The 57,671-nt window shown below is 66.1% G+C and carries 50 protein-coding genes and 1 tRNA gene (1 of these 51 running past the window's edge); 28 read left to right on the plus strand and 23 right to left on the minus strand.

Annotated elements, in window-relative coordinates:
- Window positions 1-1,132: 1,132 nt before the first annotated feature.
- The 5 genes from KF745_00005 to KF745_00025 all read right to left on the minus strand — a co-directional run bounded on the left by KF745_00005 (window position 1,133) and on the right by KF745_00025 (window position 7,149).
- Window positions 1,133-1,852, minus strand: a complete 720-nt coding sequence (locus tag KF745_00005) for a hypothetical protein (GenBank protein MBX3356787.1) — start codon at window positions 1,850-1,852, stop codon at window positions 1,133-1,135.
- A gap of 168 nt (window positions 1,853-2,020) precedes the next feature.
- Window positions 2,021-2,716: a hypothetical protein gene (locus KF745_00010; protein MBX3356788.1), complete on the minus strand. Its 696-nt coding sequence runs from the start codon at window positions 2,714-2,716 to the stop codon at window positions 2,021-2,023.
- Window positions 2,717-2,739: 23 nt separating this feature from the next.
- A complete protein-coding gene (locus KF745_00015; GenBank protein ID MBX3356789.1) occupies window positions 2,740-3,978 on the minus strand; it encodes a hypothetical protein in 1,239 nt (412 codons plus the stop codon).
- A gap of 98 nt (window positions 3,979-4,076) precedes the next feature.
- Complete coding sequence (locus tag KF745_00020) at window positions 4,077-6,584, minus strand: serine/threonine protein kinase (protein MBX3356790.1); 2,508 nt, start codon at window positions 6,582-6,584, stop codon at window positions 4,077-4,079.
- Entirely contained in the window at window positions 6,577-7,149 is a 573-nt protein-coding gene (locus tag KF745_00025; protein ID MBX3356791.1) for a hypothetical protein, read from the minus strand. The genes KF745_00020 and KF745_00025 overlap by 8 nt, the downstream gene beginning before the upstream one ends.
- 137 nt (window positions 7,150-7,286) lie before the next feature.
- Here KF745_00025 and KF745_00030 point away from each other — a divergent pair, with 137 nt between their 5' ends.
- From KF745_00030 to KF745_00040, 3 genes are read left to right on the plus strand one after another with little or no spacing between them, the layout of a single operon-like run.
- A complete protein-coding gene (locus tag KF745_00030) occupies window positions 7,287-7,595 on the plus strand; it encodes a DUF4282 domain-containing protein (GenBank protein MBX3356792.1) in 309 nt (102 codons plus the stop codon).
- Window positions 7,596-7,652: 57 nt separating this feature from the next.
- Entirely contained in the window at window positions 7,653-8,027 is a 375-nt protein-coding gene (locus KF745_00035; GenBank protein ID MBX3356793.1) for a hypothetical protein, read from the plus strand.
- Entirely contained in the window at window positions 8,024-9,646 is a 1,623-nt protein-coding gene (locus KF745_00040) for a hypothetical protein (GenBank protein MBX3356794.1), read from the plus strand. The genes KF745_00035 and KF745_00040 overlap by 4 nt, the downstream gene beginning before the upstream one ends.
- A gap of 13 nt (window positions 9,647-9,659) precedes the next feature.
- On the opposite strand, the gene KF745_00045 is transcribed toward KF745_00040, so the two are convergent.
- Both KF745_00045 and KF745_00050 read right to left on the minus strand, forming a co-directional pair.
- Complete coding sequence (locus KF745_00045) at window positions 9,660-12,890, minus strand: discoidin domain-containing protein (protein MBX3356795.1); 3,231 nt, start codon at window positions 12,888-12,890, stop codon at window positions 9,660-9,662.
- A gap of 44 nt (window positions 12,891-12,934) precedes the next feature.
- Window positions 12,935-14,287, minus strand: a complete 1,353-nt coding sequence (locus KF745_00050; protein MBX3356796.1) for a beta-glucosidase — start codon at window positions 14,285-14,287, stop codon at window positions 12,935-12,937.
- Window positions 14,288-14,401: 114 nt separating this feature from the next.
- Between KF745_00050 and ugpC the strand changes: the two genes are divergently transcribed.
- Window positions 14,402-15,520, plus strand: a complete 1,119-nt coding sequence (gene ugpC / locus KF745_00055) for a sn-glycerol-3-phosphate ABC transporter ATP-binding protein UgpC (GenBank protein MBX3356797.1) — start codon at window positions 14,402-14,404, stop codon at window positions 15,518-15,520.
- Here ugpC and KF745_00060 read toward each other — a convergent pair.
- A complete protein-coding gene (locus KF745_00060) occupies window positions 15,504-16,559 on the minus strand; it encodes a LacI family DNA-binding transcriptional regulator (GenBank protein MBX3356798.1) in 1,056 nt (351 codons plus the stop codon). The two genes, ugpC and KF745_00060, sit on opposite strands and share 17 nt — an antisense overlap.
- A gap of 227 nt (window positions 16,560-16,786) precedes the next feature.
- On the opposite strand from KF745_00060, the gene KF745_00065 reads away from it, so the two are divergent.
- The 10 genes from KF745_00065 (at window position 16,787) to KF745_00110 (ending at window position 29,678) form a co-directional block, all read left to right on the plus strand.
- Complete coding sequence (locus tag KF745_00065; protein MBX3356799.1) at window positions 16,787-18,289, plus strand: DUF3131 domain-containing protein; 1,503 nt, start codon at window positions 16,787-16,789, stop codon at window positions 18,287-18,289.
- 137 nt (window positions 18,290-18,426) lie between these two features.
- Window positions 18,427-19,179: a hypothetical protein gene (locus tag KF745_00070; GenBank protein ID MBX3356800.1), complete on the plus strand. Its 753-nt coding sequence runs from the start codon at window positions 18,427-18,429 to the stop codon at window positions 19,177-19,179.
- A gap of 204 nt (window positions 19,180-19,383) precedes the next feature.
- On the plus strand, window positions 19,384-21,834 hold the full coding sequence (locus KF745_00075) for a hypothetical protein (GenBank protein ID MBX3356801.1): 2,451 nt from the start codon (window positions 19,384-19,386) through the stop codon (window positions 21,832-21,834).
- The gene (locus KF745_00080; GenBank protein MBX3356802.1) at window positions 21,831-22,571 is read left to right on the plus strand and encodes a type II secretion system protein; all 741 of its coding nucleotides are present in this window, start codon (window positions 21,831-21,833) and stop codon (window positions 22,569-22,571) included. The genes KF745_00075 and KF745_00080 overlap by 4 nt, the downstream gene beginning before the upstream one ends.
- A gap of 46 nt (window positions 22,572-22,617) precedes the next feature.
- A complete protein-coding gene (locus KF745_00085) occupies window positions 22,618-23,031 on the plus strand; it encodes a hypothetical protein (GenBank protein ID MBX3356803.1) in 414 nt (137 codons plus the stop codon).
- A gap of 44 nt (window positions 23,032-23,075) precedes the next feature.
- Window positions 23,076-24,476, plus strand: a complete 1,401-nt coding sequence (locus KF745_00090) for an ABC transporter substrate-binding protein (GenBank protein ID MBX3356804.1) — start codon at window positions 23,076-23,078, stop codon at window positions 24,474-24,476.
- Window positions 24,473-25,375 carry a sugar ABC transporter permease gene (locus KF745_00095; GenBank protein MBX3356805.1) on the plus strand — a complete coding sequence of 301 codons (903 nt, stop codon included), beginning with the start codon at window positions 24,473-24,475 and terminating at the stop codon, window positions 25,373-25,375. Before KF745_00090 ends, KF745_00095 begins: the two co-directional genes overlap by 4 nt.
- Complete coding sequence (locus KF745_00100; protein ID MBX3356806.1) at window positions 25,372-26,256, plus strand: carbohydrate ABC transporter permease; 885 nt, start codon at window positions 25,372-25,374, stop codon at window positions 26,254-26,256. Before KF745_00095 ends, KF745_00100 begins: the two co-directional genes overlap by 4 nt.
- A 198-nt stretch (window positions 26,257-26,454) precedes the next feature.
- Complete coding sequence (locus KF745_00105; protein MBX3356807.1) at window positions 26,455-27,264, plus strand: hypothetical protein; 810 nt, start codon at window positions 26,455-26,457, stop codon at window positions 27,262-27,264.
- Window positions 27,261-29,678 carry a hypothetical protein gene (locus KF745_00110; protein ID MBX3356808.1) on the plus strand — a complete coding sequence of 806 codons (2,418 nt, stop codon included), beginning with the start codon at window positions 27,261-27,263 and terminating at the stop codon, window positions 29,676-29,678. Before KF745_00105 ends, KF745_00110 begins: the two co-directional genes overlap by 4 nt.
- Window positions 29,679-29,772: 94 nt before the next feature.
- On the opposite strand, the gene KF745_00115 is transcribed toward KF745_00110, so the two are convergent.
- Window positions 29,773-30,000, minus strand: a complete 228-nt coding sequence (locus KF745_00115) for a hypothetical protein (protein ID MBX3356809.1) — start codon at window positions 29,998-30,000, stop codon at window positions 29,773-29,775.
- Window positions 30,001-30,191: 191 nt separating this feature from the next.
- Between KF745_00115 and KF745_00120 the strand changes: the two genes are divergently transcribed.
- Window positions 30,192-30,722 (plus strand): GNAT family N-acetyltransferase, encoded by a 531-nt coding sequence (locus tag KF745_00120; protein ID MBX3356810.1) that lies wholly within the window; start codon window positions 30,192-30,194, stop codon window positions 30,720-30,722.
- Window positions 30,723-30,745: 23 nt separating this feature from the next.
- On the opposite strand, the gene KF745_00125 is transcribed toward KF745_00120, so the two are convergent.
- The 4 genes from KF745_00125 to KF745_00140 form a co-directional block, all read right to left on the minus strand.
- Window positions 30,746-30,940, minus strand: coding sequence for a hypothetical protein (locus KF745_00125; GenBank protein ID MBX3356811.1), 195 nt, complete (start codon window positions 30,938-30,940; stop codon window positions 30,746-30,748).
- Window positions 30,941-31,115: 175 nt separating this feature from the next.
- Window positions 31,116-31,916: a DUF899 domain-containing protein gene (locus tag KF745_00130; GenBank protein ID MBX3356812.1), complete on the minus strand. Its 801-nt coding sequence runs from the start codon at window positions 31,914-31,916 to the stop codon at window positions 31,116-31,118.
- A gap of 57 nt (window positions 31,917-31,973) precedes the next feature.
- Complete coding sequence (locus tag KF745_00135) at window positions 31,974-32,459, minus strand: SRPBCC domain-containing protein (GenBank protein MBX3356813.1); 486 nt, start codon at window positions 32,457-32,459, stop codon at window positions 31,974-31,976.
- Between the two features lie 42 nt (window positions 32,460-32,501).
- Window positions 32,502-32,849 (minus strand): helix-turn-helix transcriptional regulator, encoded by a 348-nt coding sequence (locus KF745_00140; GenBank protein MBX3356814.1) that lies wholly within the window; start codon window positions 32,847-32,849, stop codon window positions 32,502-32,504.
- A gap of 68 nt (window positions 32,850-32,917) precedes the next feature.
- On the opposite strand from KF745_00140, the gene KF745_00145 reads away from it, so the two are divergent.
- Complete coding sequence (locus KF745_00145) at window positions 32,918-33,421, plus strand: hypothetical protein (GenBank protein MBX3356815.1); 504 nt, start codon at window positions 32,918-32,920, stop codon at window positions 33,419-33,421.
- Between the two features lie 34 nt (window positions 33,422-33,455).
- Here KF745_00145 and KF745_00150 read toward each other — a convergent pair whose 3' ends face one another.
- Together KF745_00150 and KF745_00155 are read right to left on the minus strand one after the other, a co-directional pair.
- A complete protein-coding gene (locus KF745_00150; GenBank protein MBX3356816.1) occupies window positions 33,456-34,604 on the minus strand; it encodes a hypothetical protein in 1,149 nt (382 codons plus the stop codon).
- Window positions 34,605-34,631: 27 nt separating this feature from the next.
- Entirely contained in the window at window positions 34,632-36,647 is a 2,016-nt protein-coding gene (locus KF745_00155; protein ID MBX3356817.1) for an elongation factor 4, read from the minus strand.
- Between the two features lie 135 nt (window positions 36,648-36,782).
- On the opposite strand from KF745_00155, the gene KF745_00160 reads away from it, so the two are divergent.
- The 3 genes from KF745_00160 to KF745_00170 all read left to right on the plus strand — a co-directional run bounded on the left by KF745_00160 (window position 36,783) and on the right by KF745_00170 (window position 39,537).
- Window positions 36,783-37,355, plus strand: a complete 573-nt coding sequence (locus tag KF745_00160; protein MBX3356818.1) for an HAD-IIIA family hydrolase — start codon at window positions 36,783-36,785, stop codon at window positions 37,353-37,355.
- Between the two features lie 24 nt (window positions 37,356-37,379).
- Window positions 37,380-38,489, plus strand: a complete 1,110-nt coding sequence (locus KF745_00165; GenBank protein ID MBX3356819.1) for a glycosyltransferase family 9 protein — start codon at window positions 37,380-37,382, stop codon at window positions 38,487-38,489.
- Between the two features lie 109 nt (window positions 38,490-38,598).
- The gene (locus tag KF745_00170; protein MBX3356820.1) at window positions 38,599-39,537 is read left to right on the plus strand and encodes a hypothetical protein; all 939 of its coding nucleotides are present in this window, start codon (window positions 38,599-38,601) and stop codon (window positions 39,535-39,537) included.
- Between the two features lie 25 nt (window positions 39,538-39,562).
- Here the strand turns inward: KF745_00170 and KF745_00175 are convergent, their stop codons facing one another.
- Window positions 39,563-39,934: a hypothetical protein gene (locus KF745_00175; GenBank protein ID MBX3356821.1), complete on the minus strand. Its 372-nt coding sequence runs from the start codon at window positions 39,932-39,934 to the stop codon at window positions 39,563-39,565.
- Window positions 39,935-40,205: 271 nt separating this feature from the next.
- Between KF745_00175 and KF745_00180 the strand changes: the two genes are divergently transcribed.
- Window positions 40,206-40,280: transfer RNA gene (locus KF745_00180), tRNA-Ala, on the plus strand.
- A 269-nt stretch (window positions 40,281-40,549) separates the two neighbouring features.
- On the opposite strand, the gene KF745_00185 is transcribed toward KF745_00180, so the two are convergent.
- Window positions 40,550-43,246 carry a hypothetical protein gene (locus KF745_00185; protein MBX3356822.1) on the minus strand — a complete coding sequence of 899 codons (2,697 nt, stop codon included), beginning with the start codon at window positions 43,244-43,246 and terminating at the stop codon, window positions 40,550-40,552.
- Between the two features lie 324 nt (window positions 43,247-43,570).
- On the opposite strand from KF745_00185, the gene KF745_00190 reads away from it, so the two are divergent.
- Window positions 43,571-44,086 (plus strand): DinB family protein, encoded by a 516-nt coding sequence (locus KF745_00190; GenBank protein MBX3356823.1) that lies wholly within the window; start codon window positions 43,571-43,573, stop codon window positions 44,084-44,086.
- Window positions 44,087-44,175: 89 nt separating this feature from the next.
- Window positions 44,176-44,535 (plus strand): nuclear transport factor 2 family protein, encoded by a 360-nt coding sequence (locus KF745_00195; GenBank protein ID MBX3356824.1) that lies wholly within the window; start codon window positions 44,176-44,178, stop codon window positions 44,533-44,535.
- Between the two features lie 118 nt (window positions 44,536-44,653).
- Here the strand turns inward: KF745_00195 and KF745_00200 are convergent, their stop codons facing one another.
- Both KF745_00200 and KF745_00205 read right to left on the minus strand, forming a co-directional pair.
- Entirely contained in the window at window positions 44,654-45,304 is a 651-nt protein-coding gene (locus KF745_00200) for a DUF1579 domain-containing protein (GenBank protein ID MBX3356825.1), read from the minus strand.
- A 41-nt stretch (window positions 45,305-45,345) separates the two neighbouring features.
- Window positions 45,346-45,729, minus strand: coding sequence for a hypothetical protein (locus KF745_00205; GenBank protein MBX3356826.1), 384 nt, complete (start codon window positions 45,727-45,729; stop codon window positions 45,346-45,348).
- 829 nt (window positions 45,730-46,558) lie between these two features.
- Between KF745_00205 and KF745_00210 the strand changes: the two genes are divergently transcribed.
- Window positions 46,559-48,271: a hypothetical protein gene (locus tag KF745_00210; GenBank protein MBX3356827.1), complete on the plus strand. Its 1,713-nt coding sequence runs from the start codon at window positions 46,559-46,561 to the stop codon at window positions 48,269-48,271.
- Between the two features lie 67 nt (window positions 48,272-48,338).
- A complete protein-coding gene (locus tag KF745_00215) occupies window positions 48,339-48,674 on the plus strand; it encodes a YbjQ family protein (protein ID MBX3356828.1) in 336 nt (111 codons plus the stop codon).
- A gap of 15 nt (window positions 48,675-48,689) precedes the next feature.
- Here KF745_00215 and KF745_00220 read toward each other — a convergent pair whose 3' ends face one another.
- From KF745_00220 to aroC, 3 genes are all read right to left on the minus strand, one after another.
- Complete coding sequence (locus tag KF745_00220) at window positions 48,690-50,120, minus strand: DEAD/DEAH box helicase (GenBank protein MBX3356829.1); 1,431 nt, start codon at window positions 50,118-50,120, stop codon at window positions 48,690-48,692.
- A 183-nt stretch (window positions 50,121-50,303) separates the two neighbouring features.
- Window positions 50,304-50,759 (minus strand): protease inhibitor I42 family protein, encoded by a 456-nt coding sequence (locus KF745_00225; protein MBX3356830.1) that lies wholly within the window; start codon window positions 50,757-50,759, stop codon window positions 50,304-50,306.
- 222 nt (window positions 50,760-50,981) lie between these two features.
- On the minus strand, window positions 50,982-52,166 hold the full coding sequence (aroC, locus tag KF745_00230) for a chorismate synthase (protein MBX3356831.1): 1,185 nt from the start codon (window positions 52,164-52,166) through the stop codon (window positions 50,982-50,984).
- A 427-nt stretch (window positions 52,167-52,593) separates the two neighbouring features.
- Here aroC and KF745_00235 point away from each other — a divergent pair, with 427 nt between their 5' ends.
- A complete protein-coding gene (locus KF745_00235; GenBank protein ID MBX3356832.1) occupies window positions 52,594-53,343 on the plus strand; it encodes an HAD hydrolase family protein in 750 nt (249 codons plus the stop codon).
- Here the strand turns inward: KF745_00235 and KF745_00240 are convergent.
- On the minus strand, window positions 53,330-54,448 hold the full coding sequence (locus tag KF745_00240) for a thiamine phosphate synthase (GenBank protein MBX3356833.1): 1,119 nt from the start codon (window positions 54,446-54,448) through the stop codon (window positions 53,330-53,332). The genes KF745_00235 and KF745_00240 overlap by 14 nt on opposite strands.
- Window positions 54,449-54,525: 77 nt before the next feature.
- On the opposite strand from KF745_00240, the gene zwf reads away from it, so the two are divergent.
- The 3 genes from zwf to KF745_00255 all read left to right on the plus strand — a co-directional run.
- The gene (gene zwf, locus KF745_00245) at window positions 54,526-56,094 is read left to right on the plus strand and encodes a glucose-6-phosphate dehydrogenase (GenBank protein MBX3356834.1); all 1,569 of its coding nucleotides are present in this window, start codon (window positions 54,526-54,528) and stop codon (window positions 56,092-56,094) included.
- A gap of 86 nt (window positions 56,095-56,180) precedes the next feature.
- Complete coding sequence (locus KF745_00250) at window positions 56,181-57,467, plus strand: hypothetical protein (protein ID MBX3356835.1); 1,287 nt, start codon at window positions 56,181-56,183, stop codon at window positions 57,465-57,467.
- Window positions 57,468-57,635: 168 nt separating this feature from the next.
- Window positions 57,636-57,671, plus strand: the start of a protein-coding gene (locus KF745_00255) for a hypothetical protein (GenBank protein MBX3356836.1). It continues 687 nt past the right edge of the window; the window shows 36 of its 723 coding nt (coding positions 1-36); it begins with the start codon at window positions 57,636-57,638; its stop codon lies off the right edge, out of view.

Raw genomic sequence — 57,671 nt, forward strand, 5'->3', positions numbered from 1 at the left:
GCGCACCCCCGGCCTGCTCCGCGACATCGCCTTCCGCGGCGACTCCCAGTCCTGGCGCGACTGGGCCCAGCGTGAGGTGGTGCTGAGGGGGTATTGACCATTGCGACGGCTGCGACAACGACAGGTTCTCTAGCGCCTGAGGGAGGCGGGCACCCGTGCGGCTCTACCCTTCCAGCAGAGCCGCCGGGACGTTATTCCACATCGGGCACCGTTCACTGCGCGAGTCTCATCATCTCCTTGGAGTATTCACAATACTCCAAGAATCACCAACCCTTGTTGCGGTTAGCGCTACGCCATCTACTTGCACTTCCAGAACACCGTCGTCGCCGGCACGAAGCGGCGCCGGGTCGCTTGCAGAGTCAGGGCAAAACCATACCAGCTGGGGATGATAGGGAAGTATGCTGCTCGCACGAAATGGGTCCTTCGACACATCAGCACTAGACACGGGAACAGCCATTACGACAAGCGGGTGCACACACACTGCGCGAAATGTATGAGATAATGGAAACTGCTCAAACCCAGATTCGTCCGCCTTCGCGGCCGAATACTCGTCAAACTCGCGGGCATCAGGCGGATCCCTCAAATCATAGTAAAGCTTGAACCCGTGGCCCTTCATATACGTTATCACGCGATGCCACATGTTGCGTTCGTCATAGTCTATGAAGCCGCATCGCCAGGATCGATCAGTTTCAATTGTTCCCTTTACAATGTCCCGCCACTCTCGACGCAGCTCCTCGGCTCGCCCGCAATCGCTACACCAAGGGCGAGCGTCGTCCGCAATCGTGTGATAGCTGCGAACCGAACTGCACCCGAAAACACCGAGCAGAGCTGCGATCATCATGAGGACGCACTCACATCGATGTTCAGGCATACATGTTCTCGCTTATGGCGTCCGAAGAGGACTCCCAAGTGCACTGTCCAAAGTCTGCCGCGTTACCAATGAAGCTGGTCAAAGACCGCCATGTGCAGTCGTGCCAAGACTCGGCGACTCGTGGCGGCAATCCTGCAGGCCTGTTCGCAACCGGCTGCCCGTTCTGCGCAGCCCGCCACTTGCCGGCGGAATAAACAATGGCGGTGACTAACGTCGCACCCGTGGCGACCAGAGCGCACGAACGTGCGAGTCGCATTAGGACTAGTGCTGTGGCTTGGCCGTGTCGCCGGCCTTCTGCGCGTAGGCCGCGTCGACCATCGCGATGTACTTCGCAGGGTCTCTCTTGAGTGACTTGAGGCAGCCCTTGCAGCAGAGGCGCACAAGGCGGTTCGCGATCACGACATCGACGGGATCGCCCATGCCGCCGAGTTCATCGGCGCCGACGACGCACGTGGTCAGCGGGTAGGAGGCGAGTTGCGCGGCGATCACCGCCTGGTCGACCTTGGCGATCGCTTCGGCGGGGTTCTCGCGGACCTTGACCGCGCACTCCTTGCAGCACACCCGGATGAGACGGTTGTTCACAACAACGTCAAGACCGATGTCCTTGCCGTCCTCCACCAGGGGCTCGTCCATGATGACGCAGGTGGTCGCCGCGTAGTGCGGCTTCTGGTCCGCGATGATCAGGGAATCGAGCTTGGCGGTCCAGGTCTTCGGATCGGCCTCGAACGTAGCGGCTTCTTCCGGCGAGTAGAACTTGATCTCGCGGGTCTCGATGACCTTTACAACCACGGCGGAGGAGTCCGCGAGCTTCTTCCCGGAAACGGGGCAGACCGCGAGTGGGTAAGGGTCGCCGACGGGCTTAGCCGCGGCTGGCGTCTTCTCGGTTGTCTTGCTGCCGGAGGGAGGGTCCGCGGCGACAAGGGTCGCCCCGACCAGACCCAATCCAAGGAACGCGCCGACAAGCACCTTCGCGCTGATCATGAGAGCCTCCTGGCGGGTGTTGGATACGCCGCTGGAAATGATAGCGGGCTGTGCCTGGCGACTGGGCGGACGCGAGACGCCCAAAAAAGCAGGGAGCGGAGGCACGACCAGGCGCCGCCGCTCCCACAGTGTCCGCCGCGAGCGGCGAACGATCTGGCTGAGTGAGTATCAACGACGGCGGCGGCGCAGGCCGAGTGCCATCGCCGCGAGCACGCCGGCCGAGGCCGGTGCGGGAACGGTGTTGATGGTGAGGTCGTCGATCATGAGGCGCGGGGCCGAGAGGGAGGCGCCGAAGGTGGCATAGATGTGGGCCGAGTCGAATTGCACGCCGGAGACCGAGAGCGTCGAGAACGCGATGTTGTCGCGCCCGCCCAGGTCGCTGATGGTGAACGAGTCGGTGCCGACGACGTTCCCGTTGAGGTAGGCATCGAGGTGGAACACGATGCCGCCCCACGGTCCGTTCTCATAGAAGACCATGTCGAAACTGATCGAGTCTGATACCTGCGGCAGGTCCATCCACGCGGTGGCGAAGGCGCCCAGCGACAGGTTCTCGCCGCCGATGTAGGAGGTTCCGAAGGTCAGGCAGTTGCTGGGGCTGCCCCATCCCGGGAAGTCGCCGTAGAGCAGCCCGGCGTTCTCGATGATGAAGTCGTTGCCGATGTCGGCGGGCACGAACGTGCTGCCGTCGGGGAATACGCCGCCGACGCCGTTCACGTCGCGGTATTGCACGCCGTTGTAGTCGAACGCCGAGCCGAGGAAGCCCTCGGGCAGGTCGTCGTAGTTGCTCACCTGGACGTCGGCAACGGCCACGCCGCAGACGGCGCTGATGGAGAGCAGGGCGGGGAGCAGGTTCTTCGCTTGCATGTCTTCCTCCTTCTTCGTGTGAGTCACGCGAGATCCGGGAGTGGGTGCCGCATCATGACCGTCACGGGCATGGGTGGGTATGGCATCCGCACTCTGAACAGGTCGTAATCGTCGGCGTTCGCGCCGAGCGCGTAGAACGCGGCCGAGGCGAGGTCGGTGTACGCGGGGATGTCGGGGGTCTGGGCCAGGGCGACGCCGCGCCCGAGGGGAGCAATCCGCTCGGCTACAGGGAGCGAGTCGGAGTCGTCAAAGGCGATCGGCGAGGCGAGATCGCTGAATACCCGGAGTTCGCGCTCGACGCGACCAAAGAGCGAGCTGTGAACGAACAGGTCGTAGTGGAGCAGTTCCGCGGGGACGCGGACCGCGGTGCCGAAGTGGGCGACTCGATCGTGCTCGGTGGCATGGGCGGGGCCGATGTTCCGGGCCATCTCGCCGGTGACCAGGGTGCGTTCGCCGCGCTGGCCGACCGGGCCGGCGAGGAACTCGTCCATCACCATGCCGTCTGCCGCGCGTCGCCGGGTGAGTTCGGGCATTGGCTGCGAACAAAACTGCGGCATTACGGGGACTCCGCCGTGCCGGCTCGCGGCGGTCGGGTCGAGGGGGACTCGCTGAATGCTGTTTTCCGTGCGGGATGAGTCGTCGGCGACGACGGACTGATTCACGACCCAGCGCACCCCCGGGCGGGTCTGTCGGAAGCCGATGAGGCCGCGGAGCTGCGCCGCGTGGAAATAGCGCGGCTTGTCTTCGGAGGGAACGAGGACCATCAGGGCCAGCAGGACGCGGCAGTGGGCGCCCCAGACGAAGCTGTTGCCCTCGAACGACTGCTGGCGCCACCGGGCATGGGACTCGGCGTCGTACTGGGAAGAACAGGACTCGAGAAGCATCTCGAGCTCGGCGCGGCTACCGGCGTGGGCCGCGGCGAGGGCCTCGAAGCGATCTGTCGCCTGGCGTGCGGCATTGACCATCGACGGGGGAACACCGACCGATTCGGCTGCGTCAAGCCAAGCAGAGAGGCTCTTGCCGCTTGGGATGTGTTTGGCCGCGACGAACGGGTCGTCGGTGTAAGAGACCTTGCCGACTTGCCAGGCGAGCTTGCGGTGGATTCCAAACTGCTCGCAGAGACTCGTAACTGCCTTGGAGCCTGGGCACTTATGTTCGATGATGCGAGCGAACGCACTGCGAACATCATGCACGGCGATCATGGTATCTCGCTCGAACGCACCACCTGGTTCGGGGGCTGAGTTGGTGGTCCGGAGAGCCATGGCTTGGAGCGTACCACCGATCCGATTTATTTCAAGCATTGTTTCGGAAACACATCAAGAAATAAGCATGTACCCTGTTGAGGTGGTGGTAATCGAGTTCACTTTGGCTGTGGTTCGCCCGACGCGAGTTGGGCTTCAATCTCGCGGAGCAGTTGGGTAGCTCCACGGGTTCGCTGGTGCTCGTTGCCGTAGAGGGCCTGGAACTGTGCAGCGGCCTGTCGGGCGTTGGGGGCGGCTTCGTCCAATCGCCCGGCGTCCCGGAGAGAGCGGGCGAGGGCGTCCTGCGTCTGCACGGACAACCAGTGCTTCGACCCGAGGACGCGGGTCACATCCGCGAGCAGGATCATGTACCCCTCGGCTGATTCGTTTGCCTCTTTGGCGAGCCGGAGGCTGTTGAGGTAGCCATAGCGGGCCGAGAATGTCTCGATCGTGTCAGGCCCGAGGGTCCGGGCGCTGGCCTCGGCGACTGACTTGTACAGATCAGCACCCTGTCGAGGGTCGCCGAGTTCGGCCTCGAGGCCTGCAAGGTTGCTGTTGATGGTCAGTGTGGCGGGGTTGTCGGGGCCGAGCCACCTGGAGGCCATTTCTGACGCGCGCTGCAGGTACGGCACCGCTTCGCGGTCTTTGTTGAGATCCTGATACGTGGCGCCGATGTTGTTGCACAGCCCGATGAGGGTCATGGGCGGCGGCTCATCGAGCGAATCGGCGATGTGGAGCGCCTCGATCTGCAGTTCGAGCGACTTGGCGGTGTCACCGACCCGCTCGTGCGCCAGGGCAAGGTTCCCGGTTGTGGCCAGCACCTGCGGATCACGGGCTCCCAGCAGACGCACTCGGCCGGCGAGGGCCTCTTTCAGCAGGGCGACGGCCTCCTTGCCACGGTCCATCGAGATGTAGACGCACCCAAGGTCGTTTACAGCGGTGTAGAGGACCGGGGCGTCCGGTCCGACGATGAGGCGGGCCCGCCGGATGGCATCGTTGAGGGCCCTGGCGGCCTCGGGCAGGCGCTCCAGTCTTGCCAGCAGGCTCGCCTGCGCGATTTCGGAGTGCACGGTCTCGGGAGCGTCGGCGCCCGCCGCGGCGCGGCGCAGTGCAACGGCTCGGCCGAGATGGGTTTCGGCTTCTTCGAATGAACCGAGTTCCATGTAAGCGACGCCGAGAGCGTGATGCACCGAAGCAGCGATGAGCGGGCGGTCGGGAAATCGACGATCCACCCTGCGGCTGGCGCGGTGGAGGAGGTCCAGCGCGGTGACATCGCGGCCGAGTTGCTCGGGCGAGGCCGCCGCGAGGAGGTCGTCGGTGAGGAAGCGGTTGAGTTCCAACTGGGCGTCGTATTGGTTGATCGCTTCGCGGCGCTGCGAGCGGGCCTCGATCAGGCCGATAGCGAGACCGGCCACGCCGACGACGCTGGCGACAACGATGACCGCGAGTGAGGCAACCAGGGCGCGGTTCCTGTTGCAGAAGCGTGCCGTTCGATAAGCAAGGGTCGCGGGCCGGGCCGCGATCGGCTCGTGCCGCAGCAGGCGACCAAGGTCCTCAGCGAGGGCCGCGGCGGTCGCGTATCGGCGGTCGGGGGACTTCTCGAGCGCCTTGGCAAGGATGCAGTCGAGGTCCGCGAGCATGTGCCGGGACACCGGATCCGAGCGGGAGAGGGCCGCATCGGCGGCACGCACGCGGCTTGCGGGCGGGGCGACGTCGTTTCGCACGCGGCGGAGTTGTTCGAGCGGATCGAGCGCGGCATCGCCCGTCGCGTCAATTGGGGGCTTGCCGCAAGTGAGTTCGTAGAGCACCGCTCCGATGGAGTACACATCGGCCCTGGTGTCGACAGGCTTCCCGCCGGTCTGCTCCGGCGCCATGTACGCGGGCGTTCCGATCGCCTGGCCGATCGTGGGGGGGGAACCCTCCGCGATGGCCTCGGGGGTTGGCTTGGCGATGCCAAAGTCGAGCACACACGGGGTTGGTCGCCCGTTGACCTCACAGACGAGGATGTTCCCCGGCTTCAGGTCGCGGTGGATGACGCCGCGCTGGTGGGCGTGCTGGACCGCTTCGGCGACGGTGAGCATGAGGGCCACGCGGTCGACGAGGCGGACGGACTTCTCACGGCAGTATGCGGAGATCGGCACCCCGTCGATGTAGTCCATGACGAGGTACGGGAGGCCGTCGGCCGTTCGCCCGGCGTCGAGCACATGGGCGATATTCGGGTGAACGGCCCGTTCCAGCGATCGGCGCTCGAAATCGAACCGGGCTGCGGACTCGGGGCTGATCGCGGCGTGCGGCACGATCTTGATGGCGACCATGCGGTGAACAGGCTCGTGCTGCTCGGCGAGGAGGACGTACCCGCTGCCACCACGTCCGATGCGGCGGATGACGGTGTAGGGACCGATCTTTGCCGGGAGATGCTCGGTACCGGCGGGGCGCTGATCGACATCGGCGCCGCCCGTGATCTCTTCGGCCGGCGTGTCGTGCGCCAGCAGCGACCGGACCTCCGCAATAAGCCGCGCATCCTTATTATCGGCCGACTTGAAGTAGGCCCGGCGGTCCTCCGCTGGGAGATCGCGGAGTTCGAGGAAAAGGGCCGACGCACGCTCGTGGAGTTCGCGGTCATTCACGGGCGCAGCCCTCGACGTGAGCGCTGAGCTCTCGTGCCAGCCAGGCCCGTGCCACGGTCCAGTCGCCCTCGACCGCCCGCTTTGAGACGCCGAGCACAGTTGCGATCTGTTCCATCTTCAGGCCGGAGAAGATGCGCAGCGTGACGACCTCGGCCTGTCGCGGACTGAGGCGGGCGAGCCGCTCGATGGCGTCGTGCATGGGTCCGAAGTCCACCTGTGTGGCGTCGGGAGCGATCATGTCGCGTTCGAGATCGAGCCGGAGTGATCCAGCTTTTCCTGCGACACCTCCGCCGCGCTTCTGGGCGGTGTGCGCACGGGCGTGATCGACAAGAACCTGCTTCAGGACGCGGCCGGCGATCGCGAGTTGTTGCTCCCGCGAGACGGCCGGAAGGCCGAACGCCATGATCCGCATGCAGGCTTCGTTCACGACCGCCGTGGGCTGGAGGGTGTGATCGGCACGTTCCGAGGCGAACACCCGGCCGGCGACCTCCCTGAGTTCCTCGTAGAACCGGGTGTTCAGCGCCGCTTCTGATTCCGGTGCAGCCTGTGCGGCGGGGTCGCTCATGGGTCGATTGAGGGCGTCGTCCCGCGAAGTGGTTGCGGACGCCCTCGTCCTTTGCGCATCGGTGTGGTAGGCCAGTGTACCACGGACCCGGCGGCTGTCACGCCCCGCGGACGCTGTTTGCAACCCGAGGCAGCCCCATGAAGGACTCTCTCTCGTTCAGGATGTTCTCGTTTTCGCACTTCATCACGCCCACGCTGATCAGGCTCCTGTTCATTATCGGGCTCCTGGTGATCGCGGTGGTGGGTCTGGTCACGATCAAGCAAGGAGTTTCGGCGAGCTACGGCGGTGGGGTGATGGTGCTCACGGGGTTGTTCCTGCTCGTCCTGGGGCCCGTGGCGTGGCGGGTGGTGTGTGAGTTGTTGATCCTGCTGTTCAGGATGTACGACACGCTCGTGGAGATCGAGCAGCGCAGCCGCAGCGGAGGCGGCGCCGCTGCGAAGGTGTGATTCGCACCGTTGGCGCTGGTCCGCCGCGGTCCTGCCCACACACACGAGGATGGGAACATGATCCAGCAACAGAGGGAACGGAACGGACGGGTCGCGCTCGCTGGAGGAATCGTGCTGGTGGTTCTTGCGACTCTTGGGCTTGTGGGGTGCGGCGGCGGGCTCTCCGGCACGTACACGGAGCAGGATGGGGTCGGCAAGCTTGAGTTCAAGGGAGACCGTGTGTACGTCACGACGTTGCTGGGCATGACGTTTGTGGCGAGTTACGAGACCGACGGGAACCATGTCATCATCCGTGGTGCCGGCGGATCGCAGGTGTACACGATCGACGGCAACACACTCGATGGGGGAGGCGGGGTCAGGTTCGTGAAGCAGGAAACAAGTCAGGAGCCCTCGGCGACGCAGCGCGCGGAGGTTTCAGGAGAACGGTCATGAGAACGTCACTCTGGTACGTGCTGGTCCTCATGCTCGCCGCGGTTCCGGTCACACTGACCGGATGCGGCAAGTCTCCACCGACCGGTGACGTCAAGGCGGCGATCGAGAAGGAGATCAGGAGCAGCCGACCGGACTTGATCGACACGTCGGTCGAGGGGGTTGACGTCACGTCGATCACACTGGCCGACTTCAAGCAGATTAAGTCCGCGACGCGGGCAAACGCAGGACTGCCGGTATTCGAGGGCGACTGGACCGCCAAGGTACGGTTCAAGGAGCCCTACGGCTGGGTGGTCGTCATGATCGATGGGACCCGGGTCGTTCGTACGGTGGCGAACAAGGGGGACGAAGTCGAGTGCAAGGGGACAGTCCATGCGTACCTGGACGAGGACGACGAAAAATGGCACGCCACCGCGATGATGCAGGGCGAGCCATGGTCGACGCTCTGGGACAAGATCGCCGACAGCAAGGGCATGGCGCCGACGTTCGCCTACCGGGTCGTCTCCTCGGACGGGGGGTCGAGCACCGCCCCGCGCGGCACCGACTTCCTCCCCCATTCGAAGCTCAAGCCGATGGTGGTCGAGGACTCGCCGGAGATGAAGAAGCTGCTGGCGGATTCGGCCGAGAAGCAGCGGATTGCGCAGGAGGCGGCCGAGGCGGAGCGGCAGCGGAGGCAGGCTGAGGCGGTAGAGCGGCAACGCAAGGCGATGGAGGAGGCGGCGGAGCGCCAGCGGATCGCTCAGGCCGAAGCGGCCGAGCGTCAACGCGTCGCTCAGGAGCAAGCGGCGGAGCGCCGCCGAGTAGCCGAAGAAGAGGCGAAGCAGCAGGCGGAGGCGCAGCGTCGCGCCCGCCTGACCCCGCTGATCCAGCCATTCCAGGGCGAGTCTGGCGCGGTCATCGTGTCGGACGCCGGCACGACCATGGGGACGGTCATCCTGAACGCCCAAGTGGACGAGGAGAAGTTCACGGTCAAGGGCGATGGGATCGATCTTCGCGAGATGCCGTTCCGCGAGTTCACATTCGAAGCCACCATCGACCCCAGAAACGTGCTGGTGATGAAGTCATCGATCGGCGCTGCGCCGCTGGAGTTCTCCAGAGCGACCGCAAGCGGGATCACGGGCAACGGCGTGTCTCTCTCGTCCCTTGATGCGGCGGAGCGTCAGCGGCTTGACGCCCTGATCGCGACCGGCAAGAAACTCGGCTCGGCCACGCCCGCGGGGCTCAACGTCGAGGTGCTCGACGCCAACGCGGCGAAGGCCAGGCCGGCGGATCTCACTCTGACGGGCATCCCGGGGACGATCTTCTATCGCGGCCGCAACGACGCGAGAATCGCCGGGCTGTTCGCCGGAACAGTGAGCCGAAGCGCGTACACGTGGCGGCAGGAACTGGTGTGTATCCGTCTTCCTGAGCCGGGGACCTGCGCCGGGCTATACATCCGGGGCTCGGGCGCCGCGACCGACAACCTGCTGGTTGTCGTCAACGGGGTCCACCGAGCGAGGATTGAGGCGATGCCCGCCAACGGCGCGGCCATCATCTCGCTGCCGCCCGGGACCGAGGTGCTGGACCTCCGGTTCGAGGCGCTGGGCTCGGCACAGTCGCGCGGGATCGCCATGATCAAGTGAGCCACCGGAGTCCTTACTCGGACGCGTATTCGATGACCACGGTTCCGGTGGGCTTTGGTAAGCGGACCTCGTGTTCGGAGATGACCTCTGCGGGCTCACCATCGATCGTCGCCGATTTGATCCGCAGCGTGCCGACGCCGCGGACGACAACCCCGCCCGGCGGTGTTCGAAGACCGCCCGCGAGGTCGATCGTGGTTCGGTCGCCATCGTCCCGCAGTGAGTAGGTGACCGGTCCGTACTCCGTCGGGAACGCGCGAACACGCACCCCGGGCGCTTCGCGGGCCCACTGGGGCTTGATCCCCGCGGCGATGACCAATGAGCGGTCGCTCTCCCGCTCATAGACCATCATGGATCGAATCGCGTTGAGAAAGTCGCCGCCGACCCAGGTATGGGGCATGTCGCCGATGAAGCGGGGGGCCCGCTCGTCCTTCCAGACCACCTCGGCCCATTGGTTCCAGGCGGTGGGACGCTGGTCGTCGAGGAAGAAGTCGAGCAGCTCGTGGGCCCGCTCGGGCTGGCCGAGGCGAACGAAGATGCCGATGAGGCGGACTTCGTACGGGGTGTAGTCCTTCCACTCGGCCGTGCCGTCACGACGCCGAGTAAAGAACTCGAAGTACTTGTCGAATGTCCGCTGGAGCGCGGATTGCGGGGCCTTTCCCAGTTGACCGCATGGGAAGACGGCGATCGCCGTGGAGGTGGCGTCGAAGTCTCCCAGTTCGACGCACCCCGGGATGTAGTCGATTCCCTTGACCTTCATTGCCAGCGGGATCGATTCGTACAGCGCGGTCTCGTAGGCGTCGCGCGCGGCAGAAAATCGGTTCACGAGATCGGAGCGACCGATGGCCTGGGCGAGCTCCACGGCATCGGAGAGGCCGCGGATTGTGAAGAACGAGTCCCAGTAGGAGTGCATCGGCTTGGCGGAGTATCCCTCGTGGCTGATGGACTCGGGGACGAGGCCGAAGCAGGCGCGGACCGAATCGGGGCCGTCGGCGTATTCGCCCGTGCGGCGCTGGGCCGACAGGGATTGCAGGTACTCCACGCCCTTTTCGATCCGCGGCATCTGCTGCCTGACGAACTCCAGGTCGCCTGTGAAGGCCCAGTAGGTTCGCACAGCGTAGATAAACTGGCCGGTGGAGTCGTGCTCGTTCACCGGATCAGGCCCGCGCGAATCAACGACGCAGGGGACCTTTCCGTTGTCGTACTGGCGCGGGCCGTACCACTCGATGAACTCGCGGGCCTCGCGTGGATGACCCGTCGCGAGTAGGGCGGCGGAGGTCATCGAGCCATCCCGGATCCAGGACCGCTCGTACGTACGAGACCCCGGCTGGATGGCCGGGCCGTCGCGGTTGATCAGGATGTATGCCTGCATGGTGCGGAACGCGGCGACGAGGCGCGACCCCGATGGGGGGAGTTCGAGACCCACCTGGTTGATTCGGTCGGACCACGCCAAAGCAACGTGGCGGAACCGCTGCTGGACATACCCCTCGGGGGGGCGGGACGCCGGCGTGGCCGGGGGACGCGCGCCTTCACCAAGTGGAATACTGATGGTGGCGGTGAGTTGCTCACCCGGCGCGAGATCAACGTTGTACAGCAGCGCGCCCGAAGCCAGGCCACTTGGGTCATCGATCGCCTGCGCGGCGGGCGGTGAGCCGGTCGTCGCGAGGTGCTCGGCGATCTCGCCGCCATCGAAGGTGCTGGCGCCGAACGCCGCCGGGGACCACGCCTCGATCGTTCGGGTGCCGTTGACGACTACGCGGGAGGTGTCGAACTCGATGCGCGAGATCGGGGAAACACCACCAGTGATGTTCAGGTCCTGCCACCACGGGAGAACCTGGAACGGCCTGATCGCGAGCGCCAGGGCTCCTTGGAGCCGCCGCGGAGACGAGTTACGCAGGGTGTACTGGCCGATGACGCGGCTCTGACTCTGGGGCCCATCAGCGAACGCGGTGATGTCCAGCGTGAAGCCGGGGGCGTTCCAGAGCACGCTGGGGATCGGGAGGTCGCCGTGCTCAAGCCGCTGGGTCGCGGAGACATCGGCCCAGGTGAGGAGGCGAGGGGCTCCGTCGTCGTTCAGGACCACCATCGGCTCGACGGTGAACCCCTGCTTGGCGACCTCGAGCGTTCCATCCTCGCTCAGAAGGGCCTCCTCAGAGGACTCCGGGGTGCCGACAATCGTCCAATATGCCTGCTCGTCGTGGAACTGGCGGGGGAACCACCCGCGGGGAGACTTTCGGGCCACCTCACGGATGAAGGCGTTGCGGGTGGATCCGAACGCGGCGTCGCGCACATCAAGCCGCTCGACTCGTACCGGAGCGTCCGGATCCGCGCGCCGGCGGACGGCCAGTCGCAGGTAGCGGCCCTCAGAATCAGGCGCCGCCACCCAGTCGCGGCCGCCGTTGCCGCCGCGGACGGACGCCACGGTCTCCCATTGCGAGCGGTCCTGGGATACCTCCAGGTCATAATCGGTGGCAAACGCGGAAGCGCTCCATTCAATGACCGCGCCGCCGATCTCGCACGACCGACCGAGGTCAAGTTCGAGCCAGGGTGAGCCATCGGTGGCGTCCGGAGTCCAGCCGAGAACTCCGTCGGTCGGGGGGCCCTGGGACGACAGGGATCCGGATGAGGCTCGCATGGCAGTCGCGCCCGCCGGCGCGATGGACTCCGGCAGTTCCTCGAACGCGAGCGAATCGAGGAACACCGAGCCCCGCCCTCCCTCCGACGCAGCGATCGCAAACTCGATCGCCCCGATGCGATCCATGCGCGCCCCCCCCGAGGGACCCCACGCGAACTGAAACTGCCTCGCGCGGTACCGGACCGGCGTCCAGGCGCTCGGGAACTCGTACGCCCGCTGGTTGACCCACCAGACGTTGTCGCCCGATGGATCGACGAGTTTGAACTCGAGGTTGTTGCGGGGCGGCTTGGCCCCCTCCGGACCCTCCGCGCGGATCTGGAACGAGAAGCGGTAGTTGGGGGGGAGTGCTAGATCGATCTCTTTCCGGGCAATGCAGTAGCCGGCGCCGGCCTCGAAGTCGAAATCGAGCCGCAGGCCCCGGCCGTCGACGCCGTCAGTCGGACTGAGAGAGGCTTTGACTCCGTCCGAAGCAATGACCCGCCACCCCGCAGCATTCTCGCAGTTGTCGAGAACCCGCGGCTGTGCCTGTGCGCGAAGCGAGGCGAAGATCACGGCGATCGTCGCGGCGGCGATCCACCGGCTGAACAGGGGTGATCCGGGGGAGGTATTCACTCAGCAAGTGTAACCGATTTCAGGCCGGGTACGACTGGTTTTGCTCAGAACTCGCCGCCGTTCGTGCCGATCACCCGCGCGTACCAGCGGCCAGAGTCCTTGATGGTCCGCCGCTGCGTCCCGAAGTCGACGTGGACAAGGCCGAATCGCTCCTTGTACCCCTCCTGCCATTCGAAGTTGTCCATCAACGACCAGTGGAAGTAGCCTCGGATGTCGGCGCCATCGGCGATTGCCCGGCGCAGCTCCGCGAGGTATCGCCGCGTGAAGTCGATTCGCGGCTGATCGTGGACCGCGCCGTCCTGGCTGACCCAGTCGTTGCACGAGAGACCATTCTCGGTGATGTACACGGGAAGCCCGTACGCCTCGTGCAAGAAGCGGGGGCCCCAGTACAGTGACTCGGGGACCACGGGCCAGCGGATGGCGGTCTGCGGGTGACCGGGCGGGAAGGGGACTTCCTCGGGAGTCCCGTCGCGCCCGGCGCGAACACGAACCGACTCGTAGATATTGACGCCGAAGAAGTCGAGTTTCTGCGAGATCGTCCGCATGTCCTCGTCCGAGGGCTTTAGCGCATCAGCGCCATAGGTCCGCATTCCGGATTCGGGGTACGCGCCGCGGCAGACCGCATCGGCGTACCACGCGCTGTTCCAAAGATCGCGACGGGAAACGGTCATCATGGCGTCACGTGCCGCGGCGATATCGGCCGGTGAATCTGTTGCCGGGCTTCGCGCGTATCCGATCGGCGCCCAGCCGATCGTGGGGGGGCTCTTGGCCCGCGAGCGGATCACCTGCACCGCCCGGCCGTGGGCCACGAGCGAGTGGTGACACGCGAGGAGTTGGTCACGCAAGTCCAGCCGCAGCCCCGGAGCGTGACGGCCGTCGCCGTGGCCGAAGTGGATGAAGCACTGCGGCTCGTTCAGCGTGATCCAGTTCGAGACGCGGTCCGAGAGTGCGTCGACAACAAGTGCGGTGTAGTCCGCGAACCAGGCGGGGCTCTCGGTGTTCAGCCAGCCGCCGCGGCGCTGAAGCGCCGACGGATAGTCCCAATGGAAGAGCGTGAGCCACGGCGATATGCCCGCCGCGAGAAGGGTGTCGACCAGCCGGTGGTAGAAGTCGATCCCCGCTGTATTCACGCGGCCCGTGCCCTCCGGCAAGAGCCGGCTCCACGAGATCGAGAACCTGTAGGCGCCCAGGCCGAGGTCCTTCATGATCCGGACGTCGTCGGCTGCACGGTGGTAGTGGTCGCACGCGTGGGCGCCGGAGTGTCCCTGGTAGACCGCGCCCGTCCGGCGGCAGAAGGCGTCCCACACGCTCTCGCCCCGGCCGTCGGCCTCGGCCGCGCCCTCGATCTGGTACGCCGACGTTGATCCGCCCCAGACAAACCCGGTCGGGAATCCCATGGCATCGGCCTCCTTCGAGCACGCTCCGGCGGGGAAACATAGCGGGGACGCACGCTCGCCGGCAGCACACACGTATCCGTGCAGACCCGGATGGGACCGGTACACTGCTCCGCCATGGCAACGGTCACACTCGAGAACGTGAGCAAGACATACCCCGGCGGCGTCGCCGCGGTCAGGGACATCTCACTCTCGATTCCCGACGACGCGTTTTGCGTCCTGGTCGGCCCGTCGGGGTGCGGGAAGTCAACCACGCTCCGGATGATCGCGGGCCTCGAGGACGCGACCGAGGGCACGATCTCCATCGGCGGTCGGGTTGTCAACGACGTGCAGCCGAAGGACCGCGACATCGCGATGGTGTTCCAGAACTACGCCTTGTACCCGCACATGACGGTGTACAAGAACATGGCCTTTGCGCTCAAGCTGCGGCGAATACCGAGGGCCGAGATCGACCGGCGTGTCCGCGAGGCGGCGCGTACGCTCGACATCGAGCACGTCCTGGACCGCAAGCCCGCGGCCTTGTCGGGCGGGCAGCGCCAGCGCGTGGCCCTCGGGCGGGCGATGGTCCGAGTGCCGAAGGTGTTCCTCTTCGATGAGCCGCTCTCGAACCTCGACGCCAAGCTCAGGCTCTCGACGCGTGCCGAGCTGAAGGCGCTCCACATGCGGCTCAAGACCACCACGGTTTATGTGACGCACGACCAGGAGGAGGCGATGACGCTCGGCGATATCGTCGTCGTCATGTCCAACGGCGTCATCCAGCAGGCCGGTCCGCCGCTGGAGGTGTACCACCGCCCGGTCAACCGCTTCGTGGCCTCGTTCATCGGAATGCCCCCGATGAACTTCCTGCCCGGAACAGTCAGCGATGGTGCGCCAGCCGCGTTCACGGAGCAGGGGGCCGGCGGCCAGACGATCGCGCTCGGTGACAGGTTCGGCAGGGTGGTTCGCGACGCCGGGGCGCCCGTGTGGCTCGCCTTTCGGCCTACCGCTCTAGGCCTGTCGGGAACAGGTGACAGTCCCGGATTCCCGGTCATTCGCGCTGTTGTTGATGTCGTCGAGCCACTGGGAGACCAGGTCGACCTTTTCTGCACGACGCCGGGCGGCACGCGGATCATCGCGCGCATCGCCACTACGTCGCTTCCCGTGCGAGGCGACCCCGTGGGGCTCGCCGTCGACCTCTCAAAGGCCCACCTCTTCGATGCCGGCGAGTTCGGCGCCAACCTCACCCTTGGTTCGTAGCGCTGCTCTCTCGCACGATCAGGGAGGTCTCAAGGCGCACGCTCGAACGCGGCGCCGATGGGGAGTCGATCCGCTTGACCAGCATGGTGACCGCCGCGCGGCCGGCTTCGGCCATCGGGACGCGGACCGTGCTCAGCCGAGGCCGGACCAGCGACGCCAGGCGCGTGTCATCAAAGCCAATGACGCGCAGGTCGTTCGGCGCACTCAGGCCCGCATCGGCCGCCCGCTGGAGGATTCCTAGCGCGATCTCGTCGTTGCCCGCGAGAATGCTCGCCCCGCGCAGGTGCCCCGCGGCGGCCATCGAATCACCCCAATCCTGCCCCCACTCGATCGCGTACTCACCGAACATGATCTGGTCGGTCCGTGGCTTGGCGCCGCGGGCGCCCAGGGCGCCGACAAAGGCCTGGGCTCTCTCCTGCGTGTCGAAGTTCCCGGCCGGGCCACCGACAAAGTAGCAGCGGGCAGGATCGCCACCGTCCAGAAGATGCTCGGTCGCCTGGCGGGCGCCGACGGCGTGGTCGATCACGACGCTGTCGACCCCGGGAGAATCGATGTTCGCATCGAGAACGACAAGCGGGATCCTGAACCCGCTGACCTGAGCCCAGAGTTCCTCGTTCGGTTCCGTGATCATGAGAGCCAGGCCGCCGATGATGCCAAAGCCCAGTGAGGCATCGCGCTTTCCGTCGCTGTGTCTGGCCTCGGAACTGACCAGCAGGTGGTATCCCTGCTCGCGCGCCGCATCGTCGGCGCCGCGGAGCAACTCGGAATAAAAGTCGCCATGGATGTCCGGGAGGGCGATCCCGAGGACTTCGGTCCGCCGGGTCGTGAGGCTGCGGGCGAAGGCGTTCGGGCGGTATCCCAACTCGCGGATAACCTGCTGCACCTTCGCCGCAGTCTCCGAAGCGACCAGGTTTGGGCTGTTGAGCACGCGGCTCACCGTGGCGGTCGACACGCCGGCCGCGGTGGCGACATCCTGGATCGAAACCGCCCACGGCCGGGTGGCCGTCGCTGCGTCGGAGGGTTTCTGCCGGGAGAGCATGCGTGGAGTCTAGCATAACTCAAAATGTGGTAGACTCTGGTGGCGTAAGCGGTTACATTGCTGGAAATGCGGTATCTCGTTGTCGTGAACCCTTCAGTTCACGGAGGGGAGGATCTATGCGCCGACTATTCAGTGCCGTTCTGCTTGCCGCAACATCGGGTGTTTGTCCCGCTGGATGCGAAGAGCGGGCTCCGGTTGCTCCCGTTCAGCAATCGAAGGCGCCGACGGTGCATGCCAGCGCCGTGACGATCGAGCCGCCAGCAGGAACCCCGAAGCCGCCGTTCGCATTTTCCGCCGAGGACGACGCGCTCCTTGACGAGGTGCAGCGGGGTGCGTGGCAGTACTTCTGGAACCACTGCTCGCCGAAGACGGGCATGGTGGTAGACCGCTCGAGCAAGCCGGTGGTTTCCGTAGCCGGAGTCGGATTCCAGCTCTCGGCGATACCCATCGCGGTCTCCCGGGGCTGGATCTCGCGAGAAGCCGGGCTCGAGCGGGCGAGGCTCATCCTGAACTCGCTTTCGAGCAACCCTGAGAACCGCAAGTTCGGGCTCTTCTTCCACTACCTCGGCGAGGACGCCGGGCCGACGCACGAGGGCTACGAGGTCGTGGTCTCGACGATCGACTCGGCGTTGCTGTTCAGCGGCATCATCACCGCATCCTCGTTCTTTGGCGATGACATCGCGGACCTTGCCGAGCCGCTGATCGCGGCCGCGGACTGGAAGGCGTTTGTCTCCGGCGACGAGGCCAAGCCGCACGAGCGCGGGTTCATCAGCCTTGGGTGGAAGCCAAGCGATCCGGGCCAGCCGACGGGCGATGGGTCGCTGTTGCCGTATTACTGGCTCGACAGCGGCGACGAGCACCGCCTGGTGACGTTCCTGGCGGTAGCAGCGGCTGATGAGGCAAGTCGGGCGAAGCCCGACCTGTACTACCGGTTGCGGCGGGGGCTCGGGCAGAACAATCCCGGCGAGCCGATGGTTTACTTCCCGTGGTCGGGGGCGCTCTTCACGGCGTTCTTCGCGCACTGCTGGATCAACTACGCGGCGATGGGACCTGACAATCCAGCAGCATTCAAAGTGGACAGCCGCGCTCGGGTGGACTGGTGGGAGAACAGCCGCCGGATTGCGATGATGCACCACGACAAGTGCGCGGCGAATCCTCGCTCGGTGCCCGGCCTGAGCGCCGTGGTATGGGGGCTGAGCGCTTCGGACTTCGCTGGCGGCTACCAGGTGCCGGGGCTCTTCCCCGCACCGATCACCATGGTGGATGCTGTTGGCGAGGTGGACTTTTCTCCGTTCGTTCCGGAGGACAACTACGGTGACGGCACGGTGGCGCCCTACGCCGCGGGATCCTGCGTGATGTTTGAGCCGGCGCTCGCCGTGGCGGCGCTCCGGCACTACCGGAGTCTCACGGATGCGAGTGGTGCTCCGCTGGTTTGGAGGGATCCAGCGAACGGTGGTTGCGGCTTCCTCGACGCGTTCAATCTTGGTGGATCAGGCTGGGTCGCGTCGGACTATGTCGCGATCGATCAGGGGCCGCTCCTGCTCGCGATCGAGAATGCACGGACCGGGCTCATCTGGCGGCTGTTTCACGCGCACCCGGCAGTGCAGCAAGCAATGAATCGGCTAGGACTTGCGCTCGACACCGGGGCCGAGCCGGCCAAGCCTGATCAAAATCCAAACAACAACATCGATCGACAAATCGGCGAGAAATCTCTTGACAGTGGCCGGTAGTCAGAGCATCGTGTAAGCGGTTTCATCGCCATGTGTAGCCGGACGCGCTCGCGACCGGATGGCCGCAGAGGTTGGACGTAAGGAGAAGAGATATGAACGCGACGTCTCGTGCATGTGTCGCGACCGCGGGAGCCCTGATGGCTGCCAGCGGCGCGATGGCCCAGATCAACACGATCAACAGTTTCCGCAACAACTTCAGGAACTTCAACGACTTTCCGAACAGCAACCTCGTCGCGTCATCGAACTACGGCGCCGGGACGGTGAGCATCAGCGAGAACAACTTCGGTCAGGGCAACACGCCGACGGCGTTCGCCAACCGGCACCGGGTGCTGTTCTCGAACAACGGCGGCGCCAACAACTACGCCCTTCAGAACAGCCAGAGCTTCGACCTCAGCTTTGACCTCAACCTGACCGCCACGGCCGTGCGGCTCGCCGAGGCCGGGTTCTACTCCGACACGTTTGTCGGCGGTGAGCCCCGGTACATCGCCAAGGCCGGCGACGCGGTATTTGCGTTCGACGCCTGGCTGCCCTTCGTCTTTGCCGGCGGCTACGTGAACGGCACGACGACCAACATGCGCTTCGCGTACAACGCCGGCGATGGCGCGGCCAACACGATCCCGGCGACTGTCACGGTGTACCGCGATGCGGTCAACCTTGGCACGTTCAACGCGGGGAACTTCGCGGCGCCGGACTTCCTCAACGGCTACGCGGATGGCTCGATCTTCGGCTTCTACGCCACATTCAGCCCAATCATCGACGCCAACGGCCTTGCGGATCCCAATGCCTCGGCTTCGTTGACGCTGTCGAACATCCAGCTCGTCCCGGCTCCCGGGGCCGCTGCGACCCTCGCCCTGGCTAGCCTGGTGGCCATCCGCCGCCGTCGGCGCTAACGCCCTGCGTTTCAAGTGAACCAAGAACGGGCCCGGCTGCACGCTGGGCCCGTCTTCTTTCCTGAGACGGGAGGGGGTGCTTGACAAGCACAGCCCGGCGCTGCATAGTAAATGTAATCGGTTTCATCTCTCCTTGTCATCATTTCGCGACCGCCGACCCATTGGATCCGTATCGTCGGTGTGCCGGCCCGCTGGATCGCCTCCATGACCTCAAATCCGTTCGGCCATTTCGATGCCGGGGGCCGTGCGTTTGTCATCACCGATCCGGGGACGCCTTCGCCCTGGGTGAACGTCATCTGCAACGGCCGATATGGCCTGGTCGTGAGCCAGAACGGCGGCGGCTTTTCTTGGCTCGACAACAGCCAGCTCAACGTGCTGACGCGCTGGGAGATGGACCTGGTTCGCGATCGGTGGGGGAAGTTCCTCTACCTCCGCGATCTGGAGACCGAGGACGTCTGGTCCGCCTCCCCCATGCCGTGCCGGGCGCGGTTCGATCGGTATTCTTGTACACACACGACCGGCGCGACGACGTTTCGAACCGAGTACGCCGGGATCAGCGCGACCTGGACGCTCACGGTGGCGCCGGATGACCCGGTAGAGATCTGGCGCGTCGAGTTGACCAATACGACCGCGCGCGAACGGCGGCTCAGGATCGCCTCGTTCTTCGAGTGGTGCTGCGGTGTCGCGCCGGATGCAAAGCGGGAGTTTCATCGGCTGTTCTTCACCACGCGGTATGACGCGGCTCGCCGGGCCGTGTTCGCGTCGAAGAACATGTGGGACGTCCCGGCTCGGGATGAGAAGGACCACTGGAACCGGCCGTGGCCGTATGTTGCGGCCCACGCCGTCGGCGGGCTCGCGTTCGAACGCGATGTCGCGATCTCGGACAAATCCGCGTTCCTGGGTCGGTACGGCGAGCAGGACTGCCCCGAGGCAATGGCCGCTGACCGGCCCCCGTCCCCCGCGGGCTTTGGCCGCTTCAACGACGCCTCGGTGTCGCTCGGCGGGGACTTCAGGATCGCCGCCGGCGGCACGGTCCGACTCCACTACCTCACGGCGTGCGCCGAGACCGACGCCGCGGTGCACGAACTGATCGACCGGTACAACACCGCGAGCGCCGTTGATGCGGCGGTCGGCGCGGCCGACGCGGCGTGGGCGAATCGCCTGGCTCCGACAAGTGTCCGCACCGAGATGCCCGATCTGGATCTCTTGAACAACCACTGGCTGCCATACCAGGCAATCAGCGGCCGGCTCTGGGCGAGGACCGGCTACTACCAGCAGTCGGGTGCGTTCGGCTTTCGCGACCAACTCCAGGACAGCCAGGTGTGGCTGCCGCTCGAGCCCGCGCGGTGCCGGGCGCAGATCCTGCAGCACTCGGCGCACCAGTTCGCGGACGGGAGTGTCTACCACTGGTGGCATCCGCTCACCGAGACCGGGCTGCGCACGATGTGCAGCGACGACTACCTGTGGCTCCCGTTCATCACGATCTCGTACCTCAAGGAGACCGGTGACTTCCAGATCCTCGACGAGCAGGCGCCGTTCGTGGATGTCAAGGCGCCGGCACCCTTGCTGGAGCATTGCCTCAGGGCATTCGCCCGGTGTTTTCAGCGTTTCAGCCCGCGCGGCCTGCCGCTGATCGGATCCTGCGACTGGAACGACGGACTCTCGGCGTGCGGAATCGAGGGCCGGGGCGAATCGGTGTGGCTGGCGCAGTTCCTGGCCGCGATGCTCGACGACTTTGCGGTCGTACTCGAACGCGCCGGGCGGGCGGTGCTGGCCAGGGAGTTCCGCGAACGCCGCGAACGGATCGCCCGCGCGGTCAATGAACACGCATGGAACGGGAGTTGGTACCGTCGGGCGACGCGGGATGATGGCCGGTGGGTCGGGGATGTCGACAGTTCGGAAGGGAAGATCTACCTCAACGCCCAGACGTGGGCCATCCTCTCCGGCGTGGCCCCGGCCGACCGTGCTGCGGCCGCCTGGCAGGCAGTACAGGAGCATCTGCTTGGCGACATGGGCCCGTTGCTGCTGGCCCCTGCGTACACCGTCCCTGATCGTGATGTCGGCTACATCACGCGGTACACGCCGGGCCTCCGGGAGAACGGAGGGGTGTACATGCATGCCGCAACGTGGGCCCTCATGGCCGCGTGCATGATGCGAGACACCAGCACGGCGGAGCGGATCTGGCGAGCGATCTCGCCGCCTCTCAGAGGCGAGGATGCGGAGGCGTATGTCGCCGAGCCCTACGTGACCCCGGGCAACGTGGACGGCCCGCTCTCGCAGACGCCGGGCAAGGCGGGATGGACGTGGTACACCGGCTCCGCCGCGTGGCTCAACCGGGTATGCCTGCAGCACCTGTTCGGAATCCGCCCGACGTGGGACGGGCTCGTTGTTGAGCCGGCGCCATTCCCGTCGATGGGACGGGTCGATGTCACCCGAACCTGGCGAGGGTGCCCGGTGCGGGTCAGATTCGATGCCAGAGAGTTCAAAGCGGGCGCTGCGGCCCGCCTTGTCGTCAATGGGAAGACGATTGACGGCCACACCGTGCCCGCCGAGACGGCCCGAGCGGGGATGCCGATCAGTATCGAGGTTTCGTGGGGCAACAACGCCGGCACAGCGGAGGCCGCCGCGGTCGCCGCGGGGAGAACCTATCGATGAAGACGCGCACCGGATCGGACGTGGGCCGCGGCTTTACGCTCATCGAACTGCTCGTCGTCATCAGCATCATTTCCCTGCTCATCAGCATGCTGCTGCCTTCGCTGGGCAAGGCCCGCAACGCGGCAAGAAACCTCAAGTGCAAGAACAACCAGCGGCAGATCGCGCTCGCGATACAGATGTACATGGATGACCAGAAGGATCCCCGGTTCCTCGACCTGTACCCCAGGTCGCCCGCGGCGAGGGACCACTGGAACGCGATCGTTCAGCTCGACGAATACCTGGGCGGATCGAACATGGTCGCCAACCGCACCGGCGTGTTCAACTGCCCTTCGGCGGGGCCCGGCACGAGCGTACGAGACCCCAATGTTCGCCAATACTTGCAGAACGGCGGGCGCATCTTCTGGCGAAACTACGACAACGACCTGTCGACCGGCGAGGACGGCTTCGAACTCATCACGGAGTACTGGTTCAACGACTCGCCCATCGGCAACTACCTCGGCGGCCGCCGGCAGCACGGCGTCTCCGGGCAGTTGCTCCGCGGCATCGAGCACCCGGAGGAGGTGGTCTGGCTGACCGACGCCTACGACGAGGTCCCTCGCCACGAAGGGAAGAACTTCTTCGTCTTCGGCGATCAGCGAATCGAGGAACTCACACCGCTGCGGGCGAGGTCGCCCCTCTCGCTCGACAAGTATGGGTCCCCGGGCCCCTACTACAACTGGGGCCACTACTACCCGTAGTCGTGGCTCGTATGTGCGGCCAGCCGATAGTCGCACGGAGACGCCGATGGACAGTTTTCGCGAGTTTCTGAAGAAGAACGCCTGGGCCGGGTGGGTGCTGGCGATGGTGTTCCTCGTCGCGAGCGTGATCCTCTACCGCAAACTCAGCGGCGCGAACGATCCGTACTCGGTCGAGCGGCTCTCGGAGACGGTGACACTCAAGGATTCGCAGACCGGAGAAGAATGGACGATGCCGCGTGGCGTCATGGAAACCCAGCTCCGTGAGCGCGGATTGAGTCTCGACGCGAAGGAGGGGCTTCCGAACCCAAAGACGGGCACGCTGACCGGGTTTCCCAAGAACAGTGAGTGGGAAGAGACGGTCACGCGGCTCAATCGCGAGACCCAAGAGTTGGTGAAATCCAGGCAGTTGCGGCCGCCGCAGCAATCCAGCACGCCGGCTACGCTGCCCGGGGGAAACTAGGCCCACAGCGAGGCAACGCCGTGCAAGACACTCCGGCTCGAGCCGTGTCCATGGCGCCGATGGTCATCACGCGTCGAGCAGCGATCGCCGCCCTTGCCGGCTCAGGTCTCGCCTTCGCAGCGTTCGGACCGCGCGGCGCCAAGGAGTCGGTCGCCGGCCGGACCGTCATCGACTACTGGGAGCATTGGACAGGGCACGAGGGCGCCGCGATGCGCACGGTCGTGGACCGGTTCAATGTCTCGCAGGATCGCATCTTTGTCCGCTATTTCTCGATGAACCTCATCGACCAGAAGGCAATGGTCGCGATCGCGGGCGGCGATCCTCCGGACGTCATCGGGCTCTGGAACTTCAATATCCCGGCGTACTCGGAGTCGAACGCGATCATGCCGCTCGACGACCTGGCCGATCGATTCGGCGTGCGCCGGGAGAACTACGCGCCGGCGATCTGGCCCCTGCTCACCCATGCCGGTCGGCTGTGGGGGGTTGTGAACACCTGCGGCTCGGTGGCGCTGTACTACAACCGGTCGCTGTTCCGTGAGGCCGGGCTCGATCCCGATCGTCCGCCTCGGACCATCGCCGAGCTCGACGCGTTCGCCGCGAGGCTGACGCGGGAGGGAAAGGGACGGATTGACCGGCTCGGTTTCCTTCACACCGAGCCGAACTGGTGGCGATGGCACTGGGGGTATTTCTTCGGGGGCTCGATCTACGACCCGATCACCGGGCAGGCGACCGCGGCGTCGGCCGACAATACAAGGGCGTTCGAGTGGATGCAGCAGCTGCCGTTGACTTACGGGGCGGATGCCATTGCCCAGTTCGAGTCTGGCCTCGGGAACTACTTCACGCCTCAGCACGCGTTCCTGACCGGCAAGGTCGCGATGACCAACCAGGGTCCATGGCTCGCCAACGTGATCAACCGCTTCAAGCCCGATCTTGACTACGCGGTCGCCCCGTTTCCGGTCGAGGAGCGACTCTATGACCCGTCGCGGCCGATCGGGCTCCTCGATTGCGATATCCTGGTCGTGCCCGCGGGCGCCAGGAACCCAGAGGCGTCGTTCGAGTTCATCGCCTTCACGCAGCAACAGGATCAAGTGGAGTTTCTCTCGACGGTGCACTGCAAGAACTCTCCCTTGGCGTCGGCCTCTGACCGGTTCATCCGGGAGCACCCGAACCGCTATGTGCGTGTCCACGACTCGATCGCGCAGAGTGATCGCGCCTTTCACTTTCCCAGGACGCGCGCATGGCCGCTCTACCGCTCCGAGTTTGATGCGGCCCAGCAGCGGATGTGGACGCTCCAGTCGGAGCCGGCAGACGAACTCCTGCTCCTGCAGGGGCGGGTGCAGTCGGAGCTGGACCGACTGGCGGATCGCCGCCGCGCCAGGGCTGGTCAGCGGCACGCCCGCTTCACAGGGCACCCCGGCGGACCGGCACGCGAGTTCGGGGCGTGAGAGCACCGCGGCCCACGGCAAGAGGGGAGCGGACCGAACCGGTGTGGACCGGCCTGCTCTGGATCAGCCCGTGGCTCATCGGGTTCGTTGGCCTGGTGATCTTCCCGCTTGCTCTCTCGCTGTACTACAGCCTCACCGACTACTCGGTGCTCGAGCCGCCGGTCTACCTGGGCGCCGACAACTACCGACACCTGCTGCACGATTCGCTGTTCTGGACGGCGCTGGGCAATAACGCCCTGTACGCCGCGGTCTTTATCCCCTTGTCCACCGCGATCGCGCTCGCCATCGCCTCGCTGCTGGCAAGGCCGATGCGGTGGGTGTCGTTTTTCCGCGCGGCGGTCTTTGTTCCCTCCCTGGTTCCGATCGTCGCTACCGCGATGATCTGGCTGTGGCTGTTCAACAGCGAGTACGGCCTGGTGAACCAGGCGCTCCGCGCCCTGCGACTGCCGGCCCCAAACTGGCTCAAGGACCCGAACTGGGCGATGATCTCGATCATCATCATCAGCCTGTGGCAGATCGGCCGGTCGGTCGTCGTCTACATCGCGGCGATGCGAGAGGTGCCGCGGCACCTCTACGAGGCCGCGCACATCGATGGGTTCGGTCGCTGGGGCCGCTTCTGGCACGTCACGCTCCCGATGATCTCCCCTTCCATCTTGTTCAACGTGGTGCTGGGCATCATCGATGCGTGGCAGGTCTTCGCGATCCCGTACATCATGACGGAGGGCGGGCCCGGCCGTGCAACGTACTTCTACACCCACTACCTCTATGACAACGCCTTCCGCTTCATGAACATGGGGTACGCCAGCGCCCTGGCGTGGGTGCAGCTCGTGCTCATCCTGGCGCTGACCGGGGTCGCGTTCCTGATCTCGCGCCGGCTTGTCCATTACAGCGCCGCATGATACGCCCCGACACCTCACCACCCTCCCCCCGTCGAGCGCCGCCGATTGCGTCGGGGATCGTGCTCTGTGTGCTGGCGGTGCTCTATGCCATGCCGCTGGTGTGGATGGTGTTCACATCGATCAAGCCCGAGGATCAGGCGATCTCCACCCCGCCGGTGCTGCTGCCGACTCCCGCCGCCGAAGCCCCCCGCTTCGCGTCGGAGAACTACTCGGCGGTCTGGAACGACCCCTCGGTCCGCTTTCCCCTCTACCTCCGCAACACCCTGATCATCGCCGCGCTGGCGGTCTCGGGGATGGTCGTTTCATCGGCGGTCGTGGCGTACGGGTTTGCGCGCGTCCGCTGGCGGTTCCGCGGCGTGATGTTCGCGCTGGTGCTGGCGACGCTCATGGTCCCGTTTCCGGTCGTCATGACGCCGCTGTATTCGATCTTCCGTTCGCTCGGGTGGATCGGGACGTTCAAGCCGCTGTGGGTCCCGGCGTGGTTCGCCTACGGCGGAGGCCTGAGCATCTTCCTGTTGCGGCAGTTCTACATGACCATCCCGCGTGAGCTTGACGAGGCCGCGCGGCTCGATGGATGCGGACACTTCGGCATCTTCTTCCGCATCATCCTTCCGCTGAGCAAGCCCGCGCTGGCCATGGTGGCGCTCTTCTACTTCAACTACGTCTGGAACGACTTCATCACACCGTACATTTTCCTGAACCACCAGGATCAGTTCACCCTGGCGCTCGGCCTGCAGCTCTATCAATCCCAGGCGGGCAACACGCCGTGGAACCTGCTCATGGCCGCGAGCACGCTCGTCGTGGCCCCGGTCCTGCTCCTGTTTTTTCTGACTCAAAGGACGTTTGTCCAGGGGGTGGCGGCGGAGGGGATCAAGGGCTGAACGGATTCCCCCCTGGGAACCGGCCCCGGGATTGCCCCGAATGCTCCAATACCCACCAAAAGGGTTGACACACCACCACATCATCGGCCATACTCGATGTAAGCGGTTACGGCCGCGTTTTATCGCACTTCCAGTCCCCACCCGGCGCACGGTTCAGTGGCGTTGGACCAACGAACGCAGAACACACGGAGATGCTTTATGAACAACACCATGCTCGCTTTCACGTGCGCGGCAGCGCTCGTTCCCGTGGCGGCCTTCGCCCAGCCAAATCTGGTCTTCAACCCCAGTTTCGAGGAGCCTGCAGCAAGCGCATTTGCCACCGGTTGGCAGACGTTCAACGCGGCCAACGTGTCGAGTGCCGCCGCCCGCACGGGCTTGCGTTCGATGGCCCTGCCCACCGACATCGACAACGCGTTCGTGGGTGCCACGACGAACGTGTTCAACCCTGAGACGCTCGGCTATTACGACCCGGCCATCCAGTTCCCAGGCGGCGATATCACCGTCAAGGGGTGGTACATGATCCCGACGGGCCAGGCGCTGCAGAACTGCAACTCGGGCCTGAAACTCGAGTTCCGCCGTGCGAACACATCGATCTTCGCGGCCTACGAATCGCTCAACATCAACCAGTCGACAAACGGCGTGTGGGTCCAGACAAGCATGACCGTCACCAACGCCCAACTCCAGGTGATCGCTGACGAGTTCCCGCCCGGTCCGGTGGCGGTCAGCGTTCTGCCGATCCGCTTCGGCGCCAACCCGAACAACCAGTCCGGGATCATCTACTGGGATGACCTTGAGGTCACACAAGGGAACCCCTGCCCGGCGGACCGTGACGGCAACGGGCTTGTCGAACCGACCGACATCGCTGTGTTCATCAACGACTGGTTTACCAGTATCAGCCAAGGCACCCTGGTCGGTGACTTTGACGGCAACGGCGTCGTCGAACCGGCTGACATCGCTGGCTTTATCTCGGCATGGTTCACCGCTGTGTCCACCGGTCATTGCCCGTGATCGTCCTCACTCCCGATCGCGTGCGAACGAGCGCCGAGGGCCGAGTGCCCTCGGCGCTCTTCTTGGTTGGGCTCCTCACGTTGATCCTTGGGGCAACAACCTCAAGCGCCGGGCCGGTGACGGCCGCGTGGCCGGTCGACGGCCCCGACGATACAACCGCCGTCGCCGCAGCCGGTGTGGCCGGCTGGTACGCCACCGCCGATTCCTACGAGGACAACGTCGAGATCAGGGATGTCCAAGCGACGCTGGTGCACACCGTCACCAAGGCCCAGATCGAAGCCTTGCTGCCGTGGATGTCGCTGAACGGCTCGCAGGACGGGCTCAGCGGGCTCGCCTGGTCCGATTCAGGACGCCAGCTCTTCATCCTCGTTCACGACGCCGCACCCGCTGGCGACGGGCAGCCCTCCGACGCGGTGCTCCGTTACGACGTTCCCTCCGGAGCACTGACGCTCTTCGCTCGGCTCGAACTCTTCGATTCGGACGCAGCGTGGCCCCACCTCGCGGCGGCTCACTTCAAGGGTCGTCTGTACGTCGGGTCGGGCCTGTCTCCAACGATTACCGTGATCAACGCCCCGTCCTCAGCCGCGACCGGTTCGGTGCTGTCGACGGTCTCGCTTCCCGCAGGGGCCGCGGTCCATGGCCTGACGATTGATCGCGACAACTCCGTGCTCTACGCCGCGAGCGACGCCGCGATCTATCGCTCCTCGGCCACAGCCTCACCGCTCTCGTTTTCGCTGGTGGGTTCATTGTCCGGTATCCGGTCGATGACGTTTGGCGATCACTATGGCGGCCCGATGAACCGCGGGCTGTTCGTGCTCCGCGACACGACTTCGCCAGCCGTGTCTCGCATCGACTTTGTGGCCGCCGCCCAGGCGGCTGGAACGCAGGCCTTCGCGCCAACTCTTTACGCGAGCACGACAGCGGTCTGGCACGCGCTCGCGGCGACCTCGGATGGGAAACTCCTCATCGGCGCGGACGAAGACGCCGTTGCCATGACCGACTCGTCCGATCTTCGTCTCGGCCTCGATGCGTTCCTGGCCGACGAATTCTCGCAGCACGTGGCGCTCGCCAAAGGATTAATCTCCCCAGACGGCGAGCCTCCGGGCTGGGTGATCGACGCCGATGTAGTCCCCTCAATCTCCCGGTTCCATCCGGCGACGCCTGACGCCGCGGCGTGGGCAGTCCTGATGCTGATCGCCGCGGATGTGGTCCAGGGTGACCCACAGGCCCGTCCGCTGGTTCGTACGATCCTGACGAGGTATGCCGGGCTGGCATCCGACGGCATCGCGCCCTCCCGCAGCGCCGATGGCATCTACCGCCACTGGATCGACCCCGCCACCGGCGGTGTCAAACCCGGGTGGGATCCGGAGTTCGCGACCCTGAGCACGATGAAGATCCTCGCCGCCGCCGCGAGGGCACAGTCCCGCTGGCCCGAGGACGCGGTGATCCGGCGGGCGGGGAACCGGATCGTCTTCGGCGTGGTGAACTGGGATGCCTACCTGAACCCGGTGACCGACGCGATGTCATTCAAGGGGTTGCCGGCCGGCGGCCCGGACTGGAGCTCGGCGTCAAAGCCGTTCTTCGAGGGGATTATCTTCGTCGAGCAAGCAGCCAGGTACGGCGGCGCGGTGGCGGGCACCTCGTACTCGCGATGGCTCGACCGCGGGAACTGGCCCACGGCGAGTTACCTCGTCGGCCATCCGATTACCTCCACGAGCCCAAACGCGTTCGGCGCGGCGTTCATCAGCCTGTATTCCCACCTGCTCCAGTCCGACTACCGCGCCGTGCCGGCGTGGCGCCAGCAGGTGCAGAACCTGCGGTGGTCGTCCGCGGCGTGGACCGACGACTTCGGGCCCAAGTTCTACACGGTCTTCTCGGCGGGGACGACGCGCTCGGACTGGGGTGGCTACAACGCCGACTCACTCGGATTCCACCCGGGTAACGTGACGACCTTCACCAGCCTGATTGCCACGGCCGCCGCGCCCGGCGCCCCGAACCCGGCCGCGGAGGCCGTTTCGGCGTACCACGCCTACCGCAAGGGCGGACGCCAGGCGTTCAAGAGCGGCGCCATCCTCCTGTACCGGCGCAGCGACGTCGATCGGACCTACACGCCCAACTCGGCCGGTCTCCCCGACGTGACGCTGGCCGGACTCGCGATCGGCGAGCTCCTTCATCCCGGGCTGATCGACGGCTCGTTGGCCATCCCATACCCGGCTGCACCGATCTGCGACGCCGACTGGAACGCCAACGGGACCATCGAGCCAGCGGACATCGCGGGCTTTGTGAACTCGTGGGTCCAATCACTTTCAACCGGATCACTCTCAGGCGACTTTGATGGGAACAGCACCGCCGAGCCCGCGGACATCGCGCAGTTCATCACTGCGTGGCTGTCCGCCCTCTCGGGAGGATGTTGACTCCCGCCGCAAACACTCAATACAGGGAACAAACAGCCCATGCAAAGAGGCTGTTGTTCACTGTCCCGATCGCGTCTTGCCCGCGGGAAGGGGCTCAGTACGTCCTTGGGTCAACCGCCGGCACGAGATAGGGGGTCATGGCCACGGTCTGGTCCGAGTGGTTCTCCACGGAGACTGACCGGGAGGCCGGCCGGCCGGCCGGCGCGCTGTCGCTGAACTCCGGGCTGGTCGGAGCGGACAGAGTCCCTCGCTGGCCTTGCGGAACCGTGCAGGCCGGCAGCAGGAGAAGCATGGGTACGAGGATGCGTGCGGAGCGCTTCATTCGGGATTCCTTTGGTTGGGCACCCGCTCAGGTGGCACGGCAGCGTGCCGTCGCTTGACACCTTCAGGACGTGCCGTCACGCCCTTAGAGTGCCGGTGCACGCCCGGCGTTACACGCCGGGGACAGAAGTGCGCAAACGCGGCGCGGCAACATAGGCTCCGCCGTCAGAGCCTTTGCCGCATGGAGGATCAATGACAGCACCCCCGTGGTCTCTCCGCCGCGTTCACACGCTTGATGAGCCGCAGATCGAACAGCTCGCCGACGTTCTGATCGACTGCGTCGATGGCGGCGCCTCGGTGAGCTTCATGCACCCGCTGTCGCGCAAACGTGCGACGGCCTTCTGGCGCCACGTGGCGAGCGGGGTTGAGGCGGGGAAGCGGGTGCTCCTGATCGCCGAGGACGCCGGCGGCGTGTGCGGCACCGTGCAACTCCTGCTCGATCAGCCCGAGAACCAGCCGCACCGCGCTGACCTGGCCAAGGCGCTGGTACACCGCCGCGCGCGCCGCCAGGGGTTGGGTGCCGCACTGATTGGGGCCGCGGAGGCCGCCGCGAGAGAGTGCGGCCGGACGCTGCTGGTGCTCGACGCGGTCACCGACGGCGACGCGGCCCGGATGTACGAACGGCTGGGCTGGCAGCGCGTGGGCGTCATCCCGGGATACGCCCTGATGCCCCGCGGCGAGGTCTGCAGCACGACGGTCTACTACAAGGTGGTCGGCGCGTAGCCGCCTACTTCCCCTTCGCTCGATCAAGCCGTCAGGCGGCCACGCGACGCCTTGGTAAGCCTCACGACACTCACCATGAGCCTGGTCAGCAGGAAGATGAGCGCGGCGACGCTGGCGATAAGCAGTGCCCACCGCACCACCGCGGCGGTTGGAACGGAGAGGCCGATGCCGGTGAACAGAAGGATGTAGCCGGCGACGCAGGCGGGGCATTTCGGCATGAGAGCGAGTGCGGTGAGAGGAAGCGCCCATTCCGCGAGCGTGGCGGTTCGGCGGAGCCATCGCAGCGGTGCGGTGCTTGATGAGCGAGCACGACGAGCAGAATAGGAAGGATCGTCGGCGGCGCAGCAGTGCATGTTGAGTCCTCAAGCGGATGAGGCCGGGGGCGGTGCGGCATTAGCGAGGCAGAGGACCGGTGATTCCGGGTTTCTCCGCCCACGGGTCTACGAAGTTGGTGTCGTCGTACCGGTCGTGGTGGCGGAGCCATCCCATGCCGTCTGTCTGCGCCTCATCGCGTCCCTTGGGGGTGATATCGAGATACCGGTACGCGGTGAGGAAGTCCTCCAGCCCCCTGGCGAAGGTGGAGTAGGTGTGATAGATCGTGCTGCGGGCCGCAGTCGCGTCTTTGACAAACACACTCAGACCCGGAAGCTCGCGGATCGGATAGGGCTTTCGGTTGAAGTTGTACACCGCTCGCTCCGACATCAGCTCCGGATCCGTGAACGAGACGCCAAAGTCGCGGCCGAAGTCGGTGTTCGCCGCGGATACCCAGGGGAACGTCCAGCCCATGCGGCCTCGAAACTGCTCGATGCTGTCGATCGGCGCCTTCGAAACCGTAACAAACGACACATCGCGATGGGCCAGATGCACGACGATGTTGTTGTAGTGGTCGGCGACGAACGAGCAGGACTTGCAGCCCTGGGACCATGTCGGGTCGTACATGAAGTGGTAGACGACCAACTGGCTGCGGGGGCCGAAGAGGTCTGCAAGCGATTGCTTGCCCCGAGCCGAATCGAACGTGTACGCCTTGTCGATCCTGACCCATGGAAGGCTGCGGACCTTGCGGCTCAAGGCGTCTCGCTGACGGGTGAGGGCTTTCTCTTCGCTGAGGAGCGAAAGACGCTCCTTGAGCCACTCGTCACGAGAAACGACACGGTGCCCCGTATCGGGGGCGGCGGGCGCATCGGTGGGTTTCATTGCTTGACTCCTTGTCCCGCCGCCCAGGGGCGCGCGGTATGCGTTCATTCCCAAAACTCAGCCCCGGCGTTGGGCCTGTCGTTCGGCGACCTGCTTGATGCGATTGATGCCGTGCTCCCAGCCCTGCGGCATCCCATCCCTGAGTTCCTGCGGGATAAAGCCCATGGCGCGATGAACGAGGGAAAGGCGGGTGCCGTTGCCCTCGGCCGTCAGACGGTACTGAACGTGGTTGACAGCGGGGTACGACATGGGCATCGGACCGTTGAGCTCCAGCAGCATCGGCGCCTTGATAACCTGCACATGACCCCAGAGATGGCCATACTTGTGTCCTCCGGACTCTCCGAGATCGCGGTACCACCGCCCCCCCGGCCACGGTTCAATCTTCATGGGGAAGGGCTTGCCATCGGGGAGTTGGCTCCCCGGCCCGAGTTCCTCGAGCAGCGCTTCAAACGCGATCTCGGGAGAGGCGGCGATGAGAATGTCCCTGCGGATGTCGAGGGACTGGACGGTCTCGTGATCTGTCATTGTCGCGGGGCTTGGCATGAACAACTCCTTGGTGCTTGAGGGCGAGAGTGGGGGATAGGCCTATTCCTGCTTGGACTCGCGTTGCTTCCGCTCCGCGAGCTCCTTGACGCGATGGAGCTGGTGCTCCCAGAACCGCTCGAACGTCTTGACCCAGTCATGCACGGGCCGAAGCTCCTCGCCATTGACGCTGTACACGCGGCGGCGTCCCTTCCGGACCACGCTGACAAGGCCGACCTCCCGCAGCACGCCCAGGTGCTTGGAAACCTGCGGCTGAGGCCAGCCCAAAGCCTCGACCAGCCACGAGACATCGCGATCGCCCCCGCCTCCAGCAAGCGCCCCGAGGATCTCTCGGCGCCTCGGTTCGGCGATCGCTGCGAAGGCATCGGTGGTGGTCGCGGCGCGGGCCATACCCAAATATATCACCATATGGGCATATGTCAAGCCCGACCAGTGACGTTTGTCGAATACGCTCGCCTATGAGCGAATCGCGCCCGACCGAATCGTGCGGCTGTGGTGCGGTCGTTCCGGTTGCCGACGTGCCAACGCACCCGTACATCGGAGCCACGTCCGGGTGCTGGAAGGTCTACGGCGATGTCCTTGGCCGGGAGTATGGGGACCTCCGCAACCCCGCATGGCATCGACTCACAGTCGACGCTTATGCCGTGCAGCATCCCGGCACGGAATCGCGGCGGGCCCGGCAGTCCGTCGCCATCCACCTGATCGCCCTGCACTGGGTCATCGATCAGGGACTCGAGCCCCGGTTTGTAACCCGTCGCATGGCCGCGGCGGTGAGCATTTCGTCTGAGTTTGTGTGGCTTGAGGCGCCCTCATTCGCGGGCACAGCGAACATCGTGGAAGTGGCCGCCGCCGTTTCACCGCGCGAGCACGAACAAGCCGTCCATCGCTGGGCACGATCGGTGTGGTCAGCCTGGGACAGGCATCACCCGACCATCCGTCAATGGGCGAGGCTCCTCGAGTAGCCTCCAGTCGAGCCCCGCGTGCTGTCCCCGATCTCTACTCCCAGGCGACGAGCAGCTCGGGATTGTCGACCCAGGCCACAAAGTAGGGATGCGCTGCGCCACGGCGGATCATGAGGATCGCAAACGGTCCGTCGCAGATCATCCGCTTGGGATCCCGCGGCATCGGTGCACTGGTAACAACGCCGATCGCCGCCTCGCTCTTGAGCACGGCCCCACGTTCGTCGAGGCGGAACCGGATGTTCTGCATCGCCTCGTCGATTACCCCGCGGGTCGAGGTGCCGACGATCTCCCTCCCGATCAACTCATGAAAACTGCGGGTGATGTCGAAGTTGAGGAGCGGGACGATCAACACGTCATCGCTGCCAAACTGGATCGGCCTCGCGCCGGGATCCCCGCCGCCGGCTCCCTCGGACACGAGCGATCCGACGATACATGCAGCCGTGTCGGCCAGCGTGCCGCCGGGTTCAAGGCGCGCGAGCACGAGCCGGTCGCCGGCGGAGGTGCTCTTGAGTTCGACGACCCAGTCGGTCGGTGAGTCGTAGCGGTGTACGATGATCTGGTCCGCGATCTTCGAGCGGTTCGGGAGATTACCGCCGCTCCAGAGCCCGAAGGAAGCGAGCCGTTTGTCATTGAAGACCAGGGGCACCGTGCGTCGCATGAACGGGTGAGCGAACGACAGGTTCTTGAAGAGATACGTGTACGCCAGGATGCGATCCGGTGGGATGCTCTCGGGGAGCATGCTCGGCGAGGCCGCTCCGCCGAACGTGTCGTTGAGTCGCGATCGGATTGCCCCGATGATGCCGTCGCGCCCGAACCCCGCCATGGCGACAAACGACGCCGAATCCAGGTCCGCGCGGCCCTGCGGAGCCCTGTTCAATAGCTCGACGATTGGGGGGTCGCCATCGACGTGGACCGGCGGTCCCATGACAGACACAAGCTCGTTCCATGCAAGCTGGAAGGTTGAGCACCAGAGCAGACTGGTGCCCGGCGCTTGAGGCTGGCTGAGCGTCGCCGCGACCACCGTGTGCTTGAGGTCCCCGTCGGCGTCCTTGGCAACGAGCGAGGGCCTGCCCAGAACGTCATCATGACTCCGGGGGGGATCGACCGAGCAGCCGATCGCGAGAACGGCCGCCGTGGCAACAACTGTGTGCATCACCCGGGTCGCGGCAGTTGTCATCATCATCGCTGGGCCCCTTCGCGCTTGGTCGACTCAGTCCCCCTGGTCGAGAACCGCCATGAACGCCTCCTGCGGGATCTCGACGCTGCCGATGGCCTTCATCCGCTTCTTGCCCTCTTTCTGCTTCTCGAGGAGCTTCCGCTTGCGGCTGACGTCCCCGCCGTAGCACTTGGCGGTGACGTTCTTCCGGAAGGCCTTGATGGTCTCGCGGGCGATGATCTTGCCGCCGATGGCGGCCTGCACGGGGATCTCGAACTGGTGGCGGGGGATCTGCTCGCGGAGCTTGGAGACCAGGAGCCTGCCGCGGCGCTCGGCGTGATCGCGGTGGACGATGACCGAGAGCGCCTCCACGGGCTCACCGTTGACAAGGATGTCGAGCTTGACGAGGGTGTCCGAGCGGTAGCCGCCGTTCTCCGAGACCAGCTCGTAGTCCATGGTGCCGTAGCCGCTGGTGATGCTCTTGAGCTTGTCGTAGAAGTCGTAGATGATCTCCGCGAGGGGGATCTCGAACGAGAGCATGTCCCGGGCGTCGGAAACAAACGTCTGGTGCTTGTAGACCCCCCGGCGCTCCAGGCACAGCTTCATGATGTCGCCGATGTAGTGCTTGGGCAGGATGATGTCGACGCGGCAGATCGGCTCGCGGATCTCGTCGATGAGCCCCGGATCGGGCAGGTCGGCGGGGTTGTGAACCTCCAGGAGCAGCCGGCCTTCCTTTAGGGTGGAGCCCGGCGTGCCTCCCTCCTCGAGAACGCGGATGTCCGAGGTGGCCCGCTTGCCGGACTTGAGTGTCGCCACGGTCGTGCGGGCGACGACGCGGTAGGAGACCGTGGGCGCGGTCTGCACGATCTCGACACCCCCCTCGCGCTCCAGCCGTTCCTGGACGATGTCCATGTGGAGCAGCCCGAGAAACCCGCAGCGGAACCCGAAGCCCAGAGCATCCGAGTGCACCGGCATGAACGTGAAACTCGAGTCGTTGAGCGACAGCTTCTCCATCGCCTCGCGGAGCTGCTCGAAGTCGTTGCCCTTCTGGTCCTCGGTGGTGGCGGGATAGAAGTCGCAGAAGACCATCTGCATCGGGGGCTTGTAGCCCGGGAGCGCCTCGCCGGCCGGGTCGTGCTCCAGCGTGATGGTGTCGCCGATCCGCACATCTTTCAGCGAGCGGATGGCCGCGACGACGTACCCGGTCTCGCCCGGAGATAGGGTCTGCACGCGGACCGGCTTGGGTGTGTACTTGCCGAGCTCAGTGATCTGGAACGTGCGGCCGGTCCCCATCATCCGGATCTTGTCGCCGACCTTGATGGCCCCGCCCTCCCCGTGCGTCCCTCCGTCGAAGACACGCACGTACACGATGACGCCGCGGTAGTCGTCGTACACCGCATCGAAGATCAGCCCACGCGTCTGGGTGACGACGGGCTTGCGCGGCGGGGGAAACTTCTCGCACACCGCGGCGAGCAGTTGAGCAATGCCGACGCCCGTCTTGGCGGACACGTAGATGCAGTCCTCCGCCGCGATTCCGAGCACCTGCTCGATCTCCATCGCCACCTCCTCGGGACGGGCGGAGGGGAGATCGATCTTGTTCACAACCGGGACGATCTTCAGATCTTCGTTGATCGCGAGGTAGGCGTTGACCACCGTCTGGGCCTGGACCCCCTGGGTGGCGTCGACGACCAGGATCGCCCCCTCGCAGGCCTTCAGGGCCCGCGAGACCTCGTAGTTGAAGTCCACGTGCCCCGGCGTATCGATGAAGTTGAGCATAAACAGCTCGCCCGCGGCGGCCGGGCCGGCCTCGTCCTCGCCGGCTGAGTCGCCGCCGGGGGCGGTGTCGGACCGGAGCTGGTCGCTCGTATCGCCGGGGGCGTGCCGGTGGAAGACCGTGACGGCCGAAGCCTTGATCGTGATGCCCCGCTCACGCTCGATGTCCATGGAATCGAGGATCTGCTCCTTCGCTTCTCGTGCTGAGACGGCATTGGTCGCTTGGAGGAGCCTGTCGGCCAGCGTGGACTTGCCGTGGTCGATGTGCGCGATGATGGAGAAGTTACGGATCTGCATGGGGGTGGAACCGGGGCCTCGGGAATGGGACAGTCGACAGGACGCGGGGGGGCCGGGGATGGTACGCGAGCGTGGGTCAGCCGCCGGCAAACGGAGCGGATTCCCGATGCGGCTCCCGTCGGAGTATCGTGGGGCATGCGAAGAGCAGTGTTCCTGGACCGGGACGACACGTTGATCGCCACCCGGGAGGCCACCGCGGCGAGTACCCACCCGGGCGACCTCATCGATCCGGCTCTGGTTCGGCTGCTGCCGGGGGTCGCGGCGGGGTGTGAAAGGCTGCGAGAAGCCGGTCTGCTGCTCATCGTCATCAGCAACCAAGGGCTGGTCGCACGCGGCGTCGGGACCGTCGCAGAGGTCGATGCGGTCAATCGGCGAGTCAGGGAGTTGATCGAGCAGGGGGGGGGTCGGATCGATGCCACCTATTACTGTCCCTACCACCCAAAGGGGATCGTCCGCCCGTGGAACGTCGAGCATCCCTGGCGAAAGCCCGCGCCGGGCATGCTGCTCGAAGCGGCCGGCGATCTCGGCCTCGCAATCCCGCAGTGCTGGCTGATCGGCGACTCCCCCCGCGATCGGGAAGCGGGCGTGGCCGCGGGGATGCCCGTGGAGCGAACGGTGCTGGTTGGAGAATCAGAGCGGTTCCGGTCCTTCGGTGAGGCGGCCGAGTGGGTCGCGTCGCAGGCGACCAGGGAGACGGAACCGGCCTGACCGCGGGCTGCGCTGGAGGATTGGATGGAGAGGCCGCTGAGATTGTTGGTCGTGCTTCCGTCGTGGGTCGGGGATGCCGTGATGGCGACCCCGGCGCTCCGGCTGCTGCGCGACTCGCTCAAGGGGAGTTTCATCGGCGCGCTGGCCCGGCCTGGCATCGACGACGTGCTCGCGGGCACAGGGTTGTTTGACCAGGTACACGTCGAACGGGCGAGGGGGGTCATGGGGCCGAAGAACGTCGCCGCGAAGATCCGCCCGATGCGGTACGGCGCGGCCTTGCTGCTCACCAACTCCTTCTCGACCGCCCTGATCACCCGCTTGGCGTTCATCCCGCGCCGGATCGGGTACGACCGGGACGCCCGCGGGTTGCTGCTGACCGAGCGGCTGCAGCCGGCCAGGCGCCAGGCGCCGCACCACGGCTTCGCGCCGGTCCCCGCGGTCGAGTACTACCTGCGGGCGGCCCGAGCGGTGGTGGGGGGCGAGGCCGCCGCGGGCCGGCCACTCCAGCTGGAACTCGCGACTTCTGCGGCCGACGAGGCGATGGCGGACGAGATGCTCCGAAGGGCAACGCCGCCGTTGCACACAGGTCCGCGCCCGCTTGCCGTGCTGAATCCGGGTGCCAACAACGAGGCGAAGCGCTGGCCGGGAGAGCGGTTCGCACGAATCGGATCCCGCCTTGCGACAGAACACGGCATGAACGTCGTCGTGACCGGGGCGCCGGCCGAAGCGGAGCTCTGCGAAGAGATCGCCGCGGAGTCACGTCGGCACGCCACCGATGCGGCCCCGATCGCGTCGCTCGCGGCTTTCGGCGGAACACTCGGAGCGCTCAAGGCGGTTGTCCGCCGCTGCGCGATCATGGTGACCAACGACACCGGGCCGCGTCACATCGCGGCGGCGTTCGGGGTGCCGCGGGTCGTCCTGTTCGGGCCGACCGACCGGCGCTGGACAACGCTCCCCCACGATGATCGGGCGGAGGAACGCGAGATCCTGGCGGACCCAACGCTGCCCGACTCAGAGGTCGCCGACGATCATCCCGAGCGGTGTCGAATCGATCGGATCGAGTTCGGTCGCGTCGCAGAGGAGGTGGACTGTCTCCTCGCGGGTGTGCGAAGGCCGGATGCACCGATCGGATAGATCCGGTACCATGGCCGGCGGGCGAGGAGAGCGGGGTTCACGACGAGATTGAGGGAAAGCGATAATGGCGACGGCAGGACGGAACAGATGTTTTGCGGCGTCAGCACCCGTGCGTTCGACCACGGCCGGGGTCCTGGCAGCGGTCGCTGTATCGCTCACGCCGGGACTGGCCTCTTCCGCCGCGGCCCAGGAGGCGCCTGGCGCTGCGGCATCGCCGCCGCCCTCGGCCAGTGTCAAGGCCGAGGCAGCGCCCGGCGCGAAGATCGAGGACGTCACGAACACCGAGCCGCGGCTCGAAATCGGGATTTCGCCCTACATCTGGCTGCCGAGCCTCACAGGCTCAATCACCGCGGCGGGGCAGAAGGCCGATGTCAATGCAACCTTCTTCGACATCCTCGGCGACACCGAGACGGTGTTCGGACTCATGGGAGCGATTGATTTCAAGTATGACCGCGCAGTGTTCCAGATCGATGCATCGTGGATGTACGCGAAAGTCGAGGATCAGGAGGCTGTCGGGCTGGCGTCGCGGGGCACGCTCTCCGCGGACCTGAAGTCCAACATGACGTGGCTCGAGTTCTTCGGGGGCTACCGGTTTATTGACGAACGACTCGACCGCGATCTGGAGTCGACCCGGCGTTTTTATCTTGACGGCATCGTTGGCGGCCGTGTCACGTTTCTGGACATGGAGGACACGCTGACTGCCAGTGCCGTCGTGACCCTTCCCGATGGGACCGTGCTGAATCCCGGGGAGTCGAGGACGTACAAACCCTCGGAGACATGGTTTGACCCGTTTGTGGGTCTCCGGATGGGCTTGGACTTCGCACCGGGATGGTCCTTGATAGTTCGAGGCGACGTCGGTGGCTTTGACGTCGGGTCGGACTTTTCATGGCAGGCGGCCGGGCTCGTGGGGTACCGGTGGTACCACAAGGACTGGAGCATGGCCCTCTTCGGCGGCTTCCGCGCCCTCGGCCAGGATTACACCAACGGCAACTTCATCTGGGATGTCACGACCTACGGCCCGCTGATCGGGATGGAGTTCGCGTTCTGAGTTCCTCGGGGACGCGGGCTCGCCGTCAGTCCTGTCGGTCGTCAAGCACCTGCGACACCGAAATGCCCGTCAGCCCATCCGAAAACACAAACCAGCGTGTCCGTGGGTAGGCCCGCTCCAGGCGACGGACGATCCGCACCAGCCGGTGGCGGTTCAGGATCAGCGCCGGATCCGAGATGTGGATCGAGCCCGCCTTGCAGTCCAGCTCCACGCGCCCCTTGGCCACAGGCTTGACCTCGGCGAACAGGTTGTCGTGGGACCAGTCGAGCCAGGAGGCATCCGGCTGGTCATACGCACGGCGGTCCTCGTGCAGCCGCCCGTCGTCGCCAAGGGCCCAGAGAGCAATGGGCCCAAAGCGCGGCCGGTGCCCAATATGGTGGTATTGCACGCGTGTCATGGCAGTGCGCTCCCTTTCCTGCGACCCGGCAGCGGCCCCGGGACGTCGTGGCAATACAGATCGGTCGGGAGAGTCCTGCGGATGAGTCCGCCGGTTCTGGTCTTGCCGGTTTCGCCATTTCGCCCGGCTGCGTGGACCGCAAGCGGCGGATAACTCGCGGGAAGGGCCTCCACCAGCCGTGGACAGAGTCACGGCCACCGTGTTCGAGGCCCGGGTTGACCGGGTGGCCGGACGCCGTACCATGGAGGCGTCCGAAATCGCAACCCATCCCGGGGGCGTAGCTCAGTTTTGGTAGAGCGCTTCCATGGCATGGAAGAGGTCGGGAGTTCGAGTCTCCTCGCCTCCATTCCCGGGTAAACGTAGCCGAGCACGCGAGTGGCGTGCATCCGCCACACCGTTGGCGGCGCGGCCCTGAAGCTGGTCACGAGATGGTCAGTAACGACCACAGCGTCCAGTGCCAGCGCCTGTGCTTATGGCCAAGGCCCATTGACTTGTGCACAATCGCAACCAGCAGAACGCGATGCCGATCAGCGCGTTCAATAGGGCTATGCCGGCCTCTGGTACCCTTCCCACGGCAGATCCATACTGCCGACCTTTGGAACGGATGCGCCTTGCCTACTCCGACGGTGCTTTGTATCGATCCACTCGGTGTTTCGCCTGGTCGATGAGCCACAACTCTCCGGCATCGGGCGAGAAAAAGGGGACCAGCAAGGAACCGCTGGCGGGGTCGCCCGGGATCGTGTACGTTTTGGCCGTGTTGGCGGTGCGATTGATGTACAGGAGTGAACGCTGCGAGACAACCGCGACCGCGTGGTCGCTCGCTGCGGCGCGGGCGATGATGCTCTCCTCGGGCAGCTCGTGCGTCTCCAGGGCATCACCAGCGGCGGAAAACAGGGTGACCGAGCTCGGGATACCGCCGCTTCCGAACGGAGCACGGGCAAGGATGGCGAAGGAGCCGTCGGGCGCGACGGCGGCGCTGAACGGGTAGTCGAGCCAGAGTTGGTCGGCGCGCCGTTCAAGCGTGCGAGTCATCTCCTGGTCAGCGTCGTAGAGGAACGCCCGTTCGTAGCCGACCACGACGCACTCCTGTGTTCCGGGGCGGAAGAACCACTCCTCGGAGACGTCGTCCGAGCGGCAGGGTTGGAGGCCGACGCGATTCCCCGCCGCGTCGAAGCTGAGGTATCTCGACTTGCCAGGGCCAATGCTGGTGGGTCTGGAGTACACCTCCCCGTCCCCGGCGATGGTAATCGAACCGATCCCGCAATCGGTTGGAAAGTCCGTCGGGTCGGGACGCAGGATGCGAGTGCGCCTGCCGGAGGAGTCAAAGACGTGAACGGCAGCGGTGTGGCCGTCAAGGGCATAGATACGGCCGGCGCGATCCACGGTGACCGCGCGGATCTCACCAAGGGTGTCGTTGTCGGGCTTCGCGCCGATGACCATGTCAACCGTGCCGTCCTCGGTGAGGCGCAGGATCGAAGCGCGGTCGGAGGTCCAGAGCCGCCCGTTGGGGGCGCGGCGGACGTCGCCGTAGAGGCGGAACGTGCGACCGTCGTCGAAGTGGGGGGTGAACGACGCACGCTTTGTGTTGTCGGCGGAGAGGCGGACAACGGGAGGTTGGCCCCGGAAGTCGTGAACGATCCAGCCGCCGTCCTCATCGGGCTCCAGGCCGACGACGTAGTTTGGTCGTGAGCCAAACCCGGCTTCGATGCTGACCATGCCGGTGTGGCTCCCGTCTCTGTCAAACTTGAGGATCAGGCCCGGGACGCCAACCAGCACGCCAAGAGTGCCGTCGGGCCGGATTGCGGCGTCCTGGGTCATGGCGCAACGCGTGGTCCACAGACGCTTTCCGTTGGAGTCGTAGCGGACGACCTCGTTGGACCGATAGTCACCGACTACCGCGAATCCGGTCTCGCCGCCGCTGATGACACCGTGGCCGAACGTGGGCTTTGGCGAGGAGAAGCCGACGATCGGGGAGACCGTCTTGCTGTCGAGGTCGGCGATCCACGCGAGCGATGGAGAGTTGTTGTGGAAGCCCTGGACGATTACCCATCGGTCGCCGCCAATCCACGCAACCTGAGGGGCGGCAGTCTCTCCTTCGACCTCGGCGAGTTCGAGCGGAAGATGCAAAACACTCCCGACTGGGTCCGGTGAAGCGGGGTCAATGAGAACCAGTTCGAACACCCCGTCGCCCCGGAAAGGAATGAACCCGCAGCGGGAGCGATCGTCGAAGGCGAATCGGGCGACGCTTAGGTTGTCGGAAGTGTCGCTGTTGCCGAGTGGGAACGATCCGATGTTCACCAGGGTGGGCGCCGGAGGCTTGGGTTCGGCTGGGGCGACGACCTTCGGATCGGGACGGTGTCCAATCTGGACCACTTCTGGGGTTGAACCGACTTCTTCAACACTCCACCCGCCATCGGCTCCCCGGTTTGTCGCGAAGGTCACCGCGGCTTGCCGAGCGCGGCTCAAGTAGACAAAGCGATTGTCGGCAAAGCGAGCGGCGGGCGTGACGTCCGTCTCCTTGAGGTACCTGGGGCTGAAGTACTCGAGGCCGGTGAACTCGGTCGTCCACTCCTGCGACCAGACCTCGTTTGCATCCTTGTCGATGAGTACGAGTCGGATGCCCTCATCGCTGGCGTTGCTGGGCCGCCACGCGGTGCGAGTCCAGACTACGAGGGAGAGTTCCGTGCCCGGCACGGCGTCCGCGTCGGCCGCCATGTACCAGAGTCGCTCTCCGCCAGCGGGAGCCGCAACAGCGAGGTCACCGGTGAGCTTTCCGTCGGTGATCGAGTAGAGCAGCCACCGCTCGTCACGCACGTTGTAGTCCGGCTTCGCATCCAGCCGGATCACGAATCGACCAAGGTCCGGCTGCAACAGGATCCCGCGAGGAGACGGATGCCGACTTGGTGGGCAGGTGTGGCCCCAGTCGTCGCGTGGAGTGGTCTCGCGGGCAATCTCGGATCCGTTGTCGCCGATGAGCGCAACGATGAGATCGCCGTAGCCAGCGGGGGCTCCCCACCCCTGAAACCCGTGGGAGTAGGCGTAGCCAGCGGCACGCCCATCGTCAGAGACGACCGCTTCCCAGAATGTGAACGGGACGTCCTTCGACCACACGGTGTCGCCTCGTCGCTTCAAGGTGTAGCGGCCCGGGCCGATCCCGTGCAGGTGGGACGGGTCTACATAGAGCGAGTACTCGCCGGAGGGTGAGAAGTACGTCTTGGGTTGGAGCTTTGGGGGTGGGCCTTCGCTCGCGACCGTCGGGGAAGTCAGCAGCAGGGCGAAGACGAGGAATGTGATGAGAGCGGTGTATCGCATGGATGCTCCTCTCGACTTGGCGTAGCGGCAGCTTACCCAGCAGGACACACTGGGGACACACCTGCTGCTCAAGACGAGGACCGTGGGGCATTTCGCGCATTGCCCGCAGCGACTCGCAGTTTCTTGTCCGCCTCGCGAGGAGTCGGCGATTGTGGTAAATCCTTGGTGGTACGAGTTTTGGAGATGACCGCGCCGCTACGAATCCGTTTATTCCTGGGGTAAGACCGATCGGCCACGAGCCGAGTGCACCGCACGGTCCAACCGTCGCGACCCCGCTAGCCGCTCAACCGCCGTGAGCCAGTCCCCGTTGCTTACACTGCAACGATGGATGCGCTCAAGGTCTATGACTACCTGACCACCTCCCGCGAGCGAGTCTTCGACGCGATCAGGCCGCTCACCCCGGAGCAGTACGCCCGCGTGTTCTCGTTCGGCCTGAAGTCGATCGCCGCCACGCTCACCCACATCATGATCTCGGAGTGGTACTACGTCGAGCGGGTTGCAGGACGTACGGTCGCACCCTACAGCCAGTGGCCCATCAAGTACGAACACGCGCCCGCCTTCGAGGTCGTGGAGCGCACCTGGCGCGAGCAGGCCAGGAATACCAGAGCCACGGTCGCGGCCGAGCGGGACTGGGCCCGGTCAATCACCTGGCTGAGTTTCCCCGACGACAAGGGCAGGCGATTCAACATCACCGCCACATCGGGCGACTTCTTCGCACAACTCGCGTTCCACGAGGTCCATCATCGCGCCCAGGTCATGGTGATGCTGCGAGAACTCGGCCGTCCGCTGGAAGACCTCGACTACAACGCCCTCATGTTCCAGCGGCAGCCGGCGGTGTGAGTCGCCCGGGCGATGGCGGGGCGTAGGCGCCATAGACTCCGGCCGCCGAAAGATCCGACCGGTACGCACCCGCAACACAGGAGCCTCCGATGTCCGTCCAGAGCATCGCAAAGCAGTTCGTCGACCTGTGCAACCAGGGCAAGAACTTCGACGTCATGCGCACGCTGTACGCGCCGGACATCGTCTCGGTCGAAGGCGACGGCCGCGAGACCGCCGGGCAGGAAGCGGTCATCAAGAAGTCCGCCGATTGGGTCTCCGACAAATCGTTCGACAGCCAGGTGATCCGCGGCCCGTTCTTCAGCGGCCCCACCCAGTTCGCCGTCCACTTCGTCCACAAGGTCACCCCCAAGGCGACGGGCAAGCAGGTGACGCTCGAGGAAGTCGGCGTGTACACCGTGAAGGGCGACAAGATCGTCCGCGAGCAGTTCTACTTCGCGGGAGAGCGGTAGCCCCGCACCGGAGCCTCGGCAGGCCGAGACAGAAGCGACTCGGCGACACGATCGACCATGAAAAACGGGCCGGTCTACCCGGCCCGTCGGCATTCCTTCTCCTCGCCCCGTCGCGCTGCTACTGCTTCTCGAACACGCCCTCGAAGCACTTGTACTCCTTGCCGTCCGGCCCAGTGGCGTACGACACCATCGTGTGCCGCTTCGGGTTGGACATGTCGATGCTGTCGCGAGAGCGCACCCGCTTGCCGGTCATCGGATCGAGCCGATCCCCCTCGAACGTCAGCGTCTTCTTCGCCGCGTCGTACGTGCCCGTCGCGGTGGCCATCCACGTGACCACATTCTCCATCCACACGCTCTCGTACTTATTCTCCAGCCCGTTGTACCCGACGATCCCCAGCCCCTTGAACGGCTGCTCATCGGGACCCATCGGGGGAGCGGAGACGTGCTCCATCAGGTACCGCCCGTCCAGGATCATCTCCCGCTTGGCCGTGCCGTGGGTCTTCATCGGTTCCGCACCCGGCGCCATCCACATCGTCACGTTCCCCTCCCACACGCCAAGCATCTGCTCCAGCACCTTGTGATGCTCCCCGGGCGTCATCGCCTTCATGATCGCGGGGTCCATGTCCATGCCCGGGTGGTCGCCCGCGGGCTGCGCGGCCTTCTTGTCCGGCGGCTGCGCGAGAGCGCTGTCCCCGATCGATCCCGCCCGGCCCGCCGCGTACGCCACCACCGCGACACCGACCGCAACCGCTGTGTGCTTCCAGTTCATGCCAGGGCTCCTGATGAGTACCCCCGTCCCGGATCGGTACACTACCACAGGCCGACGATCGGTCGTACCGATGGATCGGTCCGTGGTGGCCTCAATCCCGCGGCAGAAGCCTGTGATCGCACGCTCGCCAACGCAAAGAGCGAGGGCAACGCCCTCGCTCCTGCGAAGTACCCCGGTCTGTAATCCGTTTCAGGTCTGGTCATCACGATCCGCAGGCGCCGGCTGCCCACGCCGCCCCCGCGGTGGGCTGCGATCGCCGTTGTCTCGGTCGCTACCGCGATCCATGCCACCGCGATCGCGCCCCTGCCCATCAGCCGGTGGTCGCTGACGACGATCAGACTGGCCGCGCATCCGATCGGCCCCATCGTCCTGTCGCTCGCGTCCTTGCTGCATGCCGCGGCGATCGCGCGGAGTGTCGCGCCCATCGCCCGATGGTCCACCCGGGCCCCGGCCCTCGGGGCCACCCCAACCCTGCCCACCCCACCGAGGTCCACCCTGGAACTGTCGACCCCCCATGCCCTGATCCCCTCCAAGCCGCCGCTCATTCATCATCGGCGGCGGACCAAACTGCCGACCGCGCGGCCGCGTCCCCTCCATCTGACCCCGTCCCCAGCCCCCGTGCCGCGGCGCCATGCCCGGGCCTTGATCGGAGAACCGCCCGCCGTGCATCTTCTGCATCCGGCCCCTCATCCACCCCAGAAACTCCCGCCGTGCACGAGGATCCGCTCGAAGCCACTCGCGGAACACCTCAGGCCCAGGTCCCCGCATCCGATCCATCCCCGGCCCTCGCCCGGCGCGAGGCCCGAACTGCCGCGGACCGCCGCGATCGCGGTCCCGATCCCGACCTCCGAACCGTGGCCCTTCGTTCCAACGCCCACGCGCCCCATCATCGTCCAGGCGGTTTCCCATCCGCGGCGGGCCATCCGGTCCGCCCCCGCCCCGACCAGGCTGGGCCACGGCGCCCCCCGCCCAGACCACCACTCCCGCCACCGCTGCCCACCACGCTGCTCGCTTCATGACACGCTCCTTGGAATCACACACTTGTGACCGAAAGTCCAACGCACACGCTGCTGACAGATTGCGTCAGTTGGATCGCCAGGGGACACGCTCTTCTGTGTGTTTCGCGTGTGCTCCGCGAGAGTTGGGCGGCTGTTTGCACGAAATCGCGGCAAAATGCGCGACATAGGTGCGAGCCACTCCATGCCCGTGCAGCGTCCGGTTATGCTCGAGGCTCACTCATACCGGAGATACGCCATGCACCTCCGTTACTCTCGAACGCTCGCTGCCCTCGCAGTCCTCGCCATTGGGTCCATTGCACCGGTCTCTCTCGCCCAGCAGCCGGCGGCCCCGGCCGCGCCTCAATCGGCCAAGACGCCTCCCCTGTTCGACGGCATGGGTCCGCACCGGCGGACAGTGACCACGACTTCGCCCGACGCGCAGAAGTACTTCGATCAGGCGCTCACCTGGACCTACGCCTTCAATCACGATGAGGCGATCCGCTCGTACCAGCGCGCGGCGGAACTCGATCCCAACTGTGCGATGGCGTTCTGGGGAGTCGCCCTCTGCAACGGTCCGCACATCAACGTCCCGCTCATGGACGAAGCACGCTCGAAGGCCGCCTGGGACGCGATCAAGCAAGCCCAATCGCTCGCCGACAAGGCGTCGCCGGTGGAGAAGGCGCTGATCCAGGCGCTCGCAGCCCGCTACGCCGATCCGGCCTCCGGCTCATTGCCCCTGACGTTTGAGGAGCGAGCCCCGCTCGACCGCGCGTACGCGGACGCAATGAAAAGGGTCCACGGTCAGTTCCCGGACGACCCTGACGTCGCCACGCTGTACGCCGAATCGCTGATGGACCTCCGGCCGTGGGACCTGTGGGATCCGGCGACGGGTCAGCCCCGCCCCGAGACCCCCGAGATCCTCGCCCTCCTCGAGATGGTGATGACGGCCCAGCCGACCAATCCGGGCGCGAGCCACCTTTATATCCACGCCGTCGAGGCCTCCCCGCACCCTGAAAAGGCCACCGCGGCAGCCGACCGGCTCCGCACCCCGCTGGTCCCGGCATCAGGGCACCTGGTGCACATGCCGGCGCACATCGACGTCAGAACCGGCCGGTGGGCCGAGGCCGCCGAGCAGAACCGGCGGGCGAGCGCCGTCGATGCCACATACCGCCAGATCTCGCCCAAGCAGGGCGTCTACCGCTTGTACATGGCGCACAACGACCACTTCCTCTCGTACGCCTGCATGATGCTCGGCCGCCGCGAGGAGGCCGTGTCGGCCGCGCGGGCCATGCTCTCCAAGATCCCCTCCGACTGGGTCAAGGAGAACGCCCCCCTCGCCGATGCGTACGCCGCCATCGAGATCGAGGCCCTCCTCAGGTTCGGCCGCTGGGACGAGGTGATCGCACTCTCCAAGCCGCCGGAGTTCCTCCCGATCACGACCGCCCTCTGGCACTTCGCCCGCGCCAGCGCGTTCAACGCCAAGGGGGACGCCGACAAGGCCAGCGCCGAGCAGGCCCAGTTCCGCGCCGCCGTCAAGGCGGTGCCCGAGGACGCGATGATGGCAATCAACCCGGCCCACACCGTCCTTTCGATCGCCGAACACACGCTGGCCGGCGAGATCGCATTCCGGCAAGGAGACGCCAAGGAGGCGATCACGCAGCTGCGGAAGGCCGCCGAGATCGAGGACAGTTTGCTCTACATGGAACCGCCCGACTGGGTGCAGCCGACGCGCCACGCCCTCGGGGCCATCCTGATCGCCGACGGCCAGTTCGCCGAAGCCGAGAAGACCTACCGCGAGGACCTGGCCCGTTGGCCAGGCAACGGCTGGTCGCTCTTCGGCCTTGCCCGGGCCCTCTCGTTGCAGAACTCCCCCCAGGCCGGCGCGGCAAAGGACGCCTTCAACAAGGCCTGGGCAAGCGCCGACACGACGATCCACGCGACGTGCCTGTGCGTGCCCGAGGTCGAGTAGCCGCTCTGACCGCGCGATCGTGGTAGATTCAGCCGTCAACCGGGCCAGCGGCCAAAGGAGGACGGCGATGGATATCGCGGTAACAACCACGTTCACGATCGAGGGCCACCGGATCGTGAAGTACTGCGGGGTGGTGCGCGGGCTGATCGTCCGCTCGCCGACGATCGCGCAGGGCATCATCGGCGGGCTCAAGAGCATCGTCGGGGGCCGGATCGGCGCGTACACCGAGATGTGCGAGCAGACCCGCCAGCAGGCGTTCGACCTGCTGCTCGACCACGCGCGGGCGCTGGGCGCCAACGCCGTCGTCGGGTTCAGGTACGACGCCTCGGAGATCGGCGGACAGATCGCGGCGAGCGAGGTGCTGTGCTACGGCACCGCCGTCGTTGTGGAGCCGGACGAATAGGAGCCGGCGCGGCCCTTATCGCGATCCGCGATGCTTGGTCGGCTTGTTCCAGCCGCGGGAGTGCGACTTGGTGTGGCCCGACGCATGGCCGGAGGAGTGTCCCGGCGTCCGCCCGTTCCCGCTGGCGTGCCCGCGGGAGCCCTCGGAGTGACCGCTGGAGCCGCGGGACGCCGGCGCGCTGGGTGACCGTCCCGGGCGGGAGCGCCTCGGGGCGGAGCGTCCCTCGGGCCGGTGGCCGGAGCGGTGGTGCACGCGTTCCTCGGACCGGTCTGAATGCCCCTCGACTTCGGCGAGCGCCGCGACGCCCTGGGCCTTGAGCACGGTGATCTTCTGGCCGAGGAGTTTCTCGACCTCGCGAAGGAGCGACCGCTCCTCGTGGTCGCAGAACGACACCGCGATCCCTGTCGCCCCGGCCCGGCCGGTGCGGCCGATGCGGTGGACGTAGGCCTCGGGCTCGACTGGGAGGTCGAAGTTGATGACGTGCGTGATGTCGTCTACGTCCAGGCCGCGGGCGGCGACGTCGGTGGCGACCAGCACGCGGGCCGCGCCGGAGGCGAAGCGGTCCAGGGCTCGCTGGCGCTGGCTCTGGGAGCGGTCGCCGTGGATCGTGTCGGAGCCGATGCCGGCGCGGGCGAGCCGCTTTCCGACCCGGGTGGCGCCGTGCTTGGTGCGGGTGAAGACAAGCGCCCGCTCGACCTTGAGGGCGGGATCGGCGAGGAGATGGTGCAGCAGGGCCTGCTTGCTCTTGCGGTCGACCATGTACACGCCCTGCTCGATCTTCGGCGCCGCCGAGCCGACCCGGTCGACCGAGACCTTGACAGGCTCGTGCAGCAGCGAATGGGCGAGCTGGACGATCGCCTTAGGCATCGTGGCGGAGAACAGCAGCGTCTGGCGCCGCGCTCCAGGGCGGACAGCCGCGGCGATGCGCCGGATGGGCTGGATGAATCCCATGTCGAGCATGCGGTCGGCTTCGTCGAGGACGAAGATCTCGACCGCGCTCAGGTCGGCGATGCCCTGCTCCATCAGGTCCGTGAGGCGGCCGGGAGTTGCCACGATGATGTCGACGCCGGCCCGGAGGGCCTTCTCCTGCCGGTGCTGGCTGACGCCGCCGTAGATGACGGCGACATCGAGGTGGGTGCCCCTGCCGTAGGTCGAGAACGAATCAGAGATCTGCTGGGCGAGTTCGCGGGTGGGGGAGAGGATCAGCGCCCGGGCCTTGCGCGGGCCGCGGTGGGCCTTGTCGGGCGCGGTGCCGGCGAGCCGTTGGATGATCGGCAGCGCGAATGCCGCGGTTTTGCCGGTTCCGGTCTGGGCGCAGCCGAGGACGTCCTTGCCTTCAAGGACGTGGGGGATGGCCTGGGCCTGGATCGGGGTGGGGGTGTGGTACCCCTCCGCTTCGAGCGCGCGCAGGATGGGCTTGGACAGGTTGAGATCGGAAAAGAGCATGAGCCGGGTATCTCCGTAGGGCGGATCAGGCCGTACTGGGTCAAGGTGTGACGCGGCGTGCGCGACGGTGCGCTGTTTGGCCGCGGCCAGCAGAAACCCAGATTGAGGCCATGGGAGCTACCGGCGATCACGGGATACTAGGAGGGCCGCGACCCCGACGCGCGACCCGGCGGATGCCGACGGTTATCGGTTCTGCACCTTCACATGCAGGATGTAGCGGTTTGCAGGGGCAACACCGGTTTCCCACGGCCGCTCGTTGACGAACTCCAGCGTCGCCTCGCCGGTGCGGTTGGCCCTGAACGAGAAGACCTCCTGGAAGGGACCGCCCGGGAGGTTCGCCGTTCCCGGCTCGCGCTCGGTGGCCTTGCCACGGAACGAGAGGACGCTCCACTCGTTGGTCCCGGTGACGAGCCGCCAGCTGTAACCGGTTCCCGATTGCGAGGCGAGCCGCACGATGATTGTCGTGGACGGGTCGATTGTTGCAGACGCCTCTTCCTGAGAGGCCTTGCCTCCGGTGAGGACAACGTCGCCTTGTTTGTTCGCGAAGCGGTCCCGATCCGAGACGCAGGCGAACGCGGTCAGGGTCGCGGCAGCCAGAGCCGCCAGCACGATTCGTCGAGGTGAGAGTGGTGTGATCATCAGGGACGATCCTATCTCGTGACTGACAGGGGCGGCGTCCGGGCCCGCGAGAGAACCACGCCGCGGCTTCCCGGATCGACCAACGACGGTATTCGATTTCGCATGTGTGCATGCCCCCTCCACACCCAATGCCGCAACGGTACCTCCTGGCCGGCACCGTGCAAGGGGGAGCGCGTGCAGTGCGCCAATTCGGCGCACAGAGGCGCTCCTTGGGCACAGGTTTCAGGCCAGGGTCGCCCGCGGCGGGCTCAGGGGCAGGGCGCGTGCGACCCGCAGGAACGCGTCGAACGAGTTGCGGAGTTCGTCCATCGTGTCCGATGGGAACTTCTCCAGCAAGGCACGGGCGACCTCGAAGGCGACCACGTGCTCGACCACCACGCTCGCGGCGGGGACCGCGCAGATGTCGCTCCGCTCGTACGCGGACGGCGCCGCCGTGCCGGATGTGAGATCGACGCTCGGCATGCCCCGAAGCAGGGTGGAGATCGGTTTCATGGCGGCGCGCACGACAATGGGCGCTCCGTTGCTCATGCCTCCCTCGATGCCGCCGGCGTTGTTGGTCGGCCGGGTAAACCCCAGGGAGTGCGTATCGATGCGGTCCCGGTCCCACTCAATGGGATCGTGCACCTGGGAGCCCGGGCGAGACGCGACCTCCTTGCCGAGCCCGATCTCGACGCACTTGATGGCCTGAACTCCCATGACCGCCGCGGCGAGCTTGGAATCCAGTCGGTCTCGCCAGTCCATGGTCGAGCCGATCCCGGGCGGGCAGTTGAAGACGTGGGTCTCCACGATGCCGCCGATGGTGTCCTTGTCCACCTTGGCCTGCCGGATGATGTCGACTTGCTCCGACGTTGCAGCGGTATCTGGGCAGTACGTCTCGCTTGCATCGCGGGCCGCGCTCAGCGATGAGTGGTTTTCCTCCGACACTTTGCCGGGCCATTCCCGTCCGCCGATCGCGCGAACGAATCCGAACGTCTGGATCCCAAGTTCACGAAGGAGCAGCCGGGCGACGGCTCCCGCGGCCACACGCGGCGCCGTCTCGCGGGCGCTGGCCCTTTCGAGCACCGGGCGGCAGTCAGTCGAGAGGTACTTCACGGCGCCGGCAAGGTCGGCGTGCCCCGGACGGGGCACATGGATGGGCGGAGTTCGCTGCTGGTCGTCGAGGCGGGCGTCGGCGTTGTGGATGACCAGCGTGATCGGCGACCCGATAGCGACCTGGCCGCGGATGCCCGAGAGGATCTCAACTCGGTCCGATTCGATCCGCTGGCGCGCCCCGCGGCCATACCCGCCTTGGCGCCGACGGAGCTGCTCATCGATGAATCCGGCATCGACCGTCAGGCCGGCGGGTACGCCGGAGACGATCGCCGTCACGGCCTTGCCGTGAGATTCGCCGGAGGTGAGGTAATGCAGGGCGGGCATGGGAAAGCGTAGGAGACGGGCTGGATTCTCGGGGTTGGAGCGGCCCGGAGTGGCGGGATCGAGGCCTCACGGGGTGGGTAATCCGTCCAGCGTCAGGCTGGTTTCGAATAGCGAGAGCCGCACCGCGGGCACCTCGCATCGCTGTGCCGCATCGAGCACGCGGAGCACCGACGCGGGCCGCCGCCGGCAAGCAGCGTCTCGTGTGCGCGGGCGAGGTCCTCACCCGTGCCCGGCGGCACGGCGGCCACCGGGAAGGCCATCCCACACTCGGGGCAGTGCCCCTCGGTGAGCCCCGCGAGCGGGTACCGGCATCGCTTGCAGCGACGCGTCGGATCGGGCGGTGTGCGAGGGGTGGGAGAGCCCATGGCGCGCTCGATCATTCTACCGGAGCCCGCGTAGAGCGATAGACTCGGCCCGTATGGCGTCGCGGCGGTTTGACATCGTGGTCTCGGACATCGACGGGTGCCTTTCGCCCGAGGGGCCGCTGGCGTTCGACGCGCCGCGGCTGGCGAAGATCGCCGCGTTCAACCGCGAGGCGCAGGCGCGCCGGGACCGGCCGGTTGTAACGGTCTGTTCCGGGCGACCGCTGCCCTTCGCGGAGGCGATGTGCCGGCTGATCGGCAATACGAGCGTCCCCTGCGTCGCCGAGAACGGCGTGTGGGTGTACCACCCGGGAACCAACGAGTACCTGATGGACCCGCGCATCACGCGGGAGCACCTGCAGGCCGTCCGGGCCGCGGCCGAGTGGCTGCGGGAGGAGTTCGGTCCACGCGGCGTGACGCAGCAGCCAGGCAAGTCGGCTTCGATCTCGCTGTACCACCCGAAGACGGGCGTGCTCCACGAGATCCGTGATGGGATCAAGGCCGAGTTTGATCGTCGCGGCTGGCCGCTCCGGGTCTCGATGACCTGGCTGTACATCAACTGCGACCTGGAGCACGTCTCCAAGGCGACCGGGCTCGACCGACTCATCGACATGGTCGGCGCGACGAAGGACCGGCTCGCGGGCATCGGCGACACGACGAGCGACCTGGCGATCCGCCGGCACGTCGCGTGGTTTGGCTGCCCCGCGAACGCCGTTGAGGACCTCAAGCCTCACGCCGACCTTGTCGCCGCGCACGACGAGGTCGAGGGCGTGCTCGAGATCCTCGAGACGATCAGGCGGTTGTGACGCGGGGCCCGCGGGCCGGCTCGGCCGCGGTGTCGGCGGAAAGCGACGCCAGGATCGCCCGGCATGCGCCCGCCGGGTCCGCCGCGGCACACACGGCCGACGACACCGCGACGCCGCGGCAGCCGATCGCGGCGAGCGTGCCCGCGTTGCCCGGTCCGATGCCGCCGATGCACAGGTGCGGGCGGGAGGTCGCGAGTGGCGAGGCGAGGAACTCGCCGAGGTACGCCGGGCCCGCGAGACGCGGCTTGTCCTTGGTGGTGGTCGGGAACATCGGTCCCAGGGCGCAGTAGTCGGCGCCGCCCTCGGATGCGGCCCGGGCCTGCGCGAGGTTCTCCGTGGAGACGCCGATGATCAGACCCGGTGCCAGGCGGCGTGCGTCGGCGAGCGGCAGGTCGTCCTGGCCGAGGTGGACGCCATCAGCGCGGGCGAGGAGGGCGATGTCCGGCCGGTCGTTGATGATGATGGCGGTACGGGCCTCCCCGGTGGTCGAAGAGGAAAGGGCGGCTGCGCGATCAACAAGCCACGCCGCGCGATCCAGCAGTTTGCGATCGGGAAGGGCCTTCTCGCGGAGTTGGATGCAGTCGGCGCCGGACCGGATCGACATCTCCGCCACGTCGCGCCAGGAGTGGTGGGTGCAGAGCGATTCGGTGATGAGCACGCATAGGCGCCACTGGCGCGCCCGGCCGCACCCGAAGGCGAGCACCAGCCGGCGATCGGCTTCGTAGGAGCGGTACCGCAGCCGCTCGAACTCGGCCCCGGCGCCCGGCGCGAGTTTGGCGCATTCCTCGATCGAGCGGAGGGCCTCGGTCAGCCGCTTTCCCGCGGCGATCGCCACGTGCCGCAGGTCGTCGCGCCGGCCCTCGCCGGCGGTGGAGACGGACGTCCCGACGTCCCCGGCGGTGTCGCGTGACGCGTACAGGGCGACTTCCGTCGGGTTGTCCCCCAGCGTTGCACTCGTTGCGTGGTGCAGGTCGTGCCGGATGCCCTTGAGTTCGCGGCAGAGCGGCTCGTGGTCGAGGGCGAATCGGGCGATGTCCTCCATGACGCGCAGGGCTTCCCGGGCGCGGTTGAGGTTGGCATCGATGATGCGGAGGCGCGGATCCATGCACCAAGGGTACGGATGCGGCGGCGGCCCCGGCGGCGGTCCCGGTTTCCTTCCGTCGGATGCGGTACCCTTGGCGCATGACAACGCACGTGAGTGCAACCGCCGATGCATGCGTCCTGGTGATCTTCGGGGCGTCGGGCGACCTGACGCACCGCAAACTGGTTCCCGCGCTGTTTGAACTCGACCACGCCAGGCGCCTGCCCAAGGGACTCCAGGTCATCGGCATGGCCCGGACCCCGATGAGCGACGACGAGTTCCGCGCGAAGATGCGGGAGAGCGCCGCGAAGTTCGCGTCCGGGTTCGATGCCGGTGAGTGGGACGAGTTCGCCAAGCGGCTCCACTACCACGCCGGGGACGCTGCTGCTCCCGACGCCATGCCGCCGCTGGCAAAGCGGATCGAGAGCGTGGCGGTCGCCGCGGGCATCCAGAAGAAGTCCGGTAGCGCCAACGTACTCTTCTACCTGTCGGTGGCGCCGGGTCTCTACGAGCCGATCATCGCGAACATCGGGTCCTGCGGACTCGTGAGCGAGGGGAAGCGGTGGTGCTCGATCGATCCCGCGGGGGCGTCGTGGCAGCGGATCATCGTTGAGAAGCCCTTCGGCCAGGACCTGCACTCGGCCGAGTCGCTGAACCGTGCGCTGGGGCGCGTGTTCGAAGAGGACGACATCTTCCGGATCGACCACTATCTCGGCAAGGAGCTCGTCCAGAACATCCTGGTGATGCGGTTTGCCAACTCGATCTTCGAGCCGGTGTGGAACCGGGTCCACGTCGACCATGTGCAGGTGACAGCGGCGGAGACCGTCGGCGTCGGCAGCCGCGCCGCGAACTTCTACGACGCGGCCGGCGCCATGCGAGACATGATCCAGAGCCACCTCCTGCAGGTGCTCGCGCTGGTGGCCATGGAGCCGCCGAGCCTGTACGACGCGGGCGCGATCATGCGGGAGAAGATCAAGCTCTTCAACACCGCCCGCCCGGTTCCCGCCGAGAAACTGCCGCTTTGGGCGACGTTTGGCCGTTACGGGCCCGACCCCGCGAAGTCCGAGCCGGCGTACGCCGACGAAAAAGGAGTCGATCCGGCCCGCCGCACCGATACGTTCGCGGCGATGCGACTGGAGTTCGACAACTGGCGGTGGGCGGGAGTCCCGTTCTACATCCGCAGCGGCAAGAAGATGGCGACCAAACTGACCGAGGTGGTTGTCCAGTTCCGCCGCCCGCCGACGAACCCGTTCCGGGTGATCCGGCCCGATTCCGAGGAGCGGCCCGGCAACCGGCTGGTGATCAGCATCGCGCCCCACGAGGGGATCACCCTCCGCATCGAGGGCAAGGTGCCCGGCGCGGGGATCAAGCTCGATTCGGCGGACCTCGATCTCAACTACCTCGAGCGGTTTGGCGGCGAGCCGGTCGAGGCGTACGGGCCGCTGATGCTCGATGCGATGCGCGGCGACCGCACGCTCTACAAACACCGCGACGAGGTTGAGAGTGGCTGGCGGATCTGTCAGCCATTCCTCGATTGCGAGCCGCTCCGCAGCTCGATCCACACCTACACGCCGGGCTCTTGGGGGCCCGGCGCGGCCGACGAGCTGATCCAGCGGGATTCGCCCAATCCCCGCTCCTGGCACAACCCCCAGCCCGAAGCGAAGGGGTGAAGGCGAAAACCCCGGGTTGTGCATCGGTCGTGATCGGCTAGGCTCTTCGTTGTGCAGCGGGTGCCGGGGAACTGGAGGTCTGTTCCATGCGCGGAGTGTGCACGTGTGCGGTGGCGGGTGTCGTCGGGCTTGGGATCGGAGTCGCGAACGCGCAGACCCGCTTCAACGTCAATGACCGTACCAACGACTCGATCTACCAGTTCTTCGACGCCAACCATAACGGCGTGATCGACGAGCCGGGCGAGGTGACGCTCTACTTCTCCGCGGCCAACGCCGGCGGTCTCCCGGGCCCGCTCAATCCGACCACGCTCGGCGTCCGTCGCGACGGTCTGACGCTCATGGGCGATCAGGACTCCACACGCCGCCTGCTCTACCTGCTCAAGGACCTTAATGGTGACGGCGACGCCAACGACGCCGGGGAGGCGATCATCGCCGCGGACGCGACCAATGCGTCCGGGGTCTCATTCGCATTCCCGACCGGATCGGAGTTCGACTCCCGCGGCCGCCTCTACGTCGTCAACGCCGGGAACACGTTCGGCAACGACATCATTGTCCGGCTTGTCGATCTCAACGGCGACGGGGATTTCCAGGATGTGGGAGAGATCACCGAGTACGTCGCCGTGCCGTTCTTTGGTGCGGGCAACGGCCCGTACTCGCCGCAGGAAATCGTGTTCGACCGTGATGACGCGATGTACCTTCACAACTCGTCGGCCAACCTCCACGGCGTCTGGCGGTTCGTTGATGCGAACTCGAACGGTCGGGCTGACGACGCCGGCGAGGCGACGGTCTTCTTCGACTCCACCAACGCCTCGGGCGTGACCATCAGCGCCGGGTTCGCCATCGATGTCGACCCGGTCCGCCCCCGATCGCTCTACTTCCAGCAGACGGCGACCGGCGGTGTCGACCAGCTCTACCGGCTCTCGGACCTGAACGCCGACGGCGATGCCAACGACGCCGGCGAGGCGGTGCTCGTCTTCTCCACCGCCGAGGCTGGGTTCACCGTCATCGACGCTCTGGCGATGTACGACGGCCGCGTGCTGCTGACCGACAACTCCGGGAAGAAAGCCATCGTCCTGACCGACGTCGACACTGACGGACTCTTTGTCTCCGCCGGCGAGCGGGCCGACTACTTCGCCAACGTCACCGCCGTGCTCGGGGATATCCGCCAGATGAACATCGTCCCGTGTCCCGGCGACTGGGACCGCAACGGCGTGATCGATCCATCCGACATCGCGTCCTTTATCAATGACTGGTTCAACAGCCTCTCCAGCGGCGGGTTCCGCGGCGACTTCGACTTCAACGGATCGGTCGAGCCCTCCGATGTGGCAGGCCTAGTGACCGCCTGGCTCGCCGCGCTGAACGGGGCCTGCTGACGGACTGGCATCGAGTGCCCTGTATTCGGTCCTCGGGTCTTCGCTAGGGTCGGTCCGGCAGTCGGTAGGCCACCATAATCTCTTGCGAACCCGGGGATCTTTGGTATTCTCGATGGGTCGTCTCGGCACCCGTTGGTGCCCACGGTGCAGGCTGGAGGAGTCCCGGGAATGAAGATTGCGTTGACCGCCGCGGCGAGCGCGGTT

Source organism: Phycisphaeraceae bacterium (assembly GCA_019636655.1).
GTDB lineage: Bacteria > Planctomycetota > Phycisphaerae > Phycisphaerales > UBA1924 > JAHBXB01.

Excerpts from the sequence above, each read along its gene's own strand:
- KF745_00005 (MBX3356787.1), bottom strand. The coding sequence starts at position 1,852 with ATGATCAGCGCGAAGGTGCTTGTCGGCGCGTTCCTTGGATTGGGTCTG.
- KF745_00010 (MBX3356788.1), bottom strand. The coding sequence starts at position 2,716 with ATGCAAGCGAAGAACCTGCTCCCCGCCCTGCTCTCCATCAGCGCCGTC.
- KF745_00015 (MBX3356789.1), bottom strand. The coding sequence starts at position 3,978 with ATGGCTCTCCGGACCACCAACTCAGCCCCCGAACCAGGTGGTGCGTTC.
- KF745_00025 (MBX3356791.1), bottom strand. The coding sequence starts at position 7,149 with ATGAGCGACCCCGCCGCACAGGCTGCACCGGAATCAGAAGCGGCGCTG.
- KF745_00030 (MBX3356792.1), top strand. The coding sequence starts at position 7,287 with ATGAAGGACTCTCTCTCGTTCAGGATGTTCTCGTTTTCGCACTTCATC.
- KF745_00035 (MBX3356793.1), top strand. The coding sequence starts at position 7,653 with ATGATCCAGCAACAGAGGGAACGGAACGGACGGGTCGCGCTCGCTGGA.
- KF745_00040 (MBX3356794.1), top strand. The coding sequence starts at position 8,024 with ATGAGAACGTCACTCTGGTACGTGCTGGTCCTCATGCTCGCCGCGGTT.
- KF745_00050 (MBX3356796.1), bottom strand. The coding sequence starts at position 14,287 with ATGGGATTCCCGACCGGGTTTGTCTGGGGCGGATCAACGTCGGCGTAC.
- ugpC (MBX3356797.1), top strand. The coding sequence starts at position 14,402 with ATGGCAACGGTCACACTCGAGAACGTGAGCAAGACATACCCCGGCGGC.
- KF745_00060 (MBX3356798.1), bottom strand. The coding sequence starts at position 16,559 with ATGCTCTCCCGGCAGAAACCCTCCGACGCAGCGACGGCCACCCGGCCG.
- KF745_00070 (MBX3356800.1), top strand. The coding sequence starts at position 18,427 with ATGGCTGCCAGCGGCGCGATGGCCCAGATCAACACGATCAACAGTTTC.
- KF745_00075 (MBX3356801.1), top strand. The coding sequence starts at position 19,384 with ATGACCTCAAATCCGTTCGGCCATTTCGATGCCGGGGGCCGTGCGTTT.
- KF745_00080 (MBX3356802.1), top strand. The coding sequence starts at position 21,831 with ATGAAGACGCGCACCGGATCGGACGTGGGCCGCGGCTTTACGCTCATC.
- KF745_00085 (MBX3356803.1), top strand. The coding sequence starts at position 22,618 with ATGGACAGTTTTCGCGAGTTTCTGAAGAAGAACGCCTGGGCCGGGTGG.
- KF745_00100 (MBX3356806.1), top strand. The coding sequence starts at position 25,372 with ATGATACGCCCCGACACCTCACCACCCTCCCCCCGTCGAGCGCCGCCG.
- KF745_00105 (MBX3356807.1), top strand. The coding sequence starts at position 26,455 with ATGAACAACACCATGCTCGCTTTCACGTGCGCGGCAGCGCTCGTTCCC.
- KF745_00115 (MBX3356809.1), bottom strand. The coding sequence starts at position 30,000 with ATGAAGCGCTCCGCACGCATCCTCGTACCCATGCTTCTCCTGCTGCCG.
- KF745_00120 (MBX3356810.1), top strand. The coding sequence starts at position 30,192 with ATGACAGCACCCCCGTGGTCTCTCCGCCGCGTTCACACGCTTGATGAG.
- KF745_00125 (MBX3356811.1), bottom strand. The coding sequence starts at position 30,940 with ATGCCGAAATGCCCCGCCTGCGTCGCCGGCTACATCCTTCTGTTCACC.
- KF745_00130 (MBX3356812.1), bottom strand. The coding sequence starts at position 31,916 with ATGAAACCCACCGATGCGCCCGCCGCCCCCGATACGGGGCACCGTGTC.
- KF745_00135 (MBX3356813.1), bottom strand. The coding sequence starts at position 32,459 with ATGCCAAGCCCCGCGACAATGACAGATCACGAGACCGTCCAGTCCCTC.
- KF745_00140 (MBX3356814.1), bottom strand. The coding sequence starts at position 32,849 with ATGGCCCGCGCCGCGACCACCACCGATGCCTTCGCAGCGATCGCCGAA.
- KF745_00145 (MBX3356815.1), top strand. The coding sequence starts at position 32,918 with ATGAGCGAATCGCGCCCGACCGAATCGTGCGGCTGTGGTGCGGTCGTT.
- KF745_00150 (MBX3356816.1), bottom strand. The coding sequence starts at position 34,604 with ATGATGATGACAACTGCCGCGACCCGGGTGATGCACACAGTTGTTGCC.
- KF745_00155 (MBX3356817.1), bottom strand. The coding sequence starts at position 36,647 with ATGCAGATCCGTAACTTCTCCATCATCGCGCACATCGACCACGGCAAG.
- KF745_00160 (MBX3356818.1), top strand. The coding sequence starts at position 36,783 with ATGCGAAGAGCAGTGTTCCTGGACCGGGACGACACGTTGATCGCCACC.
- KF745_00165 (MBX3356819.1), top strand. The coding sequence starts at position 37,380 with ATGGAGAGGCCGCTGAGATTGTTGGTCGTGCTTCCGTCGTGGGTCGGG.
- KF745_00175 (MBX3356821.1), bottom strand. The coding sequence starts at position 39,934 with ATGACACGCGTGCAATACCACCATATTGGGCACCGGCCGCGCTTTGGG.
- KF745_00185 (MBX3356822.1), bottom strand. The coding sequence starts at position 43,246 with ATGCGATACACCGCTCTCATCACATTCCTCGTCTTCGCCCTGCTGCTG.
- KF745_00190 (MBX3356823.1), top strand. The coding sequence starts at position 43,571 with ATGGATGCGCTCAAGGTCTATGACTACCTGACCACCTCCCGCGAGCGA.
- KF745_00195 (MBX3356824.1), top strand. The coding sequence starts at position 44,176 with ATGTCCGTCCAGAGCATCGCAAAGCAGTTCGTCGACCTGTGCAACCAG.
- KF745_00200 (MBX3356825.1), bottom strand. The coding sequence starts at position 45,304 with ATGAACTGGAAGCACACAGCGGTTGCGGTCGGTGTCGCGGTGGTGGCG.
- KF745_00205 (MBX3356826.1), bottom strand. The coding sequence starts at position 45,729 with ATGGGCGCGACACTCCGCGCGATCGCCGCGGCATGCAGCAAGGACGCG.
- KF745_00210 (MBX3356827.1), top strand. The coding sequence starts at position 46,559 with ATGCACCTCCGTTACTCTCGAACGCTCGCTGCCCTCGCAGTCCTCGCC.
- KF745_00215 (MBX3356828.1), top strand. The coding sequence starts at position 48,339 with ATGGATATCGCGGTAACAACCACGTTCACGATCGAGGGCCACCGGATC.
- KF745_00220 (MBX3356829.1), bottom strand. The coding sequence starts at position 50,120 with ATGCTCTTTTCCGATCTCAACCTGTCCAAGCCCATCCTGCGCGCGCTC.
- KF745_00225 (MBX3356830.1), bottom strand. The coding sequence starts at position 50,759 with ATGATCACACCACTCTCACCTCGACGAATCGTGCTGGCGGCTCTGGCT.
- KF745_00235 (MBX3356832.1), top strand. The coding sequence starts at position 52,594 with ATGGCGTCGCGGCGGTTTGACATCGTGGTCTCGGACATCGACGGGTGC.
- KF745_00240 (MBX3356833.1), bottom strand. The coding sequence starts at position 54,448 with ATGGATCCGCGCCTCCGCATCATCGATGCCAACCTCAACCGCGCCCGG.
- zwf (MBX3356834.1), top strand. The coding sequence starts at position 54,526 with ATGACAACGCACGTGAGTGCAACCGCCGATGCATGCGTCCTGGTGATC.
- KF745_00250 (MBX3356835.1), top strand. The coding sequence starts at position 56,181 with ATGCGCGGAGTGTGCACGTGTGCGGTGGCGGGTGTCGTCGGGCTTGGG.